Annotated in this window: 51 protein-coding genes and 1 tRNA gene (2 of these 52 only partly in view); 23 read left to right on the top strand and 29 right to left on the bottom strand. The window is 70.5% G+C overall.

The features are described from left to right. From paaC to NYP07_RS08980, 7 genes are all read right to left on the bottom strand, one after another. Positions 1–303: the 5' portion of a 1,2-phenylacetyl-CoA epoxidase subunit PaaC gene (gene paaC, locus NYP07_RS08950; protein WP_268149523.1), read on the bottom strand. Its footprint begins 462 nt before the window's first position; only the first 303 of its 765 coding nucleotides appear in the window; its start codon is at positions 301–303; its stop codon lies off the left edge, out of view. Further along, positions 303–596 (bottom strand): 1,2-phenylacetyl-CoA epoxidase subunit PaaB, encoded by a 294-nt coding sequence (gene paaB, locus NYP07_RS08955; protein WP_268149525.1) that lies wholly within the window; start codon positions 594–596, stop codon positions 303–305. The genes paaC and paaB overlap by 1 nt, the downstream gene beginning before the upstream one ends. A gap of 11 nt (positions 597–607) precedes the next feature. Further along, entirely contained in the window at positions 608–1,612 is a 1,005-nt protein-coding gene (gene paaA / locus NYP07_RS08960) for a 1,2-phenylacetyl-CoA epoxidase subunit PaaA (RefSeq protein ID WP_268149527.1), read from the bottom strand. Positions 1,613–1,624: 12 nt separating this feature from the next. Further along, complete coding sequence (gene paaK / locus NYP07_RS08965; RefSeq protein WP_268149529.1) at positions 1,625–2,923, bottom strand: phenylacetate--CoA ligase PaaK; 1,299 nt, start codon at positions 2,921–2,923, stop codon at positions 1,625–1,627. Continuing rightward, a complete protein-coding gene (gene paaI, locus NYP07_RS08970; protein WP_268149531.1) occupies positions 2,920–3,348 on the bottom strand; it encodes a hydroxyphenylacetyl-CoA thioesterase PaaI in 429 nt (142 codons plus the stop codon). The genes paaK and paaI overlap by 4 nt, the downstream gene beginning before the upstream one ends. A 2-nt stretch (positions 3,349–3,350) precedes the next feature. After that, on the bottom strand, positions 3,351–4,154 hold the full coding sequence (locus NYP07_RS08975; protein ID WP_268149533.1) for an enoyl-CoA hydratase-related protein: 804 nt from the start codon (positions 4,152–4,154) through the stop codon (positions 3,351–3,353). A gap of 89 nt (positions 4,155–4,243) precedes the next feature. Continuing rightward, the gene (locus NYP07_RS08980) at positions 4,244–5,182 is read right to left on the bottom strand and encodes a carbohydrate kinase family protein (RefSeq protein WP_268149534.1); all 939 of its coding nucleotides are present in this window, start codon (positions 5,180–5,182) and stop codon (positions 4,244–4,246) included. 127 nt (positions 5,183–5,309) lie between these two features. Between NYP07_RS08980 and moaA the strand changes: the two genes are divergently transcribed. Genes moaA through NYP07_RS08995 form a run of 3 tightly spaced genes read left to right on the top strand, consistent with a single transcriptional unit; the run spans position 5,310 to position 7,487 of the window. After that, positions 5,310–6,413 (top strand): GTP 3',8-cyclase MoaA, encoded by a 1,104-nt coding sequence (gene moaA / locus NYP07_RS08985; RefSeq protein WP_268149535.1) that lies wholly within the window; start codon positions 5,310–5,312, stop codon positions 6,411–6,413. After that, positions 6,410–6,970 carry a molybdenum cofactor guanylyltransferase MobA gene (gene mobA / locus NYP07_RS08990; RefSeq protein ID WP_268149536.1) on the top strand — a complete coding sequence of 187 codons (561 nt, stop codon included), beginning with the start codon at positions 6,410–6,412 and terminating at the stop codon, positions 6,968–6,970. Before moaA ends, mobA begins: the two co-directional genes overlap by 4 nt. After that, entirely contained in the window at positions 6,963–7,487 is a 525-nt protein-coding gene (locus tag NYP07_RS08995; RefSeq protein WP_268149537.1) for a GNAT family N-acetyltransferase, read from the top strand. The genes mobA and NYP07_RS08995 overlap by 8 nt, the downstream gene beginning before the upstream one ends. Here the strand turns inward: NYP07_RS08995 and NYP07_RS09000 are convergent. Then, positions 7,468–8,079, bottom strand: a complete 612-nt coding sequence (locus NYP07_RS09000; RefSeq protein ID WP_268149538.1) for a YceI family protein — start codon at positions 8,077–8,079, stop codon at positions 7,468–7,470. The genes NYP07_RS08995 and NYP07_RS09000 overlap by 20 nt on opposite strands. Before the next feature lie 120 nt (positions 8,080–8,199). Here NYP07_RS09000 and NYP07_RS09005 point away from each other — a divergent pair, with 120 nt between their 5' ends. The 4 genes from NYP07_RS09005 (at position 8,200) to NYP07_RS09020 (ending at position 11,290) form a co-directional block, all read left to right on the top strand. Next, positions 8,200–8,739: an Mpo1 family 2-hydroxy fatty acid dioxygenase gene (locus NYP07_RS09005; RefSeq protein ID WP_268149540.1), complete on the top strand. Its 540-nt coding sequence runs from the start codon at positions 8,200–8,202 to the stop codon at positions 8,737–8,739. 12 nt (positions 8,740–8,751) lie between these two features. Beyond that, on the top strand, positions 8,752–9,765 hold the full coding sequence (locus NYP07_RS09010) for a 2-dehydropantoate 2-reductase (RefSeq protein WP_268149542.1): 1,014 nt from the start codon (positions 8,752–8,754) through the stop codon (positions 9,763–9,765). Between the two features lie 219 nt (positions 9,766–9,984). After that, complete coding sequence (locus tag NYP07_RS09015) at positions 9,985–10,422, top strand: hypothetical protein (protein ID WP_268149544.1); 438 nt, start codon at positions 9,985–9,987, stop codon at positions 10,420–10,422. A gap of 106 nt (positions 10,423–10,528) precedes the next feature. Next, positions 10,529–11,290, top strand: coding sequence for a TerC family protein (locus NYP07_RS09020; protein ID WP_268149546.1), 762 nt, complete (start codon positions 10,529–10,531; stop codon positions 11,288–11,290). Here the strand turns inward: NYP07_RS09020 and NYP07_RS09025 are convergent. From NYP07_RS09025 to NYP07_RS09035, 3 genes are all read right to left on the bottom strand, one after another. Continuing rightward, complete coding sequence (locus NYP07_RS09025) at positions 11,287–11,976, bottom strand: DUF6445 family protein (RefSeq protein ID WP_268149548.1); 690 nt, start codon at positions 11,974–11,976, stop codon at positions 11,287–11,289. The two genes, NYP07_RS09020 and NYP07_RS09025, sit on opposite strands and share 4 nt — an antisense overlap. Positions 11,977–12,264: 288 nt before the next feature. Continuing rightward, on the bottom strand, positions 12,265–12,867 hold the full coding sequence (gene ureE / locus NYP07_RS09030) for an urease accessory protein UreE (RefSeq protein WP_268149550.1): 603 nt from the start codon (positions 12,865–12,867) through the stop codon (positions 12,265–12,267). Positions 12,868–13,017: 150 nt separating this feature from the next. Then, positions 13,018–14,592: an amidase gene (locus tag NYP07_RS09035; protein WP_268149552.1), complete on the bottom strand. Its 1,575-nt coding sequence runs from the start codon at positions 14,590–14,592 to the stop codon at positions 13,018–13,020. Between the two features lie 73 nt (positions 14,593–14,665). On the opposite strand from NYP07_RS09035, the gene NYP07_RS09040 reads away from it, so the two are divergent. From NYP07_RS09040 to NYP07_RS09050, 3 genes are read left to right on the top strand one after another with little or no spacing between them, the layout of a single operon-like run. After that, entirely contained in the window at positions 14,666–14,890 is a 225-nt protein-coding gene (locus NYP07_RS09040) for an AbrB/MazE/SpoVT family DNA-binding domain-containing protein (protein ID WP_132576143.1), read from the top strand. Next, positions 14,887–15,285, top strand: a complete 399-nt coding sequence (locus tag NYP07_RS09045) for a type II toxin-antitoxin system death-on-curing family toxin (RefSeq protein ID WP_268149556.1) — start codon at positions 14,887–14,889, stop codon at positions 15,283–15,285. The genes NYP07_RS09040 and NYP07_RS09045 overlap by 4 nt, the downstream gene beginning before the upstream one ends. Before the next feature lie 9 nt (positions 15,286–15,294). Next, complete coding sequence (locus NYP07_RS09050; RefSeq protein ID WP_268149558.1) at positions 15,295–16,104, top strand: crotonase/enoyl-CoA hydratase family protein; 810 nt, start codon at positions 15,295–15,297, stop codon at positions 16,102–16,104. A gap of 159 nt (positions 16,105–16,263) precedes the next feature. Here NYP07_RS09050 and NYP07_RS09055 read toward each other — a convergent pair whose 3' ends face one another. Continuing rightward, positions 16,264–17,523 carry a cyclic di-GMP phosphodiesterase gene (locus NYP07_RS09055; RefSeq protein ID WP_268149560.1) on the bottom strand — a complete coding sequence of 420 codons (1,260 nt, stop codon included), beginning with the start codon at positions 17,521–17,523 and terminating at the stop codon, positions 16,264–16,266. Positions 17,524–17,705: 182 nt separating this feature from the next. On the opposite strand from NYP07_RS09055, the gene NYP07_RS09060 reads away from it, so the two are divergent. Further along, positions 17,706–18,332 (top strand): LysE family translocator, encoded by a 627-nt coding sequence (locus NYP07_RS09060; RefSeq protein ID WP_268149562.1) that lies wholly within the window; start codon positions 17,706–17,708, stop codon positions 18,330–18,332. An 87-nt stretch (positions 18,333–18,419) separates the two neighbouring features. After that, the gene (locus NYP07_RS09065; protein WP_268149564.1) at positions 18,420–20,075 is read left to right on the top strand and encodes an oleate hydratase; all 1,656 of its coding nucleotides are present in this window, start codon (positions 18,420–18,422) and stop codon (positions 20,073–20,075) included. Here NYP07_RS09065 and NYP07_RS09070 read toward each other — a convergent pair. Further along, positions 20,059–20,226: a hypothetical protein gene (locus NYP07_RS09070; protein WP_268149566.1), complete on the bottom strand. Its 168-nt coding sequence runs from the start codon at positions 20,224–20,226 to the stop codon at positions 20,059–20,061. The genes NYP07_RS09065 and NYP07_RS09070 overlap by 17 nt on opposite strands. Before the next feature lie 437 nt (positions 20,227–20,663). On the opposite strand from NYP07_RS09070, the gene NYP07_RS09075 reads away from it, so the two are divergent. After that, on the top strand, positions 20,664–21,746 hold the full coding sequence (locus NYP07_RS09075) for a hypothetical protein (RefSeq protein WP_268149567.1): 1,083 nt from the start codon (positions 20,664–20,666) through the stop codon (positions 21,744–21,746). A 4-nt stretch (positions 21,747–21,750) separates the two neighbouring features. Here the strand turns inward: NYP07_RS09075 and NYP07_RS09080 are convergent, their stop codons facing one another. The 9 genes from NYP07_RS09080 to apbC all read right to left on the bottom strand — a co-directional run bounded on the left by NYP07_RS09080 (position 21,751) and on the right by apbC (position 32,588). Beyond that, a complete protein-coding gene (locus NYP07_RS09080) occupies positions 21,751–22,341 on the bottom strand; it encodes a nitroreductase family protein (protein WP_268149569.1) in 591 nt (196 codons plus the stop codon). A gap of 25 nt (positions 22,342–22,366) precedes the next feature. Then, positions 22,367–22,462: transfer RNA gene (locus NYP07_RS09085), tRNA-Sec, on the bottom strand. 4 nt (positions 22,463–22,466) lie between these two features. After that, entirely contained in the window at positions 22,467–24,332 is a 1,866-nt protein-coding gene (selB, locus tag NYP07_RS09090; RefSeq protein ID WP_268149571.1) for a selenocysteine-specific translation elongation factor, read from the bottom strand. 10 nt (positions 24,333–24,342) lie between these two features. Beyond that, positions 24,343–25,767, bottom strand: coding sequence for an L-seryl-tRNA(Sec) selenium transferase (gene selA / locus NYP07_RS09095; protein ID WP_268149573.1), 1,425 nt, complete (start codon positions 25,765–25,767; stop codon positions 24,343–24,345). Then, positions 25,767–26,762 (bottom strand): formate dehydrogenase accessory protein FdhE, encoded by a 996-nt coding sequence (fdhE, locus tag NYP07_RS09100; RefSeq protein WP_268149575.1) that lies wholly within the window; start codon positions 26,760–26,762, stop codon positions 25,767–25,769. Before fdhE ends, selA begins: the two co-directional genes overlap by 1 nt. Continuing rightward, a complete protein-coding gene (locus tag NYP07_RS09105; RefSeq protein ID WP_268149577.1) occupies positions 26,759–27,382 on the bottom strand; it encodes a formate dehydrogenase subunit gamma in 624 nt (207 codons plus the stop codon). The genes fdhE and NYP07_RS09105 overlap by 4 nt, the downstream gene beginning before the upstream one ends. Before the next feature lie 11 nt (positions 27,383–27,393). Next, positions 27,394–28,275, bottom strand: a complete 882-nt coding sequence (gene fdxH, locus NYP07_RS09110; protein WP_268149579.1) for a formate dehydrogenase subunit beta — start codon at positions 28,273–28,275, stop codon at positions 27,394–27,396. Position 28,276: 1 nt separating this feature from the next. Continuing rightward, positions 28,277–31,348, bottom strand: a complete 3,072-nt coding sequence (gene fdnG, locus NYP07_RS09115) for a formate dehydrogenase-N subunit alpha (RefSeq protein WP_268149581.1) — start codon at positions 31,346–31,348, stop codon at positions 28,277–28,279. Positions 31,349–31,493: 145 nt separating this feature from the next. After that, the gene (apbC, locus tag NYP07_RS09120) at positions 31,494–32,588 is read right to left on the bottom strand and encodes an iron-sulfur cluster carrier protein ApbC (RefSeq protein WP_268149583.1); all 1,095 of its coding nucleotides are present in this window, start codon (positions 32,586–32,588) and stop codon (positions 31,494–31,496) included. Between the two features lie 118 nt (positions 32,589–32,706). Between apbC and NYP07_RS09125 the strand changes: the two genes are divergently transcribed. Together NYP07_RS09125 and NYP07_RS09130 are read left to right on the top strand one after the other, a co-directional pair. Continuing rightward, entirely contained in the window at positions 32,707–33,612 is a 906-nt protein-coding gene (locus NYP07_RS09125; RefSeq protein WP_268149585.1) for a DUF3034 family protein, read from the top strand. Positions 33,613–33,621: 9 nt separating this feature from the next. Further along, positions 33,622–34,047 carry a group I truncated hemoglobin gene (locus tag NYP07_RS09130; RefSeq protein WP_268149587.1) on the top strand — a complete coding sequence of 142 codons (426 nt, stop codon included), beginning with the start codon at positions 33,622–33,624 and terminating at the stop codon, positions 34,045–34,047. 260 nt (positions 34,048–34,307) lie between these two features. Here NYP07_RS09130 and NYP07_RS09135 read toward each other — a convergent pair whose 3' ends face one another. After that, complete coding sequence (locus NYP07_RS09135; protein WP_268149590.1) at positions 34,308–36,230, bottom strand: bifunctional diguanylate cyclase/phosphodiesterase; 1,923 nt, start codon at positions 36,228–36,230, stop codon at positions 34,308–34,310. Between the two features lie 10 nt (positions 36,231–36,240). After that, positions 36,241–36,891: a transglutaminase-like cysteine peptidase gene (locus NYP07_RS09140; protein ID WP_268149592.1), complete on the bottom strand. Its 651-nt coding sequence runs from the start codon at positions 36,889–36,891 to the stop codon at positions 36,241–36,243. Positions 36,892–36,984: 93 nt separating this feature from the next. On the opposite strand from NYP07_RS09140, the gene NYP07_RS09145 reads away from it, so the two are divergent. The 3 genes from NYP07_RS09145 (at position 36,985) to NYP07_RS09155 (ending at position 39,812) form a co-directional block, all read left to right on the top strand. Beyond that, positions 36,985–37,881, top strand: a complete 897-nt coding sequence (locus NYP07_RS09145; RefSeq protein ID WP_268149593.1) for an HDOD domain-containing protein — start codon at positions 36,985–36,987, stop codon at positions 37,879–37,881. Further along, a complete protein-coding gene (locus tag NYP07_RS09150; RefSeq protein ID WP_268149595.1) occupies positions 37,871–38,452 on the top strand; it encodes a hypothetical protein in 582 nt (193 codons plus the stop codon). The genes NYP07_RS09145 and NYP07_RS09150 overlap by 11 nt, the downstream gene beginning before the upstream one ends. A 70-nt stretch (positions 38,453–38,522) precedes the next feature. Then, a complete protein-coding gene (locus NYP07_RS09155; protein WP_268149597.1) occupies positions 38,523–39,812 on the top strand; it encodes a S1C family serine protease in 1,290 nt (429 codons plus the stop codon). Between the two features lie 75 nt (positions 39,813–39,887). Here the strand turns inward: NYP07_RS09155 and NYP07_RS09160 are convergent, their stop codons facing one another. The 4 genes from NYP07_RS09160 to aceE form a co-directional block, all read right to left on the bottom strand. After that, positions 39,888–40,100 carry a hypothetical protein gene (locus NYP07_RS09160; RefSeq protein WP_268149599.1) on the bottom strand — a complete coding sequence of 71 codons (213 nt, stop codon included), beginning with the start codon at positions 40,098–40,100 and terminating at the stop codon, positions 39,888–39,890. A gap of 146 nt (positions 40,101–40,246) precedes the next feature. Then, the gene (lpdA, locus tag NYP07_RS09165) at positions 40,247–42,037 is read right to left on the bottom strand and encodes a dihydrolipoyl dehydrogenase (RefSeq protein ID WP_268149601.1); all 1,791 of its coding nucleotides are present in this window, start codon (positions 42,035–42,037) and stop codon (positions 40,247–40,249) included. 18 nt (positions 42,038–42,055) lie between these two features. After that, a complete protein-coding gene (aceF, locus tag NYP07_RS09170; RefSeq protein WP_268149603.1) occupies positions 42,056–43,720 on the bottom strand; it encodes a dihydrolipoyllysine-residue acetyltransferase in 1,665 nt (554 codons plus the stop codon). 124 nt (positions 43,721–43,844) lie between these two features. Beyond that, positions 43,845–46,556 (bottom strand): pyruvate dehydrogenase (acetyl-transferring), homodimeric type, encoded by a 2,712-nt coding sequence (gene aceE / locus NYP07_RS09175; protein ID WP_268149605.1) that lies wholly within the window; start codon positions 46,554–46,556, stop codon positions 43,845–43,847. A gap of 182 nt (positions 46,557–46,738) precedes the next feature. Here aceE and NYP07_RS09180 point away from each other — a divergent pair, with 182 nt between their 5' ends. The 5 genes from NYP07_RS09180 (at position 46,739) to NYP07_RS09200 (ending at position 53,473) form a co-directional block, all read left to right on the top strand. After that, entirely contained in the window at positions 46,739–49,333 is a 2,595-nt protein-coding gene (locus tag NYP07_RS09180) for a PAS domain S-box protein (RefSeq protein ID WP_268149607.1), read from the top strand. Next, on the top strand, positions 49,330–49,953 hold the full coding sequence (locus NYP07_RS09185; protein WP_268149609.1) for a response regulator transcription factor: 624 nt from the start codon (positions 49,330–49,332) through the stop codon (positions 49,951–49,953). Before NYP07_RS09180 ends, NYP07_RS09185 begins: the two co-directional genes overlap by 4 nt. 153 nt (positions 49,954–50,106) lie before the next feature. Continuing rightward, complete coding sequence (gene folD, locus NYP07_RS09190) at positions 50,107–50,967, top strand: bifunctional methylenetetrahydrofolate dehydrogenase/methenyltetrahydrofolate cyclohydrolase FolD (protein WP_268149610.1); 861 nt, start codon at positions 50,107–50,109, stop codon at positions 50,965–50,967. A gap of 2 nt (positions 50,968–50,969) precedes the next feature. After that, positions 50,970–52,958 carry a M3 family metallopeptidase gene (locus NYP07_RS09195; RefSeq protein ID WP_378989964.1) on the top strand — a complete coding sequence of 663 codons (1,989 nt, stop codon included), beginning with the start codon at positions 50,970–50,972 and terminating at the stop codon, positions 52,956–52,958. Then, positions 52,958–53,473 carry a DUF1697 domain-containing protein gene (locus NYP07_RS09200; RefSeq protein ID WP_268149612.1) on the top strand — a complete coding sequence of 172 codons (516 nt, stop codon included), beginning with the start codon at positions 52,958–52,960 and terminating at the stop codon, positions 53,471–53,473. Before NYP07_RS09195 ends, NYP07_RS09200 begins: the two co-directional genes overlap by 1 nt. On the opposite strand, the gene NYP07_RS09205 is transcribed toward NYP07_RS09200, so the two are convergent. Beyond that, on the bottom strand, positions 53,451–54,847 hold the 3' portion of the coding sequence (locus NYP07_RS09205; RefSeq protein WP_268149614.1) for a SulP family inorganic anion transporter. Its footprint extends 226 nt past the window's final position; the window shows 1,397 of its 1,623 coding nt (coding positions 227–1,623); its start codon lies beyond the right edge, outside the window; it ends in the stop codon at positions 53,451–53,453. The genes NYP07_RS09200 and NYP07_RS09205 overlap by 23 nt on opposite strands.

Below are 54,847 nucleotides of genomic sequence, written 5' to 3' on the forward strand. Positions count from 1 at the left end.
ATCGCGGCCACCGCTGCCGTCGCTGGGGCTGGCCGCGGCATTGGGCAGTTCGACCAGCACGATGTTGCGGTAGTCGCGCTCCTCGCGCAGGAAGGCGAGTTGGTCCTCGTCGCGGCCGGCGCCTTCGAGCGCGCCGGCAAGGGTCAGCAGCGCGCGGGCCTGGCCGAGCAGGTCCAGGGCCATGTTGGACAGGGCCAGGTCTTCCTCCAGCACCGGCGCATGGCCGCACCACTCGCCCAGGCGCTGGGCGTGGATGAGGCAGGTGTCCGCCAGTTGCAGGACGTAGTTGAGCTTGGCGTCCATCACATGTGGTTCAGTTGTTCCGGCAGTTCATAGAACGTCGGATGGCGGTAGATCTTGTCGTCGGCGGGCTCGAACAGGCTGCCCTTCTCGACCGGGTCGCTGGCGACGATCTGTTCGGAGCGCACGACCCAGATGCTGGTGCCTTCCTGGCGGCGCGTGTAGACGTCGCGCGCCATCTGGATGGCCATGGCCGGGTCGGCGGCGTGCAGGCTGCCGCAGTGCTTGTGGTCCAGGCCCGCCTTGCTGCGGACGAAGACTTCCCACAGCGGCCATTCGTTCTTCGTGTTGCTCATGTCGTGATCCTTCAAGCGGCTTCGGCCTTGGTGGCCTGCTTCTTCGCGTGGGCCATCGCGGCCTCGCGCACCCAGGCCCCTTCATCCCAGGCCTTGTTGCGGGCGGCCAGGCGCTCGCGGTTGCAGGGGCCCTCGCCGCCCACCACGCGCCAGAACTCGCTCCAGTCGATGGCGCCGAAGTCGTAGCTGTCGCGCTCGGCGTTCCACTTCAGGTCGGCGTCGGGCACGGTCACGCCGAGGATCTCGGCCTGCGGGATGGTCGCGTCGACGAACTTCTGGCGCAGTTGGTCGTTGGTGACGCGCTTGATGCCCCAGCGCATGCTCTGCTCGGAGTTGGGCGAGTCCTTGTCCGCCGGGCCGAACATCATCAGCGACGGCCACCACCAGCGGTTCACCGCGTCCTGCACCATGGCCTTCTGCCGGGCCGTGCCCTTCTGCATCATGACCAGGAGGCTCTCGTAGCCCTGGCGCTGGTGGAAGCTCTCCTCGCGGCAGACGCGGATCATGGCCCGCGCATAGGGCGCGTAGGAGCAGCGGCACAGCGGCACCTGGTTCATGATGGCCGCGCCGTCCACCAGCCAGCCGATGACGCCAATGTCGGCCCAGCTCAGCGTCGGGTAGTTGAAGATGGAGCTGTACTTGGCCTTGCCGGACAGCAGCGCCTCGGTCATCTCGTCGCGGCTGGTGCCCAGGGTCTCCGCGGCGGCGTAGAGGTAGAGGCCGTGGCCGCCCTCGTCCTGCACCTTGGCGAGCAGGATGGCCTTGCGCTTGAGCGTGGGAGCGCGCGTGATCCAGTTGCCCTCGGGCAGCATGCCGACGATCTCGCTGTGCGCATGCTGGCTGATCTGGCGCACCAGCGTCTTGCGGTAGTGCTCGGGCATCCAGTCCTTGGCCTCGATGAAGTCGCCGGCGGCTATGCGGGCCTCGAAGGCCTCCTCGCGGGCCAGTTCCTCGGCGCTCTTGACGACCTTGGGCTTGGCCTCGCGGGCCATCAGGTCCATGGCTTGGGTATACATCTCAAGCTCCTTTCACTTCTTGCGTTGGTCCACGACGCGGCGGGCCTTGCCGACCAGCGTGCGTTCGATGGACTCCGGCGCCTCGACGCTGATGCGCGCCGTCACGCCGATGAGGTTCTTGATGCGCTCGGACAGCCGCCGGCCGATGCCGTCGTCGCTGGCGCCCAGGGCCAGTTCGCAGCGGATGAGCAGTTCGTCCAGCAGACCGTCGCGCGTGACGACGAGCTGGTACTGCCCGCCCAGGCCCTTCTCCTGCAGCACGAGTTCCTCGACCTGGGTCGGGAACAGGTTGACGCCGCGGATGATGAGCATGTCATCGCTGCGGCCGACGATCTTGCCCATGCGGCGCATGCTGCGCGACGTGGGCGGCAGCAGGCGCGTCAGGTCGCGCGTGCGGTAGCGGATGACGGGCATCGCCTCCTTGGTCAGCGACGTGAACACCAGCTCGCCCTCGCTGCCGTCGGGCAGCACCTCGCCGGTCTCGGGGTCGATGATTTCCGGATAGAAATGGTCTTCCCAGATGACCGGGCCGTCCTTGCTCTCGATGCACTCGCTGGCCACGCCCGGCCCCATCACCTCGGACAGGCCGTAGATGTCCACCGCGTCGATGCCGGCGCCGGCCTCGATCTCGCGGCGCATCGCCTCGGTCCAGGGTTCGGCGCCGAAGATGCCGATCTTCAGCGACGACTCGCGCGCATCCAGCCCCTGGCGCGCGAACTCCTCGACGATCACCTGCATATAGCTCGGCGTGACCATGATGATGTCGGGCTTGAAGTCGTTGATCAGCTGCACCTGCTTCTCGGTCTGGCCGCCGCTCATCGGGATGACCGTGCAGCCCAGCCGCTCGGCGCCGTAGTGGGCACCCAGGCCGCCGGTGAACAGGCCATAGCCATAGGCCACATGCACGAGGTCGCCCGCACGGCCGCCGCCGGCGCGGATGGAGCGCGCGACGAGGTTGGCCCAGTTGTCGATGTCCTTCAGCGTATAGCCGACCACGGTGGGCTTGCCCGTCGTGCCGGACGAGGCGTGGATGCGAGCCATCTTCTCGCGCGGCACGGCGAACAGGCCGAAGGGGTAGTTCGCGCGCAGGTCCAGCTTGGTCGTGAACGGGAACTTGGCGAGGTCGGAAAGCTGCTTCAGGTCGGACGGGTGCACGCCCTTCTCGTCGAACCTGGCCCGGTAGTGAGGCACGTTGTCGTAGGCGTGCTGCAGGCTCCAGCGCAGGCGTTGCAGCTGCAGCGCCTGCAGTTCGTCGCGGCTGGCGGTCTCGATGGCTTCGAGGTCGCCGGGGCGGGGAGATTTGACTGTCATGCTTCGAATACCTTGCGTTCGCCGAGGCGGTAGGAGCGGCCGCGGAACATCGCGATCAGCTCGTCGTGCTGGTTCTTCACCGTGATGTCGTACAGGCCCGTGCGGCCGGCCAGCGAGGCCTCCTCGGCCGTCGCGGTCAGCACGTCGTTGAGCTTCGCCGACTTCAGGATGTCGATGCCGAAGCCCGAGGCCACGGTCAGCGCGTTGCGGCTGTTGCAGGCGAACGCGAAGGCCGAATCGGCCAGCGTCGCGATCAGGCCGCCGTGGCAGATCGCGAAGCCGTTCAGCATGTCGGCCCGCACGGTCATCGTCAGCACGGCGCGGCCCGGCGCGATCGCGGCGATCCGCAGGCCCAGCATGCGGCTGGCGGCGTCGTCCGCGAACATCACGTCGCGGACCTTGTCGGCAGTGGCTTGCGCGTCCATCTTCAACGGTCCTGGAACTCGGGCTGGCGTTTGTCCATGAAGGCGGCCACGCCCTCCTGGTAGTCGTAGGCGAAGCCGAGCTGGCTCTGCAGCGCGGCCTCGCGCTTGAGCGCGGGCTCGAACTCCAGCTTCAGCGCATCGTCCAGCGCACGGCGCGTCTCGGCCAGCGCGCGGGTGGGCATGGCGGCCAGCTTCTGGGCCAGCGCCATCGCGGTGTCCAGCAGTTCGGCATCGGGCACCACGCGCGCGATCAGGCCGATGCGCTCGGCGTCCACCGCCTTGAGCCTGTCGCCCAGCAGCGCCAGCTCCAGCGCCTTGGCACGGCCGACGAGGCGGGGCAGCAGCCAGGTGCCGCCGCAGTCCGGGACCAGACCGATCTTGGAGAAGGCCTGGATGAAGCTCGCACCCTCGCTGGCCAGCACCAGGTCGCAGCCCAGGGCCATGTTGGCGCCCGCGCCGGCCGCGACGCCGTTGACGGCCGCCACCACCGGCACCGGCATGCTGCGCAGGCGCAGCGCCAGCGGGATGTAGTAGTGGTCCAGGATCTGGCCAATGTCCTTGGGCGCCGCGCCCGGCTCGCGGCTGGGCGCCACATGCGGGTCGGCCAGGTCCTGGCCGGCGCTGAAGGCCCGGCCCGCACCGGTGATCAGCACGGCGCGCGTCGCGCCGTCGGCCGCCGCCGCCTCCAGCGCCTGGCGCAGCTGGCCCAGCATGGCCGCGGTCAGCGCATTCAGCGCCTCGGGGCGGTTCAGGCGCAGCAGGCGCACGGCGCCGTGCTGCTCGATCTGGATCAATTGCTCGGACATGGAATTCCTCTACCGACCGGTCGGTTAATCGTAAAAGCCTCCTTGACCTGGATCAAGTGGATGACGGGAAAACCCTAGCCTGGTTCGAACTAGAGCGCGACGACCTCGACGTCACCGGCCAGCGCCGCCACCTGCTTGGGCAACGGCGGCACGAAGCCCGTGGCCGTGCAGGCCGCCGCACCCGCGGCCAGCGACCAGCGCAGATGCTGTTCGACCGGCGCCGCGGCATTGCGCATCAGGCTGTCCAGCAGGCCGGCCAGCGCCGCGTCGCCCGCCCCCATGGTGTCGACCACGTCGACCCGCGGCGGCCGGGCCGAGCATTCCTCGACGCCGTGGTAGAGCGTCGCCCCGGCGTCGCCGCGCGTCAGCAGCAGCCAGGCACCGGGGTTCCAGGCCGCGATCTGGGCCAGGCCGGAGCGGTGGTCGGGCAGGCGGAACAGCCCGCGCAGGCCTTCGTCGGACACCTTGATGACGTCGGCCAGGCGGCACATCTGCTCCAGCGTGTCGTCGTAGCTGGCATCCATGGGCGCGCGGAAATTGGGGTCGTAGCTGATGAGCCGGCCCTCTGCCTTCAAGCCCTCGGCCAGCGCCCGCAGCCGCCCGGCCAGCGGCTCGCGCAGCAGGCCCAGGCTGCCGAAATGGGCCCAGCGCAGCGAGCGCGTCCAGCCCATCGGCAGGCCCTCGGGGCGGAAATGCAGGTCGGCGCTGTCCTGGCCGATGAAGAAATAGCGCGGCGGGTCCAGCTCGTGCACGATGGCCAGCAGCGGCGGGCGGGCCAGCTGCTGGATGAAGCGCATGTCGAGATTGGCCTCCTGGCTGACACGCCAGATCTCGGCACCGAAGACGTCGCGGCTGACCGCGCCGCCGAAGGCGCTCAGCTGCCCCAGCGTCGACATCGCCACCGCCACATTCCAGGGCGAGCCGCCACAGGCACTGCGCCAGCTGTCCGGCCCGGTGCGGATCAGGTCCGTCAGGGCCTCGCCGAAGGCGATGAAGTGCGGCAAGTCGGGGTGAAGGATCCGTGCCATTCGCGGCAATTCAAGCGCGCCTGGGCGGCCACTGCAAGACCCCGGGATTAGGGCCTGTTCACGCTACGGGGATCGGTGCGATCCCCGTAGCGTGAACAGGCCCTGGTACCGCTGACACAATGCCGGCATGTCCGCCCGCGTGATCCCCCTGCACGACGCCCGCCCGCTGCGCGTGGCGCCGGCGGCCGTGGCCGGCCTCCCGCTGGGCGACGCGCTGGGCCGGCCGCTGCACGACCTGCGCATCTCGGTGACGGACCGTTGCAATTTCCGCTGCGGCTACTGCATGCCCAAGCAGGTCTTCGACAAGCACCACGAATTCCTGCCCCATGCCGACCTCCTCAGCTTTGAGGAGATCACGCGGCTGGCGCATGTCTTCGTCGGCCTGGGCGTCGAGAAGCTGCGCATCACCGGCGGCGAGCCGCTGCTGCGCCGCCACCTCGAAACGCTGATCGAGATGCTCGCGCAACTGCGCACGCCCGACGGCCGCGAGCTGGACCTGACGCTGACGACCAACGGCTCGCTGCTGGCCCGCAAGGCGGGCGCGCTGAAGGCCGCCGGCCTCAGGCGCCTGACGGTCAGCCTGGACGGACTGGACGACGCCGTCTTCCAGCGCATGAACGACGTCGGCTTCCCGGTCGCCGACGTGCTGGACGGCATCCGCGCCGCGCAGGCCGCGGGCCTCGGCCCGATCAAGGTCAACATGGTCGTGCAGCGCGGCGTCAACGACGGCCAGATCCTGGCGATGGCGCGGCATTTCAGGCACAGCGGCGTCGTGCTGCGCTTCATCGAATACATGGACGTCGGCGCCACCAACGGCTGGCGCATGGACCAGGTGCTGCCCAGCGCCGAGGTGCAGCGCCGCATTGCTGCCGAATGGCCGCTGGCGCCGCTGTCGCACAGCGCACCGGGCGAGACGGCCGAGCGCTGGGCCTATGCCGACGGCGGCGGCGAGATCGGCCTCATCTCGTCGGTCACCCAGGCCTTCTGCGGCGACTGCAACCGCGCGCGCCTGTCCACCGAAGGGCGGCTCTACACCTGCCTGTTCGCGACGCGCGGCCACGACCTGCGCGCGCTGCTGCGCGGCACCGCGCCGGTCGACGACGGCCAGCTCGCGGGCGCCGTCGCCGGCGTCTGGCAGGGCCGCAGCGACCGCTACTCGCAGCTGCGCGGCCAGGGCCAGTCGACACCTAACGGCGAACGCCGCGTCGAGATGCACTACATCGGCGGATGACCCTCATCCACGCCATCGTCCTCGCCGGCGGCCGCGGCAGCCGCATGGGCGGCGTGGACAAGGGCCTGCAGCTGCTGGACGGCCGCCCGCTGGCCGCCCATGTTATCGCCGGCCTCTCCCCCCAGGTCGACCGCGTGCGGGTCAGCGCCAATCGCAACCTCGACGCCTACGCCGCCCTCGGCCCCCCGGTGCTGGCCGACCCGCCCGGCCTCGAATTCGCGGGGCCGCTGGCCGGCATGCTGGCCGGGCTCCAAGCCATCCCTGGCGATGCCTGGCTGCTGACCGCTCCCTGCGACTGCCCGCGCCTGCCGCCCGACCTCGCCGTGCGCCTGCTCGAAGCCGCCGCGCCCCACGGCATCGCCTTTGCGCAGGCGGCGCGCGAGCACCCCACGCATGCGCTGCTGCACGCCCGCCTGCGCGAACCGCTGAGGGCCCATCTGGAGGCCGGCGGTCGGGCCGTGCTGCGCTGGATGCGCAGCCAGCCGCATGGCGTTGCACACTTCGACGACGAAGCCGCCTTCGCCAACTTCAACCACCTCGCCGACCTGAATGGCTGAACCCGACGTCCAGATCCGCGCCATGCTCGAACCCGACCTGCTCGGCTACAAGGCGCTGCGCGACGCGATGCTGGCCCGCCACCCCGACGCCTTCACATCCGACGCCGAGACCGAGGGCCTGCGCGACATCGCCAGCTACCGCAGCCGGCTCACCGGCGGCGCCACCCTCTTCACCCTCGTGGCGCTGGACGACGCCCACCTCGTCGGCGCCCTCACCTGCGAGCGCGAACCGCGCCGCAAGGTGCAGCACATCGCCCACCTGATCGGCATGATGGTGGCCGACAGCCACCGCGGCCGCGGCATCGGCCGGGCCCTGCTCGTCGCCGGCATCGAGCGCCTGCAGGCCACGCCCGGCCTGGCCCAGGTCACGCTCAGCGTGACGGCCGGCAACCGCGCCGCCGTCGGCCTCTACGAGAGCCAGGGCTTCGTGCGCTACGGCTGCCTGCCCGACGCCGTACGCCTGCCCGACGGCCGGCGGCTGGACAAGGCCCTGATGTTCAGGCGCCTGGACGGCTGAGTTCGAACTGAACCACCAGCGCGTCCTGCACCGCGAGCAGGCCGCCCAGCACCGCGAAGGGCTGGATGCCGAAGTCGCTCTGCCGGATGACGACCTCGCCGCGCGCGTGCCGGCCGTCCACGTCGACGACGAACCACTGCCGGCGCGTGACGCCGTGCAGCGAGATCTCGGCCTCGACCGCGCGCCGCGGCCCCTCGCCGAACTGCTGCAGCGTGCGCACGACGACCTCGGGGTGGGCCGCCGCGTCCAGCGCCTTCAGCAGGTTGGCGCGCGTGCCGGCGCGGGCCTCGTCGTCCACGGCGCTCGCGAACGCAGGCCCGAGGCCGGCCCGCAGCGCCGGCGGGTCGATCTCCAGCGCGTCGAGCCGGAAGGCCAGCACCGGGCCGGCCGCCGGCCAGTCCACGCGCAGGCCGGCCGCGCGCAGCACATGGTTGTGGCCCAGCCGCGCCGCCGTGCCGCCGCGGAACACCAGCACCTGCAGCGCACTGCCGCCTGCCGGCTCGGCCGCCGGTCGCGGTTCAGGCAGCGGGCCGGCACAGCCGGCCAGCAGGGCCAGGGCCGTCGCCAGCAGGCCGCGTCGCCGGCGCGACATCGATGGGGTCTGTACGCTCAAACTGCACGCTCATTCGCGGGTTGGATAGGAAGTGCACCGCGCCACAGCGCCGGGCTGGTCTAGCATAGCCATCACTCTCCCCCGCACGGAGCCCCGATCATGGCCAGCCTGTTCCGCCCCGCCCTCGACCTGATGGCGCAGTACGCCGCCTATCACCGCGACCGCCGCAACATCGCGACCCATTTCGTCGGCATCCCCCTCATCGTCTTCGCCGTCAGCGTGCTGTTCGCGCGCGCCGAGTTCACGGTCGGCGACACGCCGATGAACGCGGCCATCGTCGTCTGGGCCGTCACGGCCCTCTGGTACCTCACGCGCGGCAGCCTCGCTCTCGGCGCCGCCACGGCCATCGTCAACGGCGTGCTGACCGCGCTGGCCATGATGGCCGCCCAGGGCTCGACGGCGGGCTGGCTGCTCGTCGGCGTCGGCAGCTTCGTCGTCGGCTGGGTGTTCCAGTTCGTCGGCCACTACTACGAGGGCCGCAAGCCCGCCTTCGTCGACGACCTCGTCGGCCTGCTGGTCGGCCCGATGTTCGTCGTCGGCGAGGCCATGTTCATGCTGGGCTGGGGCCGGCGCCTGCTGGAAGAAATCGAGAAGCGCGTCGGACCAACGCATCTGCGTGACCTCGCCCACCCCGTTTGACCCCCTGACACGATGACCGGCGTTCTCGTCATGGGCGCCGGCTCGGTCGGCTGCTTCATTGGCGGGCTGACCCAGTTGGCCGGCGTGCCGGTGCACTTCGTCGGCCGCCCGCGCGTGCTGGCCGCGCTGCGCAAGCACGGCCTGCGCCTGACCGACCAGGACGGCCTGGACCGCCACATCCCGCCGCTGCAGCTGCGCCTGCACGACGAGCCGCCCGCCGGCCTCAAGCCGGACCTGGCGCTGCTGTGCGTGAAGTCCGGCGCCACCGCCGAGGCCGCCACGCCCCTGGGCCTGACGCTGCCCCAGGGCACGCCCGTCGTCAGCCTGCAGAACGGCATCGGCAACACCGACCTCGCGCGCGCCACCGCGCCCCAGCTGCACTGGCATGCCGGCATGGTGGCCTTCAACATCGCCGAGCTGGCGCCCGGCCACTACCACCGCGGCAGCGGCGGCGCGCTGGCGGCCGAGGCCAGCCCCGACGACACCGCCCTCGCCGCCTGGCAGACCGCGCTGGCGCGCGTCGGCATGGCGCTGGAGCTGCATGCCAACCTCGCGCCGGTGCAGTGGGGCAAGCTGCTGCTGAACCTGAACAACCCGGTCAACGCGCTGTCGGGCCGGCCGCTGCGCGACGAGCTGATGCAGCGCGGCTACCGGCGCGTGCTGGCCGCGCTGCAGCAAGAGGCGCTGGACCTGCTGGACGCCGCCCAACGCCCGGCAGCCCGGCTCACGCCGCTGCCGCCGCGCCGGCTGCTGGCCCTGCTGCGCATGCCCAACCTCGTCTTCCGCCTGGCCGCCGCGCGCATGCTGCGCATCGACGCCAAGGCCCGCTCCAGCATGGCGGACGACCTCGCCCAGGGCCGCGCGACCGAGATCGACGCACTCTGCGGCGAAGTCGTGCGCCTGGCCGGCAGCCTGCACCGCGGTGCGCCGCTGAACGCGCGCATGCAGGATCTCGTGCAGGCCTGGCCGCAACGCCGCCGGCCCTACACGCCCGACGAGCTGCTGGAAGCGCTGGGCTTGTCCTGAAGGGCCCCCCGTCCGCCAACGTTGCAGGGGTGACGAGCCTCATCCCCTAGGTTTCTGGGCTCAGCAAGTCGCCAGCCAATCCCGTCGCGGCCGGGCCGGCTTCGGCGCCCGTTTTGCCGCGCCGGTCTCAGGCCGCTCGCGGCACGCCGGGCACGCTCCAGACACTGCGCGCAGCCGCCGGCCAGCCGCCGGCGGCACCCCACGCAAGGAGCCATCACCATGAGTCTGAAGACAAGCCTGTGCGCCGCCGTCGCGGCGCTGTCCCTGTCCTTCCCCGCGCTGGCCCAGGAGTCCAGCTACACCCAGGGTTCGGTCTGGTTCTTCTCCAGCATCCAGGTCGAGCCGGGCCAGTTCGAGAACTACATGGACTACCTGAGCACGAACTGGAAGAAGGTGCAGGAGCTGGGCAAGAAGGAGGGCGTCGTCGTCTCGTACCACGTGCTGTCGGTGAACGCGCAGCGCACCGGCGAGCCCGACCTCATCCTCGCCGTCGAGTCCAAGGACTACCGCACCAAGGCGCAGGCCGAGGCTTTCCAGAAGAAGATCGAGGCCCTGCTCGCCGCGGACGCGCGCCAGCAGACGACTGCCTCCGGCCAGCGCGGCACGATGCGCAAGCTGCTGGGCAATATGGAGCTGCAGGAGCTGCTGCTGAAGTAGCCCACCGCGCGAACCCCACGGAAAACCGAAGCGACGTTCAGCCGCAGGCTGTCCGTGGCCGAGCAGGCGCTGGCGACAATGCCCGGCTCGCCACGGACGCCCCGACATGCTCGAACTGCTCGCCAACCCGCAGACCTGGATCGCCCTCGCGACGCTGACCGCGCTGGAGCTGGTGCTGGGCATCGACAACATCATCTTCATCAGCATCCTGGTGGACAAGCTGCCCAGGGCCCGCCAGGAGCTGGCGCGGCGCGTGGGCCTGTTCGCGGCGATGTTCATGCGCATCGGCCTGCTGCTGGTGCTGGCCTGGATCGTCGGCATGGTGGAGCCGCTGTTCACGCTGCCGGTCCTCGACCAGGGCATCTCGGGCCGGGACCTCATCCTCATCAGCGGCGGCCTGTTCCTGATCTGGAAGAGCACCGGCGAGATCCACGGTTCCCTCGAAGGCGAGGACGAGGCCCACGGCGGCGGCCAGGCCCGCGCGGCCTTCGGCGCCGTCATCCTGCAGATCATGGTCATCGACCTGGTGTTCTCGCTGGACTCCATCGTCACCGCCGTCGGCATGGTGGAGGACGTGCGCGTGATGATCGGCGCCGTCATCTGCTCGGTCGCGCTGATGATGCTGTTCGCCGGCCCCATCGGCCGCTTCGTGTCCGAACACCCCACCATCAAGATGCTGGCGCTGAGCTTCCTCGTCGTCGTCGGCGTCGTGCTGGTGGCCGAGGGCTTCGGCCACCATGTGCCCAAGGGCTATATCTACTTCGCGATGGCCTTCTCTCTGGCCGTCGAGACGATGAACATCAAGATGCGCAGGAAGGCCGCGAGCAAGGTCGTGCTGCGCCAGCAGATTCCGGGTGGCGAGGACTAACGCGCCATCCAGAAGAACACCGCCGTCATGCGGCGCTCGGCCGGCGCCTCGCCGACATAGGCCGAGGCGCTGTGGATCAGGTCGGCGCGGTAGAGCAGCAGGCGGTTGAAGCGCGCATCCACCGCCACGTCAGGCACGAACAGGCCGTTGGGCACGAAGCGCGTGCCGAAGGCTTCCACCAGGTTCGCGAAGCGCGACGGCACGCAGTTACCGCCCGGCTGGCCATCCGGATGAACCACGCGGAAGAAGGACGTGCCGGCATGAGCCGGGATATCCGGCGACAGATAGAGCACCGCCGCATAGGTGCACAGCGCGCGCGAATCGGTGTGCGGCTTGACCCGGCCCTCGCCCAGGCCCACCAGCTGCACGCAGTTGTGGTTGATGCGGTCGGCGACGCCCACCTGGGGCGCATAGACCTTTCTGGTGCCGGTCTGCTTCAGCATCCAGCGCTCCAGCGGCGCCAGTTCGTCTTCCGTCAGCCCGGGCTGCAGGCGCATGCCCGGCCAGCTCTCGGCCCGATGCGGCGCACCCAGCACCCAGCCCTCGGCGGCCAGCGCGCGCTCGCGCACGGCCATCGGGTCGGGCAGGGCGTCGTCCAGCACCCAGTAGTCGCGGCCGAGTTGGGGCTCGCGGTAGACGAGGCGATTCAGCTTCGGGGCCGGCGAGGGATGGGGCGGGTTCATCATGGGCTGGGAGTCTAGTGAGCGTCCCGACCGGCAGCGAGTGTCCGGGGACGGCCTGTTTCACTGCCCCGGCGCGGGCCTGCACAAGTTCGGGCCGGTTCGGCAGCCGGTCGCCGGCTGCGCCGGTTACTAGAGGTTGAGAGTTTTTCGGCCGTGCCCGAAAGGCGCGTCAAAACGCCCCCGATCCAGGCGCAAAGCACAGCCATGGCTCGGGCTATGGCGAGCATTTGCAACGACGAGCGGGGGTGTTTTGGCGGGCAAGACGGCCATGAATGAAAGACTCTCAAGCTCTCAGTGCTTGTGCTCATGGCCGTGGCCGCAGCCAGGGCCGTGCACATGGCCTTCGTCGTGCGCCTTGACCGGGATGACCAGCGGCTTGCGCGCGGGCGCGGCATGCGCGTGGTGGTCATGGCCATGATCGTGGTGGCCGTGGCCGGCGCCTTCGCCATGGGCCCCGCCCTCGGGCTCGAAGGCCGCCTGCGCCTCGGTCACGACGAGGTGCTGGCGGCGCAGCATGTCGGCCAGCACGGCGTCGGGCTCGAACTGCAGCAGTTCGGGCTGCAGCTCCAGCGGCACCTGGCGCCTGCCGAGGTGGTAGGCGGCGCGCAGCAGGTCAAATGGATGGCCGTGCTCGGCACAGATGCGCACCTGCAGCACCGGCTGCGCCGCGGCGATGACGCGCAGCAGCGTGCCGTCCTCGGCGATCAGCACGTCGCCGCCGCGCAGCGTCGTGCCGCGCGGCAGCACGACGCCGATCTCGCGGCCGCTGGAGTCGGTGGCGGAGAAGCGGCTCTTGCTGCGCGTGTCCCAGTCGAGTTCGAGCGTGGGTGCGCGCCTGACGAGGACGGCGGCGAGGCCGGCGCCGCCGGCGATGCGTTTGGTGGCGTGGATCATGGGTTCACAGTGTGCCCGAGGCGCATTTCGCGGGCCGAGCGCCGGGCCGCTCCCAAGCCGGCCCGCCAGGGCGATGTGCTTGCCGGTCGAACCGGCAAGCATCGTCGTCCCCTCGGGGGACCGGCCAAGGCGCGCCTTGGACGAGGGGCTTCAAATTGCTGTGGGCTTGAATTGGGGTTCGCGGCGCAGCCGGGTGCGCTGCTCGTAGTCTGCGGCAAGGGCCAGCAGTGTCGCGTCGGTCCACGCGGTGCCGAAGAAACTCAGGCCCACCGGCAGCCCGCTGACCTGGCCCATGGGCACGGTCACATGCGGATAGCCGGCCACGGCGGCCGGCGTGGTCGCCGCGGGCGCGGTGTCCTGGTCGCCCTTGACGTTGTCGGTGAGCCAGGCGGGGCCGGAAGTCGGCGCGACGATGGCGTCCAGCCTGTGCCGCTTCAGCATCGCGTCGATGCCCTGGGCACGCGCGGCGCGCCGGGCCGCGGCGTGGGCCTTCAGGTATTTGGGCGCCTTGATGCCGCCCGCCTGGACGGACGCGACCGCGGCCTCGAACCATTCCTGGCCGAACAGGGCCAGGGTCTCGGGGTGGGCCCGGTTGAAGGCGACGAGGTCGGCCAGGGTCTTGAACGGGCCGGCGGGCGCGAAGTCCCGCAGATAGTCGGCCATGCCCGGTGCCATCTCGGTGACCAGCACGTCCATCTCGTCCGCGCCCATCGCGGGCAGCTGCGGCAGCGGCGCGCGCACCAGCGTCGCGCCGGCGGCCTCCAGCACCTGCAGCGCGGCGTCGAACAGCGCGACGGTGGCGCGGCCATGGCCCTCGACGAGGTTGGTGGCCACGCCCAGGCGCCGGCCCTTCAGCGCGCCGGGCGCCGGCTTCAGCAGCGCGTCACGGTCGAAGCGGCCCTGCTGCGCGCGGGTGGCGGGATCGGCTGGGTCCGCGCCGGCCAGTGCCCACAGCAGCAGCGCCGCGTCGGCCACGCTGCGGCACATCGGGCCGGCCGTGTCCTGCGAGAACGCGATGGGCACGATGCCGTGGCGCGACACCAGGCCCAGCGTCGGCTTCACGCCCACCAGGCCCTGCACCGCGGCGGGCGATGTGACGGAGCCGTCGGTCTCCGTGCCCACGCCCAGCAGCGCGAGGTTGGCGGCCAGCGCGGCGCCGGTGCCGGAGGAGGAGCCGCTGGGCGAGCGGTCCAGCGCATAGGGGTTGAGCGTCTGGCCGCCGCGCGAGCTCCAGCCGCTGACCGAGGCCTTGCCGCGGGCATTGGCCCACTCCGACAGATTGGTCTTGCCGAGGATGACGGCGCCCGCCTCGCGCAGCCGCACCACCAGCGTCGCGTCGCGCGCCACGGGCACGCCGGCCAGTGCGATGGAGCCGGCCGTGTTGGACATGCGGTCGTGCGTCGCGATGTTGTCCTTCAGCAGCACCGGCAGGCCGTGCAGCGGGCCGCGCAGCCTGCCGGCGGCGCGCTCGGCATCGCGCTCGGCGGCAAGGCCTTCAGCATCCGGGTTGAGTTCGATGACGCTGTTCAGCTTTGGCCCCGCGCGGTCGACAGCGGCGATGCGGGCGAGGTAGGCCTGCGTCAGCGCCAGCGACGTGAGCCGCTCCTCGGCCATCTCGCGGCTGGCCTCGGCAGCGCTCAGCTCGGACCAGCGGAAATCCGCGACGGCCAGTGCTGCGGAGGCCGAGAGCGCCGGCGCGGCGCTGAGGAAGTTGCGGCGTTTCATGTCGAGGGCACTCCTGGCTTGTGGTCGGCAAGGGCGGCAGCTAGTATTACAGACGTTATAACGGAATCAACCCATGAGCGCACTCAAACTGACCCAGATCGGCAACTCGGTGGGCGTCATCCTGCCCAAGGAGGTATTGGCGCGCTTGAAGGTGGAAAAGGGGGATGTGCTCTACCTCTCCGAAGCCGTCAATGGCGTGCTGCTGACGCCCTACAGCCCCGAATTCGAAGAGCAGATGGACGCGGCACGCGACATCATGAAGAAGCGCCGTGCCGTGCTGCACGAGCTGGCCAAGTGAGCGGGCCGCCGCGCCAGTGGCGCTGGCTCAATGCCGACGTGCTGCAGGCCGTGCACCTGGAGCAGCTCGCCGAACACGGCGGCGCGCCCGGTACGCGTGACGAAGGCCTGTTCGAGTCCGCCCTCGCCCGCCCGCAGAACCTGGCCTTGTACGGCGAGCCCGACGCCTTCGATCTCGCCGCCGCCTATGCCGTGGGCCTGGCCAAGAACCACCCCTTCATCGACGGCAACAAGCGCACCGCCTATGTCGCGATGGAACTCTTCCTCGTGCTGAACGGCTTCGAGCTGGCGGCCGACGATGCCAGCGCCACGCTGACCATGCTCTCCGTCGCCGCTGGCGACAGCGACGAACTCCGGCTTGCGCAATGGCTGCGCGAGCACACCGCCCCACGCTGAACCCCCACCATGCAACTCGAAACCCTGAATGTCTCCCTCCAGGACCACATCGCCACCGTGCGCCTGAACCGGCCCGACAAGGCCAACGCGATGAACGCGGCCATGTGGCAGGACATCCGCCGCGCCTTCGACTGGGTGGACGCCCAGCCCGAGGCGCGCGTGGCCGTGCTGGAGGGCGAAGGCAGGCACTTCACCGCCGGCATCGACCTCTCGATGATGATGGGCCTCGCCCCGCAGATCCAGGACCCCTGCGACGGCCGCACGCGCGAGGCGCTGCGCCGCGTCATCCTCGACATGCAGGACACGCTGACCAGCCTGGAGCGCTGCCGCAAGCCCGTGCTCGCGGCCATCCACGGCGCCTGCGTCGGCGGCGGCATCGACCTGATCTGCGCCGCCGACATGCGCTACTGCAGCGCCGACGCCTATTTCTCGATCAAGGAGATCGACATCGGCATGGTGGCCGACGTCGGCACGCTGCAGCGCCTGCCCAAGATCGTCGGCTCGCAGGGCCTGGTGCGCGAGCTGGCCTACACGGGCCGCCGCGTCGAGGCCGCCGAGGCGCGCGAGATCGGCCTCGTCAACCGCGTGTTCGACGGCCGCGAGGCGCTGCAGGCCGGCGTGCACGAAGTCGCCGCGGCCATCGCGGGCAAGTCGCCGCTGTCCATCCGCGGCACCAAGGAGATGCTGAACTACGCCCGCGACCACTCGGTGGCCGATGGCCTCAACTACATCGCGACCTGGAACGCGGCGATGCTGATGAGCGAAGACCTGACCCAGGCCATGATGGCGGGCAAGGCGACGCCGAGCTTCCGGGACTGACGCACGGCCCGGCACCCGGCTGCCCCACGACGCCGCGCCGACGGTCATCGACCTGCACAGGCCGTGGACGCTCAGCGCCAGGGTAGCGCCGGGCGCGCAGCCTGAAGCGCAAGTGATAACAAGGCGCGAAGCCGCAGACAGTGCTTCAGACGTTTCATTTCAGCGGGCCTGCTGCGCGTCGAAGTAATAGGCCTGGCGCTTGCGGGGCGAGAGGTAGTCGTACACCGGCTGGGGCAGTTGCTGGGGCTTCAGCGTGCGGGCAATGCTGACGTCGGGCTCCAGCTCCAGCTCGACCAGCACGGCGCTCTCCTTGGGCACGCTCGGGTCGTAGACCAGCACGGTGGGCTTGAGCGGCCGGCTGCTGTTGACCGAGGTGACGATGCCCATGGAGTCGTTGGACAGCACGACCAGCGTGCCGGGCGGATAGACGCCCATGCAGCGCACGAAGGTGGACAGCGCCGTGGCGTCGTAGCGCGAGCGCTGCTGCGCATACAGCACCGACAGCGCCTCGTGCGGCGTGAGCGCCTGGGCGAGGTTGTTGGGGTTGCAGAGGTTGTCGTAGGCGTTCACCAGGCCCACCATGCGCGCCAGCATCGAGATGGCCTGGCCCTGCAGGCCCTTGGGGTAGCCGCTGCCGTCCATATGCTCGTGATGCTGGGCAATGATGCTCGTCGCCTCGCCCGACAGGCCCAGCTTGCGCGCGATGTCCACGCCATAGGCGCAATGCTGCTGGAACAGGCTGCGCTCCGGCTTGCTCATCGCGTCCTGCTTGCGCACCAGCGAGTCGGGCAGCTCCAGCTTGCCGATGTCGTGGAACAGCGCGCCCACGCCCATCACGCGGATCGCCTCGGGCGGCGCCTTCAGCTCCTTGGCCAGCATCATCGCCAGCAGCGTGACGTTCAGCGCGTGGTGATAGGTCTCCTCGCTGCCGATCTTGTCCTTCATCAGGTTGATGGCGACATCCGCATCCGTGAGCATCGAGTCGGCCATGGCCTTGATCAGGGCCAGCCCCTCCTCGCGCGCCTGTTCGGGCCGCGCGAACACGTTCTGCGTCATCGCCTTGAGCGCCCGCACCGCCGACAGGAATTCGCGCTCGCAGGCCGCCGCGCGCTGCTGCTGCGCCAGCAGCCGCTCGATGCGGGCGCGCTTGGCCGCATAGGCCGCGTCGTCGCCCGGCGAGTGCGCCGGTGCCGGCGCCTCGGCCGGCAGCGCCAGCGGCTGCGCGTCGCTCTTGGCCGGCGAATAGCGGATGCGCTCCAGGCCCAGCGACTGCAGCGTCTCGATCTGCTCCAGGCTCTTGATCTTGAAGCTCGAGAACGTGAACGGATGCTGCGTCCACGGCAGATCGAGGTGCACATGCAGCCCGATCAGCAGTTGCGCGGGCGAGATAAAGGCGTCGTCGCTCATGACCATCGTCATCACCAGGGATGACGGATTCTGACCGCAGCTTCCGCTGCGCGGCCCCTCGCGGCCGAGGTCGGCGCCGCTGGCAAGTCATGGCCCATGCGCCGCGCCGCCAGCGCCACCCGCAGTGGCGCAGCATGAGCAGCGGGCGGGGCGCCAAGGCGGCCAAACGTACGGGCGGCGGCTAGCATCGCGCCATGCTCAGCCTGTCACAAGCCCTCGCCTTCCTCGCCGCCGCCCTCGTGCTGACCGCCACGCCGGGGCCGGACAACCTGATGGTGCTCGGCATGGGCATGTCGCGCGGGCGGCGCGCCGGCATGGCCTTCGGGTTGGGCTGCGCATTGGGCTGTCTCAGCCACACGCTGCTGGCCGTGGTGGGCGTGAGCGCGCTGGTGGCGGCGTCGCCGCTGGCCTTCGGCCTGCTCAAGGCCGTGGGCGGGGCCTATCTCGTGTGGATGGGCGTGCAGGCCTGGCGGCATGCGGGCCGGGCCCGGGTGGACGGGGTGGCGGGCAACGGCGCCTCGCTGCGCCAGCTGTTCGCGAAGGGGCTGGTGGCCAATGCCATCAACCCCAAGGTGGTGCTGTTCTTCCTGGCCTTCCTGCCGCAGTTCGTCATCGCCCAGCAGGGCGCGGTGCCGGTGCAGCTGGGGCTGCTGGGCCTGATCTTCACCGCGCAGGCGGCCCTGCTGTTCGGGCTGCTGGGCTGGTTCTCGGGCAGCGTGGGCGCCTGGCTGAACCGCCGGCCGGCGGTCGGTCCCTGGCTGGACCGGCTCGCCGGCACGGTCTTCGTCGGCCTGGGACTGCGCATGATCGTCACGCGCTGAGCCTTTGACGGGGATCAGGGCCGGCGCGGCCGCCGCGGCCTAGAGTGGCTGCACGACGGACTCCCCGCGGCACCGGCCGCGCTTCCCATGCTCGACCCCAAGAACGCCGACGTCTGGCTCGTCGGCGGCGGCATCGCCTCGATGGCCGCGGCCAGCTTCCTGATCCGCGACGCCGGCATGCCCGGCGCCCGCATCCACATCCTCGAAGAGCTCGGCATCGCCGGTGGCTGCCTGGACGGCGGCGCCTCGCCCACGCAGGCCGGCTACGTCACGCGCGGCGGGCGCATGCTGTGCGAGGAGGTCTACCAGTGCCTGTGGAACCTGCTGGACGGCATCCCGTCGCTGGAGAAGCCGGGGATGTCGGTGCGGCAGGAGATCGCGGCCTTCAACGAACAGGTGCGCACCGAGGCCCATGCCCGGCTGATCGGCCAGGGGCCGCGCATCCTCGACGCCCGCCACTACGGCCTGGACGGCCGCGACCGCGCCGAGCTCACGCGGCTGCTGGCCACGCCCGAAGGCCTGCTGGGCGCGCGCCGCATCGACGAACTCTTCTCGGCGCACTTCTTCCGGAGCAACTTCTGGCAGATGTGGCGCACCACCTTCGCCTTCCAGAACTGGCACAGCGCCATCGAGTTGCGGCGCTATTTCCTGCGCTTCCTGCAGGAGTTCCCGCGCATGCACACGCTGGCCGGGGTGCGCCGCACACCCTACAACCAGTACGACTCCATCGCGGTGCCGCTGCAGCGCTGGCTGCTGGCCCAGGGCGTGGACGTGCGCTTCGGCCACCGCGTGACCGACATCGATTTCGACCAGCGCGACCCCGCCCGCCGCCGCGCCACGCAGTTGCATGTGCAGACGGCCCGGGGCCGGCAGACGCTGGCGCTGGCCGCCGGCGACGCCTGCTTCGTCACGCTGGGCTCCATCACCGCCGACGCCAGCTATGGCAGCAACAGCCAGGCCCCGGCCCTGATCCGCGACCGCCGCGACGGCGCCTGGTCGCTGTGGGAGACGCTGGCCCGCAAGGCCGACGACTTCGGCCGCCCGCAGACCTTCTTCAACATGGACGACAACAAATGGGAGTCCTTCACGCTGACGATGCACGGCCGCACGCTGCTGGACCGCCTCATCGCCTTCGGCGGCAACCCGCCCGGCACCGGCGCGCTGATGACGCTGGTGGACTCCAGCTGGCTGATGTCCCTGGTCGTGCCCCACCAGCCGCATTTCCCCGCCATGCCGGCCGACACCTACACGGCCTGGGGCTATGGCCTATTCATCGACGCGCCGGGCAACCATGTGGCCAAGCCCATGGCCCAGTGCGGCGGCCACGAGATCCTGGACGAGCTGCTGCACCACCTGGGCTTGGCCGACATCCGCGACGCGGCGCTGGCCAGCACCGACGTGACGCCGGTGATGCTGCCCTATGGCTCGGCCATGTTCGCGCCGCGCAAGCCGGCCGACCGGCCCAAGGTGCTGCCGGTGGGCACGGCCAACTTCGCCTTCCTGGGCCAGCATGTGGAGCTGCCGGACGACACGGTCTACACGGTCGAATACTCGGTGCATGGCGCGATGCAAGCGGTGTACCGGCTGTTCGGCGTGGACAAGCCCATCCCGCCGATCTACCAGGGCCTGCACGACCCGCGCGTCGGGCTGGAAGCGCTGACCGCGGCCTTCGGCCTCGAAGATCAAGCAGCCGTGCGAGCGACCCGGCCGGCGCTCCGGCCGGGCATCACCTGCAGCCCCTGAGCAGCCACCACAGCGCGATCGCCCCCGCGGCCACCAGGGCCGACAGGCCGGCGCCGTCCCAGCCGTGCAGGTGCAATGCGGGCGCGCCCTGGCCGTCGTGGGCCAGGGCCGAGGCGCCGATCAGGGGCAGCAGCAAAAGCGTCTTGCGCATGATGATGAAGGCTCGGGCAATGGGGTTGATGAACGGTGACGAGCCTGCCGCCGTCGGGTAAGGCGGCTTCGGTCAGTTCCATCTCGCTTCGCCCGGTATTTTTCAGCCGGCCCGAACGGCCCATGGAGCCGGGCGAACCCGGAGTGTCAATTCCATCTCGCTTCGCCCGATATTTTTCAGGCGGCCCGCGGCCCGCCGAGAACGCCTGCCTCCACAGCACTGCACGAACCGCGCCAACCCGGCCGCGGGCGACGAGATCGGCACAGGCGAACGTTTCAAGCTCAGGCCCGGGTGTCGACCGCCTTGACAGTCCGGCGCCTTCTGCGCGCGGGTCCAGGAAAAGATCCAGCAAATCAGATACTTGGTCGACTGGACCAGATATTGCTGCAGGCAACGGGCCATTTGATCATTCGTGCGCAGTCCATCAGGAGGCCACCATGACCCGTCGTTTCCCCCGGCTTCACCTCGCCGGCCTGGGCCTGCTGCTGGCCAGCGGCGGCGCCGGTGCCGCCGTGACCTTCTCGACCTTCATCCCGTCGAGCGCCATCAACGCCGCGCTGGGCCAGAACAACACCATCGGCATCACCTATGCCGGCGACAAATTCGTCGGCAGCGTCTATGTCGGCACCAACAATCTGCAGCTCTACCAGAGCGACCTGGGCGGTGGCAGCGTGCAGAAATTCGGCGCCCCGCTGCCGACGGGCGGCGGCGAGCCCGTGCTGGCGTCGGGCCTGGGCCAGGCCGGGTTTGCCGCCGGCGCCATCTACGCCTCCGGCGCCGACAGCAGGATCTACCGCTACGCGTCCGGCGGCGGCGCCCCGGTGCTGTTCGGCAGCACGGACGACGGCTCGGCCGTGCGCCAGATCTTCTTCGACCCCGGCTCCAATTTCGGCGGCAGGATGCTCGTGACGACGACCACCGGCCACATCCTGAGCTACGACGCCGGCGGCACGCGCACGCTGATCGCCAGCGTCGGCGAAGACACCGAGGGCATGGACATCGCGTCCAGCCACTACGGCAAGTACGCCGGCCAGTTGCTGGTGGCTTCCGAAGGCTCGGGCCTGATCCGCGCGATCAAGGCCGACGGCACCGTGACGGTGCTGCAGCTGCGCGACACGAGCGGCAACGCCACCCGGATTTCGCTGGCCGAGACGGTCAGCACCGTGCCGCTGGACCTCGGCCTGTCGGGCAACCCGCTGGAGGGCTTCTACGTCGCCAACTACGCCACCGACGTGCAGAAGGCCGGCGCGGGCCAGTTCGCCGGCCTGCTGGGCGACACCATCGTGACCAGCGAGTTCGGCGCCAACTCGCCGCTGTGGGATCTGCACTACAACGGCGACCTGCTGGACACCTTCACCGTCACCCAGGTGGGCACGCTGCCCGGCCAGTCCGAGGACGGCATCTTCGTGACGGCCCAGCGCATCAAGGACGTGAACAACACCGTGCCCGAGCCGACCGCCCTGGTCGCCGCCGGGCTGCTGGCCCTGGGCTGGGCGAGCCGACGCCGGCGCGGCCGCTGAACGCTCAGCCGTGCCGGGCGCCCCCGGTCCAGGCCACCAGCACCTCGGCCGGCCCCGGCTTGCGCGCCGGCCCGGCCGGGCGGCGCGCGGGCGTGCCGAGTGCGATCCAGCCGAGCAGCGTCTCGCCGGGCTCGCAGAAGGCCGCCGCGATGGCCGGGTTGCGCACCTTGGCGCCGCTGAGCATCTTGCCGCCAAAGCCCAGCAGATGCGCCGCCGTCAGGAAGTTGCTGATGGCGCCGCCGACGGCCGCCCACTGCTCGTGGGCCGGCACCTGCGGGTGGCCGGCGTCGATGCGGGCGACGACGGCCACCGTGAGCGGCGGCCGCAGCGCGCGCTCGGCGTCCAGCGCCGCGCCCTCCTCGCCCTTGCCGGCGGCGCGGGCCGCGTCCGCGAACAGTGCGGCCATGCCCTCTTTTGCGGCGCCGCGTACCAGCTTGAACCGGTAAGGCACTAACTCGGCGTGGTCGGGCGCGCGCAGCGCGGCCTGAGTCATCAGCGCGAGCTGCTCGTCGCTCGGCCCGGGTTCGACCAGATGCCTGGGGCCGACCGAGTAGCGCCCCAGCAGGGCCTGCAATGCGATGTGTTCGGGCGTCATGCCGCGAGTGTGCAGCAGCCGTCAGTGGCGGAAAGAGGAGGGAGTCGAACCCACCCGGCGGCGCGTGGCGCCACCCACCGGGTTTGAAGCCCGGCCGACACACCGGTGTCGTTCTCTTTCCATCGTCAACTCCCTGGCTCGTCGAACAGCGCACTGTCCGCGCGCAGCCGGTGCTCGTCGCCGACGCGGCGCAGCAGCCCGATGCGGTCGAAGTATTCCATCACCTGGATGGCGCGCTTGCGGCCCAGGCCGGTCGCGTCGCGGAAGGCAGCGGCGGTGACCGATCCGTCGCCGGCCGCCAGCCGGCGGGTCGTGGCGGCCAGCGCCGTCATCGTCGCGGTGTCGAAGAACAGATCCCTCACGACCTGGTGCAGTTCGCCCTGCTGCGCCAGGCGGGCCAGCGTCGCACGCAGCAGCGGCTCGGGCTCGGCGCAGTCCCGGGCCAGGTCGCGCGCCCAGGCGCCGTCGGCGCCCGCGGCGGCCAGCAGCGGCGCGATCTTCTGCGCGATGCGCCGCTCCACGGCCGACAGCTGCACGCCGTGCTCGGGCAGATGGACGAAGGCGCCGCGCTGCGCGACGCGGCCGGCGGCACGCAGGCCGGCGAGCAGCTCCAGCCACGGCGCCTCGGCCAGGCGCGGCGCGACGAGGCGGCGCAGGCGCGCGCCGTCGGGGCCGAGCTCGTCGGGCGAGCGGGCGTGGAAATCGGCCAGCGCGGCGAGCAGCCGCTGCGTCAGCGCCTCGCTGGCCGCGTCGCCGAGGGCCCAGCCCTGCTGCGCCTCGGCCAGGCCCTCGGCGCGCGCGAAGCGGCCCAGGTCCAGGCCGAGCGCGGACAGGGCCAGCAGCCGCTCGCGGCGGCGCGCGACGGTGGGCAGCTCGCAGGCCGCCAGCTCGGCCAGGCGCTCTGGCGTGCGGCGGTAGCGGGCCGGCGCGAAGGGGTCGAGCACGACGCCGCCGGCAACGGTGCGCGTGGCGCCGGCATCGCGCAGCACCAGGCGGTCGCCGCGCCAGGCGCCGACCGCCGCGTGGCAGACCAGCTGCACGCGGGCCGAAGCGCCGGGTTCGATGGCGTCGCCCTCCAGCACGGCGATGCTGGCCATCACGCCCTGGGCGCCGAGGTGCAGATGCACCCGCGTGCCCGAGCGCAGCGGCCGCGGTTCGCCGGGCCACAGCCGCAGCCGCGCGTCGACGCGCTCGGTGGCCAGGGCCGCGGCGGGCGCCGTCAGCCACTGGCCGCGCGCGGCCTGAGCGCGCGCGAGGCCGGCCAGGGCCACGGCGCAGCGCTGGCCCGCCTGGGCGCGCTGCACCGCGCGGTTCTGCGCGTGCAGGCTGCGCACGCGGGCATGCAGCCCCTGCACGACCAGCTCGTCGCCCACGGCGATCTCGCCCGCGTGCAGCGTGCCGGTGACGACGGTGCCGACGCCGTCCAGGCTGAAGGCGCGGTCCACGGCCAGCCTGGCCGCGAGGCCGGCAGGGCTGCGCGGCGGCGTGCGGCGCGCGGCGGCGAAGAGCAGCTCGCGCAGCTCGGCGACGCCCTGCCCCGTCAGCGCCGACACGGCGAGGACGGGCGCGGCGTCCAGGCCCGTGCCGGCGAGCAGCGCGCGCAGCTCGTCGTCCAGCGCGGCGACGCGGCCCGGCTCGGCGCGGTCGACCTTGGTGACGACGGCGGCGCCGCGCGTCAGGCCCAGCAGGCTCAGCACGGCCAGATGCTCGCGGGTCTGCGGCATCACGCCGTCGTCCGCGGCCACCAGCAGCAGCGCGAAGTCGATGCCGCTGGCGCCGGCCAGCATGGTGTGGACCAGCTTTTCGTGGCCGGGCACGTCGATGAAGCCGATGCGTTCATCATGCTCGGGCACGTCGAGGTAGGCATAGCCCAGCTCGATGCTGATGCCGCGCGCCTTCTCCTCGGGCAGGCGGTCGGTGTCCACGCCGGTCAGCGCGCGGACGAGGGTCGTCTTGCCGTGGTCGATGTGGCCGGCCGTCCCCACAATCATGGCGGGCCCTTCACGCCAGCATCTCCTTCAGCAGGCCGAGCTGCGAGCTCAGCAGGGCCGGCTCTTCCAGGCAGCGCAGGTCGAGCAGCAGGCGGTCGTCGTGGATGCGGCCGATGACCGGGCGCGGCAGGCCGCGCAGCGCGGTGGCCAGGGCTTCCAGCATGCGGCCGCGGCCGTCCAGCGCGGTGACGGCCAGGCCGGCGGACGGCAGGCGCTCCACGGGCAGGGAGCCGGAGCCGATCTGGCTCTGCAGCGCGACCACCTCGACGCCGAAGCGCGGCGCCACCGCGGCGGCCAGCTCCGGCTGCAGGCGCGCGGCGAGCGCGGCGATCTGGCCCTGCGGACGCGTCAGCAGGCGCAGCGTGGGCAGGTCGCGGGCCAGGCGCTCGGGCCGCAGGTAGAGGCGCAGCGTGGCCTCCAGCGCCGCGAAGGGCAGCTTGGACAGGCGCAGCGCCCGCTTCATCGGCGACTTGCGGATGCGACCGACGGCCTCGCGGCTGCCGACGATGAGGCCGGCCTGCGGGCCGCCGAGCAGCTTGTCGCCGCTGAAGGTGACGACATCGCAGCCGGCCGCGAGCATGGCCTGCGGCAGCGGCTCGGCCGGCAGGCCGTACTTGGCCAGGTCCACCAGCGCGCCGCTGCCGAGGTCGGTCATCAGCGGCAGGCCGGCCGCGTGCGCGATGGGCGCGAGCGTGGCCTCGTCCACCGCGGCCGTGAAGCCTTGCACCGCGTAATTGCTGGCGTGGACCTTGACGATCAGCGCGGTGCGCTCTGAAACAGCCTGCTCGTAGTCGCGCGGGTGGGTGCGGTTGGTCGTGCCCACCTCCACCAGCGTGGCGCCGGCCGCGGCCATCACGTCGGGCAGGCGGAAAGCGCCGCCGATCTCGACCAGCTCGCCGCGCGACACGATGGCCTCCCGGCCGCGCGCGAGGGCCGCGATGCCCAGCAGCACGGCGGCGGCGTTGTTGTTGACGACGGTGGCCGCCTCGGCGCCGGTCAGCTCGCACAGCAGGCCCTCGATGAGGTCGTCGCGGTCGCCGCGGCCGCCGGTGTCGAGGTCGAATTCGAGGTTGTTGGGCGAGCCCAGCAGCGCCAGCACCTGCTGCAGCGCCGCGTCGGCCAGCAGCGCGCGGCCGAGGTTGGTGTGGATGACCGTGCCGCTCAGGTTGAGCACGGCGCGCATGGCCGGCGCGAGCCGCGCCTGCACACGCGCGGCCAGCGTCGGCGCCAGCGCGTCCAGTTCGATGCGGGCCAGCTGGCCGGCCACGGCGCGCAGGCGCAGGCCGTCGAGCAGCGCCCTCGCCTCGCCGGCCACCAGCGTGTGGCCGTGCTCGGCCACGAGCGGCGCGCAGTCGCGCAGCAGCTTGTCCAGCGCCGGCAGGTCTTTGGGACTCGCCTTGGAACCGTGGACCACGGATTCGTCGGGCGCGGCCATCAGTGCTCCCTTCCGGGCGGCGCTGCCTCGTCGGGTGCGCCGAACAGCAGCAGCAGGTTGAGCCCGTGGCGCTGCAGGCCGCCCTCGCTGACCAGCAGGTCCAGCGTCAGGCTGGCGAGGTCGTCGGCGACGGGCTCCAGGCCGTTGTCGCGCGCCGGGTGCATCAGCTTCAGGTAGTGGCCGCATTCGCTGCAGCACTCGGCCTGCACGGCGGCGCCCGTGGTGGTGTCGCAGTCGTCCGTGGCCACCAGGCTTTGCAGCGAAACGCCCTTGGTGCTCTGGCAGCGCGTGCACTTGATGCGGACGTAATGCCATTGCGTGGCGCACAGGCCGCAGGCCAGGTAGCGCGCGCCCTCGCCGCCCAGGCGCTCCACGGACGCGACCGGCGGCGAGCCGCAGCAGGGGCAGGCGGTGGGGTCGTCGATGCGGCCGAAGGGGGCGACCGGGCCGCCGGCATGCGCCGCGGCCGTCTGCTGCACCAGGCGCACCCAGTGCAGCTGCAGGCCGGCGGCGATCAGCGGCGCGCCGGCCAGATCCAGCCCCAGCATGACGCCGGACAGCAGGCGACCGGCCTGGGCCTCCAGCGGCTCGTCGCCGGCCTGGGCCAGCCGCAGCGCGGTGGCGCGGGCCGGGCCGTCGGCCAGGTGGCAGGCCAGGTCGGCCAGCAGGCCGCGCAGGGACGCGCGCCAGACGGCCGCGCGCGGGAAGGTTGCGGCCGGCAGCAGGGGTTCGCCGGCATCGGCCGCGGCGGCGATGTCCGCCGGCGCGGGCAGGGGCACGGCGACGCGGGCCGACAGCGCGCGATGCTGGGCCTCGGCCAGCTCGGCGACGAAGAGCAGGAAGTCGCGCATCGCATGGCCCTCGGCCAGCGCCCGCAGGCGCCGTGCGCGCTCGGCGAACAGGCCCGGTTCCGGCAGATGCAGGAAGCTCAGCTGCTCGCCGGCGCGGACGGCAATCTCTTCGGGACTGAGGATCTTCTGGCTGCCAAGGCTCATGGCTTGCCCGTCATCTCGCGGTGCCACAGCGCGTGATTCTGGCGCGCCCAGGCTTCGGACACGTCGCCGCGCGTCATCGCGCGCAGCGTGCCCTTGACCCAGATGGCCGCGTAGACGTGGACGATGACGGTCAGGATCAGCACGGTGGCTGACAGCGCATGCAGCACGACGGCGATGCGCCGCAGCAGAATGGGGAAGGCGTCGGCGAACCAGGGCTGCCAGAACATGAAGCCGGTCAGCACGAGCACGGCCACGCTCCACACCATCAGCCAGAATACCTGCTTCTGGCCCGCGTTGTAGCGGCCTGCCGGCGGCATGCGGCTCTTGTCGCCGCGCAGCATCTCGCCGCTGTGCTTGAGCCACTCGCGGTCGGCGTCGTTCATCAGGTTGTGCTGCCTCAGCTTCAGGAACATGAGGAGGAAGCAGGCCGCCATGGCCAGGCCCATGAAGGGGTGCAGGATGCGCGCCCAGACGCCGCCGCCGAACAGCGCGCTGAGGAAGTACAGGCCCGGGTGGAAGAAGGCCAGGCCCGACAGGCCCGCGCCGAGGAAGAACAGCACGATGAGCCAGTGGTTGGTGCGCTCGCCCGGGGTGTAGCGCGGCAGGTAGCGGATGCCCATGGTGAGTCTCCTCAGAGCTTCTCGGCCGGTTCGTCGTCCCGGGTCTCGATCGGGCCGACGCGGGTGTAGTGGAAGAAGCCGGCCACGGCCGCGCCGATCATGGCCGCGACGGCGAGCGGCTTGGCCGCGCCCTTCCACAGCGCGACCAGCGGGCTGATCTTCGGATCGGCCGGCAGGCCGTCGTAGAGCTCGGGCTTGTCGGCATGCTGCAGCACATAGACGACGTGGGTGCCGCCCACACCGGCCGGGTCGTAGACGCCGGCATTGGCATAGCCGCGCTCCTTCAGGTCGACGACGCGCTCGGCGCCGAAGTCCAGCATGTCCTCCTTGGTGCCGAAGCGGATCGCGCCGGTCGGGCAGGCCTTGGCGCAGGCCGGCTCCAGGCCGACGCCGACGCGGTCGGAGCACAGGCTGCACTTGTAGGCCTTGGCGTCGACCTTGCTGATGCGCGGCACGTCGAAGGGGCAGCCGGTCACGCAGTTGCCGCAGCCGATGCAGTGCTCGGAGATGAAGTCGACGATGCCGTTCGTGTACTTCACGATGGCGCCGGGCGCCGGGCAGCTCTTCAGGCAGCCCGGGTCCTCGCAGTGCATGCAGCCGTCCTTGCGGATCAGCCATTCGAGCCGGCCCTGCTCGACCTCCACCTCGGAGTAGCGCATCACCGTCCAGCTCTGCGGCGTGAGGTCGCGCGGGTTGTCGTAGCTGCCGTGGTTGTCGCCGACCTCGTCGCGCAGGTCGTTCCACTGCATGCAGGCCACCTGGCAGGCCTTGCAGCCGATGCAGGAGGACACGTCGATGAGCTTGGCGACCTCGGCGACGTGGGTGCGCGCCTGGGGCGCCGGGGTCGTCGTGGCCGAGCGCCTGGCGATGTCGAGGGATTGGAGTGAAGACATGTCAGGCCCTCTCGATATTCACCGTGAAGCTCTTGAACTCGGGCGTCTGGGTATTGGCGTCTCCCACGAAGGGCGTCAACGTGTTGACCAGATAGCCCGGCTTGGCCACGCCGACGAAGCCCCAGTGGTTGGGCAGGCCCACGGTGTGCACGCGCCGGCCGTCCACGTCCAGCGAGGCGATGCGCTTGGTCACGACGGCCACGGCCTTGATGAAGCCGCGGTTGCTCGTGACCTTGACCCAGTCGCCGTTGGCGATGCCCTTCTCCTTGGCCAGTTCCTCGCCGATCTCGACGAACTGCTGCGGCTGCAGGACGGCCGAGGTGCGCACATTCTTGGTCCAGTAGTGGAAGTGCTCGGTCAGCCGGTAGCTCGTGGCCACATAGGGGAAGTCCTTGGCCGCGCCGAAGGCCTCCTGGTCGCCCTTGAAGACGCGCGCGGCCGGGTTGGACTTGGCCCTGGCGTTGCCCGGATGCAGCGGGTTGGCGGCCAGCGGCGATTCGAAGGGCTCGTAGTGCTCGGGCAGCGGGCCGTCCACCATGCCGCTGGGCGCGAACAGCCGGGCCACGCCCTCGCCGGTCATGATGAAGGGGCGCACCGCGTCGGCATCGCCCGGGTTGGCGTCGGGACGGATGTCGGGCACGTCGGAGCCGGCCCATTTGTCGCCGGTCCAGCCGACGAGCTTGCGCCTGGCGTTCCAGGGCCTGCCGCTCGGGTCGCAGGAGGCGGTGTTGTAGAGCACGCGCCGGTTGGCCGGCCAGGCCCAGGCCCAGTTCAGCGTCTGGCCGATGCCCCAGGGGTCGGCGTTGTCGCGCCGGGCCATCTGGTTGCCGGCCTGGGTCCAGGCGCCGGCATAGATCCAGCAGCCGCTGGACGTGCTGCCGTCGTCGCGCAGCAGGCCGAAGCCGCTGAGCTGCTCGCCCGCCTTGGCCAGCAGCTTGGTCGGGTCCTTGGGGTCGGGCAGGTCGGCCAGGGCCTTGCCGTTGTACTCCTTGGCCAGCTCCTCGGCGGAAGGGCGGGTGGGCTGCAGATAGGGCCAGGTCAGGTTGACGATGGGGTCGGGGAAGGCGCCGCCCTCCTTCACATAGGCCGCCTTCATGCGCGTGAACAGCTCCGCGACGATCTCCGCGTCGCCCATGGCTTCGCCGGGGGGCTCGGCGCCCTTCCAGTGCCATTGCAGCCAGCGGCCGGAGTTGGTCAGCGAGCCGTCCTCCTCGGCGAAGCAGGTGCTGGGGAAGCGGAACACCGTGGTCTGGATCTCCTCGCTCTTCACGTCGTGGTGCTCGCCGTGGTTTTTCCAGAACTCGGCGGTCTCGGTGTTGAGCGGGTCGATGATGGCGAGGAACTTCAGCCTGGACAGGCCGGCGACGATCTTCTTCTTGTTCGGGAAGCTGCCCACCGGGTTGAAGCCCTGGCAGATGTAGCCGTTGAGCTTGCCCTGGCTCATCATCTCGAAGGTCTGCAGCACGTCGTAGGCCTTGTCCCACTTGGGCAGGTAGTGGAAGGCCCAGTCGTTCTCGGCCGTCGCGGCCTTGCCCCACCAGGCCTTTTGCTGGCTGACGAAGAACTTGGGATAGTTCTGCCAGAAGCTCGTCTGGCCGGGCCGCAGCGGCTTGGTCGCGCGGGGCTTGTAGTAGGTCTCGAGATCCTGCTCGCTGTCGCGGGCCAGGCTCATATAGCCGGTAAGCGACGTGGACAGCAGGCCCAGGTCGGTCAGGCCCTGGATGTTGCTGTGGCCGCGCAGCGCGTTCATGCCGCCGCCGGGCAGGCCGATATTGCCCAGCAGCAGCTGCACGATGGCGCCGGTGCGGATCATCTGCGAGCCGTAGCTGTGCTGCGTCCAGCCCAGCGCATACATGATGGTCATGACCCGGTCGGGCCGGGCCGTCTCCGCGATCATCTCGCAGACCTTCAGGAACTTGTCCTTGGGCGTGCCGGTGATCCTGCTGACCTGCTCGGGCGTGTAGCGCGCGTAATGCGCCTTCATCACATTGAGCACGCAGCGCGGGTGCTGCAGCGTCGGGTCGACCTTGGCGAAGCCTTTCTCGTCCAGCTCGTAGCCCCAGCTCTTCGGGTCGTAGCGGCGCTTGGCCTCGTCGTAGCCCGAGAAGATGCCGTCCTCGAACCTGTAGTCCTCGCCGACGATGAAGCTGGCGTTGGTATAGGTCTTGACGTACTCGTGCTGGATCTTGTCGTGGCTGAGCAGGTAGTTGATGACGCCGCCCAGGAAGGCGATGTCAGACCCGGCCCGGATGGGCGCGTAGTAATCGCTCATCGCGGCCGAGCGCGTGAAGCGCGGGTCCACAACGACGAGCTTGGCCTTGTTGTGCTGCTTGGCCTCGATGACCCACTTGAAGCCGCAGGGATGGGCCTCGGCGGCATTGCCGCCCATGATGAGCACGACATCGGCGTTCTTGATGTCCACCCAGTGGTTGGTCATCGCACCGCGCCCAAACGTCGGGGCCAGACTGGCCACCGTCGGGGCGTGTCAGACGCGCGCCTGGTTGTCGAAGACCAGCATCCCCATCGAGCGCATCGCCTTGTGGGTGATGTAGCCCGTTTCGTTGGAGGACGCGCTCGCGCACAGCATGCCGGTGGTCAGCCAGCGGTTCACCGTCTTGCCGTCGGCGTTCTGGGCGACGAAGTTGGCGTCGCGGTCGGCCTTCATCAGCTTGACGAGGCGGCCCAGCGCTTCGTCCCAGCCGACGCGCTTCCATTCGGTGCCGCCCGGCTCGCGGATCTCCGGGTACTTCAGCCGGTTGGGGCTGTGCACGAAGTCCAGCAGGCCCGCGCCCTTGGGGCAGAGGGTGCCGCGGTTGACCGGGTGGTCCGGGTCGCCCTCGATGTGGATGATGGACGACGTGACGTTCTTGGCCTTGTCGCCCAGGCTGTACATGATGATGCCGCAGCCCACCGAGCAGTAGGGGCAGGTGTTGCGGGTCTCGGTCGCCCGGGCGAGCTTGAAGTTGCGCGCCTCGGCCAGGGCGGCCGTCGGCGAGAACCCCAGCGCCACGAGGCTGGACGCCGCCAGCCCCGCGCCGCTCACCCGGAAGAATTGCCTCCGGTTCATGTCCATTCGGCTGTCTCCTGCGGGCAGGGCCCGCTCTTGTGCAGGAACGAATCTCGCCAGCGGCCGTCGCGGGTCGCCGCAGGGTGATTTCTTCACAAAGGAGAGCCCTTGTCCACTGAGGGCATTCCGGGGGTGCTGTCGGGCAAGGGGCTCAGGTGGACTTGGAGATCGAGATGCTCGGGAACCTGGCCGAGTAGTCCTTGCCCTGGGCCGCGATCTTGGCCGCCACGCGGCGCGCCAGCGCCTTGTAGAGGGCGGCCACGTCGCCGTCCGGCTCGGCGGCCACGGTGGGCGTGCCCGAGTCGGCCTGGGCGCGGATGCTCATCGCCAGCGGCAGCGCGGCCAGCAGCTCGGTGCCGTACTGGGCCGCCATCCTGGCGCCGCCCTCGGCGCCGAAGATGTGCTCGGCGTGGCCGCAGTTGGAGCAGACGTGCACGGCCATGTTCTCGACGATGCCGAGGATGGGCACGCCGACCTTCTCGAACATCTTCAGGCCCTTCTTCGCGTCGATCAGTGCGATGTCCTGCGGCGTGGTCACGATGACGGCGCCGGTGACGGGCACGCGCTGCGACAGCGTCAGCTGGATGTCGCCGGTGCCCGGGGGCATGTCGACGACGAGGTAGTCCAGCTCCTGCCAGCGGGTCTGGCGCAGCAGCTGCTCCAGCGCCTGCGTGGCCATCGGGCCGCGCCAGATCATGGCCTGGTCCTCGTCGACCAGGAAGCCGATGGAGTTGACCTGCAGGCCGTGGGCGATGTGCGGCTCCATGTTCTGGCCGTCCAGCGTCTCGGGCCGGCCGCTGGCGCCCAGCATCAGCGGCTGGCTGGGACCGTAGACGTCGGCATCCAGCACGCCCACGCGGGCACCCTCGGCGGCCAGGGCCAGCGCCAGGTTGGCGGCCGTCGTGCTCTTGCCGACGCCACCCTTGCCGGAGGCGACGGCGATGATGTTCTTCACGCCCGGCAGCAGCTGCACGCCGCGCTGCACCGCATGGGCGACGACCCGGGTCGAGATGCCGACGCTGACCTTGCCGACGCCGGCCACGCCCTTGGCGGCCGCCACCAGCGCCGCGCGCAGGGCCGCATGCTGGCTGGCGGCCGGGTAGCCGAGCTCGACGTCGACGACGACGTCCGCGCCCTCGACCCTGACCGACCGGATCGCCCTGGTCTCGCCCAGCGTGCGGCCGCTGCAGGGGTCGGTCACGGCTTGCAGCAGGGCTTGAAGCTGGGCTTCGGAGATCGCGGTCATGGCAGGCAGGAGTTCACGGAAAACGGGGCCAGCAGTCTAGCCCGCGGCCATTCCTGGTCCTGCCAGCAGGGCATTGCACTTAGAGTGCGGCGATCTTTTGTCGCTGCCGGAGACTGCCATGCGCCGCCCTGCCATTGCGCTCCTTGCCGGGCTCGCAGCCCTGCTGTTCGGCCCGTCGACCCAGGCGCAGTCCGGCGGCAAGCTGCTGCTGACCGGCGGCGTGTCCAGCATCGACGGCGTGGCCGGCGGCGGGCTGACGCCCTGGGCCGTGACCGGCAGCTATGCGACGACCGGCGAGATCGGCGCCACCGCCTTCGCCACCCGCGTCCGCACGGGCAGCTACGGGCTGTCGGTCTGCGGCGCCGCCCTGTCGGCCTGGGACCGCGTCGAGCTGAGCGCGGCCAGGCAGGACCTCGACACCGGCAACAGCCTGGCCCCGCTGGGCCTGGCCGGCCTGCACCTGAAGCAGCACATCTTCGGCGCCAAGGTCCGCATCGCCGGCGACGCCGTGCTGGACAGCGACACCTTGATGCCGCAGATCGCCGTCGGCCTGGAGCACAAGAAGGTCCGTGCCGGGGCGCTCGGCCCCATCCTCTTCGGCCCGCTGGGCGCCAAGGACTCGGGCACCGACGTCTACATCAGCGCGACCAAGCTCCTGCTCGCCCCCGGCCTGCTCGTGAACCTGACGCTGCGCACCACCCAGGCCAACCAGAATGGCCTGCTGGGCTTTGGCGGTGCGCAAGGCGGCAGCGCCAGGCTCGAACCCGAGCTGTCGCTGGCCAAGCTGTTGCGCCGGGACCTGGCCGTTGGCTTCGAGTTCCGCGCCAAGCCCGACAACCTGAACCGGTCGGTGCTGGGCACCGGCGCACTGAAGGAGGACGACTGGAAAGACCTCTTCGTCGCCTGGGCGCCCAGCAAGCACGTCTCGCTGACGGGCGCCTGGGTCGACCTCGGCAGGATCGCGCCGGCCGCTCAGCCCAGGCGGCAGACGGGCAGCTATCTGTCCCTGCAGTTCGCGCTCTAGGAGCCAAGCATGCGCCGCACCGCCATCGCCGGCCTGCTGCTCGCCAGCGCCACCGCCCTCGCGCAGACGCGGCCCGCAGGCGACGCCCTCTACCAGGCCTGGGGCGGCAAGGCCGGCATCCGCGCGGTGATGGCCGATTTCGTGCCGCGCCTGTACGCCGACCCGCGCACGGCGCCCTTCTTCAAGGGCGTGGACCGCGAGCAGCTGACGGCCCAGTTGACCGAGCAGCTTTGCGAGCAGGCCGGCGGCCCCTGCAGATACGGCGGCAAGCCGATGAAGCGGGCGCACGAAGACCTGGGCATCTCCCGGCGCGACTTCAACGCCCTCGTCGAGATCCTGCAGCAGGCCATGGAGGCCAAGGCCATCCCCTTCGCCGCACAGAACGGCATGCTGGCGCGGCTGGCCCCGATGCACCGCGACATCGTCAGCGACTGAACCCGCGGCAGCGCCGGCAAAGACTTCCTGCGCTCACCGCCCGGCCACAAGGCGGCCAGGACCGCAGGGCAGCCTGCCGGCCACGCAACTCATCCCTGTTCCTGCGGCCGCCGCGCGTGAGCACCGGCGGCCGAGCTATACGCTGTGGCAGGTGCAGGTGGCGATGACGCCGTAGGAGGTCGGTTGCTTTTGCACGCAGCCTTTCGGCTCTCCGCACCGAGTTGCAAAAGCCCCCGGAAAAAACAACCGGACCCGCAAACTCACCCCCGCAAACTGGAAGTCACCCACGGCCCCGTCAGCCCGTCCAGCTCGCAATCCCACAGCGCCTGCGCATCCATCGCGTCGACGACGCCCTCGCCGTAGACCTTCAGCGCCAGGCTGCGCAGCATGATGACCATGCCACGCACGAAGGCCGCACGGCCGGCCTCGCCGGCCACGCCCAGCAGCACCGAAGCGTCCAGCTTCACATAGTCCAGGCCGGCCTGGTAGAGCTTCTCGACCTGGGCCAGCCCCGCGCCGGCATGCTCCAGGCCGAGCTTGACGCCCAGCGGGCGCAGCTGGCGGCCCAGCTCCAGCAGGCGGTCGAAATGCTCGGTCGCCGCGGCCTCGGCCAGGTCCAGCAGCAGGCCGCGCGCCGCCTGCGGCGAATGGCCGAGCAGTTCGCGCAGCTGCGGCAGGAAGGCCGCGTCGGCCAGCGAGGCCGGCGCGACATTGATGCAGCGGGCCTGGCCGTCGGCCGCGATGGCCTGCAGCGCCAGGCCGACCGCGAACAAATCGACCTGCGCGGTCTGCCGCGCGCGCACCGCCAGCGGCAGCCAGGCCGCGGCCGGCAGGAAGTCGGCATCCAGGCGCAGCTGCAGCGGGCATTCCAGGTGCAGCAGCCGGCCGCCGCGGTCGCGCACCGGGAACTCGACCAGGCGGCCCTGGTGCCGCACCACGGCCTCCTGCAGCTGCGAGCGCCACAGGCCCTCGCCCTGCTCGCGGCCCACGCCGGGGTCGGCCACGATCTCGACGACGAAGCCGCCGCGCGCCTCGCTCAGGTGCTCGGCGCGGGCCAGCGCGGCATCGGCCTCGCCCAGCCAGACGCTGCTCGGGCGCTCGCGCGGCAGCTCGATGGCGCCCAGCGCGACCTGCACGCCCGGCCCGAAGGCCGGCAGGCTGGCGCGCAGCGCGTCGGCCAGCGCATGGGCGGTCTCGGCGGCCACGCCCTCGGCCGGCAGCCACAGCGCGAAGTCGCCGCCGTTGAGCCGGCCGACGCGGCAGCCGGCGACGGACTCGGGATAGGCCTGCAGCGCGGTCACGACCGTCAGCAGCACGTCGTCCGCGCCGCCGCGGCCCAGGCGGGCGTTCAGGCCGGGCAGGTCGCGCAGGCGCACGAGCACGAGGCCGGCGATGGCCGGGCCGTCGTCGCGCTGCAGGGCCGCGTCCAGCTCGGCCAGGAAGTGCTTGCGCGTGGACACGCCGGTCAGCGGGTCGTGGTGGGCCTGCTCGCGCAGCACGAGGAGCTGGCCGGCCTGGGCCTCGAAGAGGTCGCGCACGCGCTGCACCATCGCGTTCATCGCGCGGGTCAGGCGCTGCAGCTCGGGCACGCGCGGCTCGACGACCTGGCCGTAGCTGCCGGCCAGCACGCCCTCGGCCTGGGCCACGGCGGCGTCCAGCGGGCGACGGATGCGCCTCAGCCCGGCCCAGGCCGCGACGGCCGCGGCCATGCCGACGACGAGCAGCCAGGCCAGCAGCCGGCGCGTGGCCAGCCACAGCGCGTCGTGCGCGTAGCTGGAATGGCTCTTCAGCTCGACCGAGCCGATCGCGTTCCAGCCGTTGGACAGCTGGGCCACGCCGGGCGCGGCCTCGATGGGCAGCAGGTCGCGGAACCAGGCCGGCGCCTGGCCCGGCCGGGGCGGCTCGGCGCGCTCGAACAGCGTCGCGCCATCGGCGCCGCGCCAGCGCACGAACTCGTAGGCGCCGGTGTCGAACTGGGCCGACACCAGCAGCTGGATGAGCTCGGCATCGCCCTTCTGCTGCGACAGCGCCATGGCCAGCGCCTGCGCGTTGTCGGCGTTCTTCAGTTCGAGCTGGGTGCGCATCAGCTGCTGCGCCGACAGCGTGGACAGGCCGACGGCGCCCACCAGCGCCGCCAGCACCACGCCCAGCACCAGCCAGGCGATCTGCCGCATCAAGGACATGTTTTCTCCCTCATAAGAATCCCTCCGCCCTGACCTTGGCCACGAGCTCGCGCCACAACGACAACCGCGCCAGCGGGTCGCCCGCCGTCACCTGGCCCACGCCCTGCCACAGGCCCTCGGTGTTGAAGCTGAACACCGGCGTCAGGTCGGGCCGCTGCGACGCGGGCAGCACCTCGGGGCGCAGGTTGTCCAGGATCAGCGGCTCCGCGCCCGGCTGGGCATAGTAGGCCAGCACCATGTGGGCCAGCGACTGGCCGCCCAACCGCGCCCGCACATAGACCATGCGCAGCTTGGCCGTCGCCACGCCCGAGGCGGCCAGGCTGAAGTATTTGGCGATGGCGTAGTCCTCGCAGTCGCCGGCGCGCTTCTCCAGGCTCTCCAGCGGCGAGGCCCAGTAGTCGGGCACGCCCCAGACGACCGAGTCCTCCTTGAAGGCCAGCCGGCGGTTGAAGAAGTCGTTGATGTCCTTCAGGCGCTGCGATTCTTCCTGCGTGCTGTCGCGCTCGATCAGCTGCACCAGCGCCTGGGCCTGCTCGGCCAGCCTGGGGCTGCGCGCGGCGGCCACCTCCAGCACCCGCGCGGCATCGTAGGCCGCCAGCGCCGGCCAGGAGCAGGCGAGCAGCAGGGCCAGCCACCACCAGCGGCGACGGCGGGAGGCCATGGCGTGACAGGTCGGTGAAGTCGGCAAGATTGACGGCGGGCAGCGATTGATTTCACTGTACCCGGGCACGGGCTCACCTAAGATTTTCAAACCATGCAGAACCCGGCATCCCCTCACGCCAGCCCCGGCCGCACGCAGCAGATCCGCGACGACATCGACCAATCGCGCCGCCGCGGGCCGCTGCAGCACATCCAGATCCCGCCCTGCCCCGAGTTGCTGGCCCAGTTGCAGCAGGCCATGGGCGAGCCCGAACCCGACCTCAACCTGGTCGCCCGCATCGCCTCCAGCGACGTGGCCATGGCCGCCACGCTGCTGCGCATCGCCAACGGCCCGCTGTTCAAGCCCGTGGGCCCGCCCTGCACGACGGTGGGCCAGGCCATGACGCGCATCGGCCTGCGCGAGAGCGTGGCCGTGATGACCGGCTTCCTGGTGCAGCACGCCATCCCCGTCAACGCGCCCCAGCTCACGCGCTTCTGGCAGCGCAGCACCAAGCGCGCCATCGCGATGGCCACCATCGCCCGCCAGCTGCCGGGCCTGTCGCCCGACCTCGCCCACAGCTTCGGCCTGTTCCAGCACGTCGGCATGCCGGTGCTGCTGCAGAGCGTGCGCGGCTATGGCGCGACGATGGTCGAGGCCGCCGCGCGCATCGACCGCCCCTATATCGCCACCGAGAACGCCAACCACAAGACCGACCACGCCGTCGTCGGCGCGCTGGTCGTGCGCGTGTGGAACCTGCCGCCCACGCTGATGGCTGCCATCCGCCTGCACCACGACCTCAATGCGCTGGGCCATGCGGACATCGAGCCCGAGATCCACACGCTGGTCGCCGCCGGCCTGATCGCCGACCAGCTGATGCGCCGCCACGAGGGCCTGCCCGAGGACGCCGACTGGGCCGCCCACCACCCGGCCGCGATGGGCTGGCTGCAGGTCGGCTGGGACGAGCTGGCGCAGTGGGAAGAAGCCGTCGCCGCCCAGTTCGATGCCGACTGAGCGGCGCCGGCCGCGCCTGCGCGTGCTGGTGCTGGCCGGCATGGTCGTCGGCTCGCTGGCGACGCTGGGCTGGTGGATCTTCGGCCCGCCCGGCGTCTTCGTCGAATTGACGCAGCGCAGCTGGCGCATGGAGATCGAGATCGAGCGGCTGCGGCCGGAGACGGGGTCGGACTGGTGCGACGAGCTGCCCGCGGGCGCCTACGACATCAGCCGCCGCACGGTGGAGGTCGACCCGACCGGCCGGCGCGCCGGGCCCGGCGAGCACTGCCGCTACACCGTGCTGGCCTGGCGCCGCGCCTGGCTCGCGCGCAACGCTGGCGGCCCCGAAACCACGCCCGACTGGCCGCGCCCGCCGCTGCGCATCACGGCGCCCGGCGAGGCGGGCGGCGAGCGCCTGGGCAAACGCCGGGCCTTCTACGAGATCGAGCTGCGCGACCGCGCCAACCACGCATGGACCTGCAGCGTCGACCCGACGCGCTGGAAGGCGCTGCGCACCGGCATGCGCTTTCGCATCCCCGTGAACCGCTGGAGCACGGCGGATTGCGCGCGCATGTACCCGTCCGACATCTGACGGGGCCGCTACCATCGCTCGCCCTGGCCGAGGCCTGAACATGGCCCGGACCCAACATCAAGGAGGAACCATGAGCATGAACCTGCGCCCCGCACTGATGCTGGTGCTGGCCCTGTCTGCCGGCGTCGCCCTGGCGGCCGACACGCCGCCGCCGCCCGGCGTCGCGCAGAAGCAGGCCATCGGCGCCCAGGGCGCAGACCTGAAGGTCACGCTGTCCGTCGACAAGCTCAAGATCTCGATGCTGCAAGGCGACGACATGGGCGGCAACAGCTTCGGCTGGTTCTGCATCAACCGCCAGCCGCTGACGGTGAACGAGAACTACATCAAGAACTACGGCGCCTTCATGACCAGCGTCGCGACGCAGGAGCTCAAGCGCCTGGGCTACCCGCTGGCCGGCAAGGGCCAGTCCAATGCCTTCGACGTCGACGTGGCCGCCGCGCCGGACTTCCGCATCGGCGGCATCCTGACCGAGGCCAAGCATGAACTCTGCTGGCTGAACAGCAGCGCCGAGGGCTGGATCTACTACAAGATCGACTGGGCGCTGTTCTCCGAGAAGCAGCAGAAGGTCGTCTACCAGGCCACGACCGAGGGCCTGGCCGCCAGCAAGGACAAGGTGCCCGACCTGCCCAAGCGCGCGATCATCTCGTCGCTGAGCAATTTCCTGGCCGCGCCCGCCATCCTCGACGCACTGAAGGCCACGCCCGACGCGGCAGCGCCGGCCGCTCCCGCGTCCGCGGCCAGCGCTGCCGTGGCCGATGCCGCGACCGCCGCGGCGCTGACCCTCAAGGGCGTGCCCGCGGCCGGCGGCGGTGCGCTGAAGAACCAGGCTCAGCTGCGCAACGCCGTCGTCACGCTGGAGACCGCGGCCGGCTCGGGCAGCGGCTTCTTCATCGACAAGGCCGGCCATCTGCTGACCAACGCCCACGTCGTGAAGGGCTCCAAATACGCGCGCATCAAGCTGCAGAACGGCGACAAGGCCGTGGCCGAGGTCGTCAAGGTCAACGAACAGGCCGACGTGGCCCTGCTGAAGACCGCGCTGACCGACGGTGACGCCCTGGCCATCCGCGGTGGCGTGGCGCTGGACGTAGGCTCCGACGTCTACGCCATCGGCTCGCCGCTGGGCGTGCTGAACAACTCGATGACGCGCGGCGTGCTCAGCGCCGACCGCATGCTGCAGGGCCGGCGCGTGCTGCAGAGCGACGCGGCGGTGACCTTCGGCAGCAGCGGCGGCCCGCTGCTGGACGGCGACGGTCGCGTCATCGCGATCACGCAGGGCAGCGTCGAGGCCGGCAAGGGCTTCAACTTCTTCATCCCGATCGAAGAGGCGCTGAAGGCGCTGCAACTGGCCGTCACGCCCTGACGGCACGGAGCGCGACGAAACAGGCCCCGGGGGCGCGCAGCAAGCGGCTGGGCCTTGCGTTTTTCGTGCTGCCCGTCAGTGCATCAGTTGCCACACGCCAACGAGGACATTGCCCCAGACCGTGATGTTGAACCCCAGCAGCGTGAAGACGCGCAGGAAGTTCCACATCCGGCGCGCCCGCTGCAGGGCCTCGTCTGCGCCGGTGAAGACGTAGATGCCCATGTAGAGCGCCGAGGGCAGCAGCGTGGCCACCATCACCGCAGCCATGAGCCAGTAGAAGAAGGTCATGCCTGCATTGTGGCCACGGCCGGCGCCCCCGAGGCTCGGCGTTAGCCCGAAGGCCAGGCGCGCAGCGCCTGCAGCCGGGCGGCTCGGAGCAGGGCCGGGGAGGCCGCGGCGCTGGCCCATTCAGGCGACAGGCCGCCCCCGCACGTTCAGCGCGTCGCCTTGCGCGCCGGCGGCACGTCAGTGCAGGAGCCGTGCGCGACCTCGGCGGCCATGCCCAGGGATTCGCCCAACGTCGGGTGCGGGTGGATGGTCTTGCCGATGTCCACCGCGTCCGCGCCCATCTCGATGGCCAGCGCGATCTCGCCGATCATGTCGCCGGCATGGGTGCCGACGATGCCGCCGCCGATGATGCGGTGGCTTTCCTCGTCGAAGATCAGCTTGGTGAAGCCCTCGTCGCGGCCGTTGGCGATGGCGCGGCCGGAGGCCGTCCACGGGAACAGGCCCTTGGTGATCTTGACGCCCTGGGCCTTGGCCTCGTCCTCGGTCATGCCCACCCAGGCGACCTCGGGGTCGGTGTAGGCCACGCTCGGGATCACGCGGGCGTCGAACCGGCTCTTCGCCAATGCGGCGTCGCCCAGCAGCTCGCCGGCGATGACCTCGGCAGCCACATGGCCCTCGTGCACCGCCTTGTGGGCCAGCATGGGCTGGCCGACGATGTCGCCGATGGCGAAGATGTTGGCCACGTTGGTGCGCATCTGCACGTCGACCGGGATGAAGCCGCGGTCCGTCACGACGACGCCCGCGTTCTCGGCGGCGATCTTCCTGCCGTTGGGCGTGCGGCCCACGGCCTGCAACACGAGGTCGTAGCGCTGCGGCTCCTTGGGTGCGCCCTCGCCTTCGAAGCTCACCCAGATGCCGTCCGGCTTGGCCTCGGCACCCACCGTCTTCGTGTTCAACATGATGTTGTCGAAGCGGCCCTGGTTGAACTTCTGCCAGACCTTGACGAGGTCGCGGTCGGCGCCGGTCATCAGCGTGGGCAGCATCTCGACGACGTCCAGGCGGGCGCCCAGCGTCGAGTACACCGTGCCCATCTCCAGGCCGATGATGCCGCCGCCGACGATGAGCATCTTCTGCGGCTTCACACTCATCTCCAGCGCGCCGGTCGAGTCGACGATGCGCGGGTCGTTGGGCAGGAAGGGCAGGCGCACGGCCTGCGAACCGGCCGCGATGATGAGGCGCTTGAAGGCCACCGTCTGCGACTGGCCGGTCTTGGCCTGGCCGACGGCGCCCTCGGTCGCCTCGACCTTCAGGTGCTGGGCGTCCAGCAGCGCGCCGACACCGCGCAGCACGGTCACCTTGCGCATCTTGGCCATCGCGGCGAGGCCGCCGGTCAGCTTGCCGGTGACCTTGTTCTTGTGGGCGCGCAGCTTGTCGATGTCGACGGTGGGCTCGCCGAAGACGACGCCCAGGTCGGCCATATGCGAGGCCTCGTCCATGACGGCCGCGACGTGCAGCAGGGCCTTGGACGGGATGCAGCCCACGTTCAGGCAGACGCCGCCCAGCGTCGCATAGCGCTCGACGATGGCGACCTGGAGGCCGAGGTCGGCCGCGCGGAAGGCGGCCGAGTAACCGCCCGGGCCGCCGCCGAGGACGACGACGTCGAAGGCCTGGTCGGCGCTGCCCGAGTAGGTCGCGGCGACCGGTGCCGGCGCTGCGGCCACGGTTGCGGGCGCCGCAGCGGCCGGGGCCGGTGCAACGGCGGCGGACTCCAGCGTCAGCACGACCGAGCCCTTGCTGACCTTGTCGCCCAGCTTGACGCGCAGCTCCTTGACCACGCCGGCAGCCGACGACGGGATCTCCATCGAGGCCTTGTCGCTCTCGACGGTGATCAGGCTCTGCTCGACCTTGACGCTGTCGCCGGCCTTGACCAGCACCTCGATGACGCCGACTTCGTCGAAGTCGCCGATGTCGGGAACTTGAACTTCAATGATTGCCATGATGAGTTCAGCTCCCGATCACAGGGCAATGCGACGGAAGTCCGCCAGCAGCGACGCGAAATAGACGTTGAAGCGCGCGGCCGCGGCGCCGTCGATGACGCGGTGGTCCCAGCTCAGCGACAGCGGCAGCATCAGGCGCGGCTGGAAGGCCTTGCCGTCCCAGACCGGCTCCATGGCGCTCTTGCAGACGCCCATGATGGCCACTTCGGGCGCATTGATGATGGGCGTGAAGTATTTGCCGCCGATGCCGCCCAGCGACGAGATCGAGAAGCAGCCGCCGCTCATGTCGGCCGGGCCCAGCTTGCCGTCGCGGGCCTTCTTGGCCAGCTCGGACATCTCGGCGCTGATCTGGAAGATGCCCTTCTTGTCGGCGTCCTTGATGACGGGCACGACGAGGCCGTTGGGCGTGTCGGCCGCGAAGCCGATGTGGAAGTAGTTCTTCAGCACCAGCGTGTCGCCGTCGAGGCTGCTGTTGAACTCGGGGAACTTCTTCAGCGCCGCGACGGCCGCCTTGATCATGAAGGCGAGCATCGTGACCTTCACGGCGCCGGCGCCGTTTTCAGATTTCGCGGCTTTCTCGTTCTCCAAGTTCAGCTGCACGCGGAAGGCTTCGAGCTCGGTGATGTCGGCATCGTCGTGGTTGGTCACGTGCGGGATGACGACCCAGTTGCGGTGCAGGTTGGCGCCCGAGATCTTCTTGATGCGGGACAGCTCCTTGCGCTCCACGGCGCCGAACTTCTCGAAGTCCACCTTGGGCCAGGGCAGCAGGCCGGGGAAGGCGCCACCCGTGGCCGCGGCGGCAGCGGGCGCGGCGGCCTTCTGCGCAGCCGTCTGCACGGCGCCGGACATCACGGCCTTCACGAAGCCCTGAACGTCGCTCTCGACGATGCGGCCCTTGGCGCCGCTGCCCTTCACCTCGGCCAGCGGCACGCCCAGCTCGCGGGCGAGCTTGCGGATGCTGGGCGAGGCGTGGGGCAGCTGGCCCGTGGGCGACGTGGGCTGGTGGGCCGGCAGCGCGACCGCAGGCGCGGCGGCGGCAGCCTGGGCCGGTGCGGCCACCGGTGCCGCAGCAACCAGTGCCGCGGCCGCAGGCGCCGGCGCCGCGACGGCAGCGCCACCGGCCGCCTTCACGCGCGCCAGCGGCGTGCCCTTGCTGACCTTGTCGCCGATCTTGACGAGCAGTTCCTCGACGACGCCGGCCGTGGAGGACGGGATCTCCATCGAGGCCTTGTCGCTTTCGACGGTGATCAGGCTCTGCTCCAGCTTGACCGCGTCGCCCACCTTCACGAGCAGCTCGATGACGGCCACCTCGTCGAAGTCGCCGATGTCCGGCACCTCGACGGTGACCGAGCCGCCCGAAGCGGCGACCGCGACCGGTGCTGCAACCGGGGCCGGCGCAGCCGCCACGGGAGCGGGCGCGGCGGCGGGTGCCGGCGCCGCCGCGGCATCGCTCTCGACGACGACGAGCAGGCTGCCCTCGCTGACCTTGTCGCCCACGGCGACCTTGATCTCCTTGACGACGCCGGCAGACGAGGACGGGATCTCCATCGACGCCTTGTCGCTCTCCACCGTCACGAGGCTTTGCTCGACCTTGATGCGGTCGCCGACCTTGACCAGCACCTCGATGACGCCGACCTCGTCGAAATCGCCGATGTCGGGAACCTTGACTTCAACCAATGCCATAACCCTTGTCTCCATTCATTCGCAGATGTAGTGCCTTCCCAAGCAGCACCCGTGGAACTGGCTTTGCCAGGCCACCGGGTGCGCCCCCTTGAGGGGGAGGCGCGTCAGCGCCTCGGGGGTGGGCCTATGCATACAGGGGGTTGATCTTGTCGGCATCGATGCCGTACCTGGCGATCGCCTCGGCCACGCGCGCCATCGGGATCGCGCCGTCATCGGCCAGCGCCTTCAGCGCGGCGACGACGATGTAGTGGCGGTTGATCTCGAAGTGCTGGCGCAGCTTGGAGCGGAAGTCGCTGCGGCCGAAGCCGTCGGTGCCCAGCACCTTGTAGGAGCGGCCCTTGGGGATGAAGCCGCGGATCTGCTCGGCGTAGTTCTTCATGTAGTCGGTCGACGCGATGACCGGGCCGTTCGTGCGGCCGAGCTGCTGCGTGACGAAGGGCACGCAGGCCAGTTCGGTCGGGTGCAGCAGGTTCCAGCGCTCGGCGTTCTGGCCGTCGCGGGCCAGTTCGTTGAAGCTCGGGCAGCTCCACACATTGGCGCCCACGCCCCAGTCCTCCTCCAGCAGCATCTTGGCGACCTGGCTCTCGCGCAGGATGGTGCCCGAGCCCAGCAAGTTGACGCTGACGGGCTTGCCCGCGTCGGCCTCTTCCAGCAGATACATGCCCTTGAGGATCTGCTCCTCGGTGCCGGCCTTCAGGCCCGGCATCGGGTAGTTCTCGTTCAGCAGCGTGATGTAGTAGAAGACGTTTTCCTGGTCTTCCACCATGCGCTTGAGGCCGCGCTGCATGATGACCGCCACCTCGTGGGCGAAGGTCGGGTCGTAGGACACGCAGTTGGGGATGGTGCCGGCCAGGATGTGGCTGTGGCCGTCCTCGTGCTGCAGGCCTTCGCCGTTCAGCGTCGTGCGGCCCGAGGTGCCGCCCAGCAGGAAGCCGCGCGCCTGCATGTCGCCCGCCGCCCAGGCCAGGTCGCCGATGCGCTGGAAGCCGAACATCGAGTAGTAGACGTAGAACGGGATCATGATCCGGTTGCTCGTCGAATAGCTCGTGGCCGCCGCGATCCAGCTGGCCATGCCGCCGGCCTCGTTGATGCCTTCCTGCAGGATCTGGCCGGCCTTGTCCTCGCGGTAGTACATCACCTGGTCCTTGTCGACCGGGGTGTAGAGCTGGCCCTTGGGGTTGTAGATGCCGATCTGGCGGAACAGGCCTTCCATGCCGAAGGTGCGCGCCTCGTCGACCAGGATGGGCACGACGCGCGGGCCGATGTCCTTGTCGCGCAGCAGTTGCGTCAGGAAGCGCACATAGGCCTGGGTCGTCGAGATCTCGCGGCCCTCGGCCGTCGGGTCCAGCACGGCCTGGAAGGTGGCGAGCTCGGGCGTCTTGAACTGCTCGTCGGCCTTGGCGCGGCGGTGCGGCAGATAGCCGCCCAGCGCCTGGCGGCGCTCGTGCAGATAGCGCATCTCGGGCGTGTCGTCGGCCGGCTTGTAGTAGGGCAGCTTGGGCAGCTCGCTGTCGGGCACCGGGATGTTGAAGCGGTCGCGGATGTAGCGGATGTCGTCGTCGGTCAGCTTCTTGGTCTGGTGGACGGTGTTCTTGCCCTCGCCGGCCTTGCCCATGCCGTAGCCCTTGACGGTCTTGACCAGCAGCACGGTGGGCTGGCCCGTCGTGTTGTGGTGGGCCTGGTGGAAGGCGGCGTAGACCTTCTCGGGCTCGTGGCCGCCGCGGCGCAGCTCGAAGACCTCTTCGTCCGTCATGTGGGCGACGAGCTTGGCGGTCTCGGGGTATTTGCCGAAGAAGTGCTTGCGGACATAGGCGCCGTCGTTGGCCTTCATGGCCTGGTAGTCGCCGTCCAGCGTCTCCATCATCAGCTGCTTCAACTTGCCGCTCTTGTCGCGCGCCAGCAGCTCGTCCCAGCCCTTGCCCCAGATCAGCTTGATGACGTTCCAGCCGCTGCCGCGGAACTCGCCTTCCAGCTCCTGGATGATCTTGCCGTTGCCGCGCACCGGGCCGTCCAGGCGCTGCAGATTGCAGTTGACGACGAAGACCAGGTTGTCCAGGCCCTCGCGCGCGGCCAGGCCGATGGCGCCCAGGCTCTCGGGCTCGTCCATCTCGCCGTCGCCCAGGAAGACCCAGACCTTGCGGTTCTCGGTGTTGGCGATGCCGCGGGCGTGCAGATATCTCAGGAAGCGCGCCTGGTAGATCGCCATCAGCGGGCCCAGGCCCATGGAGACGGTCGGGAACTGCCAGAACTCCGGCATCAGCTTCGGGTGGGGGTAGCTGGACAGGCCCTTGCCCTGCACTTCCTGGCGGAAGTTGTCGAGCTGGGCCTCGCTCAGCCGGCCTTCGAGGAAGGCGCGGGCGTAGATGCCGGGCGCGCTGTGGCCCTGGATGTAGAGGCAGTCGCCGCCATGACCCTCGCTCTCGGCATGCCAGAAGTGGTTGAAGCCGGCACCGAACATGCTGGCCACCGACGCGAAGGAGCCGATATGCCCGCCCAGGTCGCCGCCGTCCTCCGGGTTCAGCCGGTTGGCGCGCACGACCATGGCCATCGCGTTCCAGCGCATATAGGCGCGCAGGCGCTTCTCGATCTGGATGTTGCCGGGGCAGCGGGCTTCCTGGTCGGGGGCGATGGTGTTGACATAGCCCGTCGTCGCCGAGAACGGCAGGTCGACGCTGTGCTGGCGGGCATGCCCGAGCAGTTCCTCGATCAGGAAGTGCGCACGCTCGGCACCCTCGCGGTCGATGACGGCGGACAGCGCGTCCAGCCACTCCTTGGTTTCCTGCGGATCGTTGTCGTTCGCGGCGGCGCCGAGAAACGCTTGCGGCTGGGCTGACATGGCCGGTCTCCTAATCAGTCCGCCTCTGGCGGGCGGAAGTGGCTGTTCTAACAGGGTGCAAAACGCGAGCCCAGGCCCGCGAGCGGGCGCAGTGTCTCACAAGCTTCCGCATTTCCCAAATGGTGCGAAACGATTTCTTAATGTGAAATTATCGTGTCGAGGCCGCCCCGGATAATTTGCCGATGTCCGTCGACTCCCCCATCCCCGAGATCCGCAGCCGCGGCCAGCGCATGCTGGCGCCGTTGCGCCGCCTGGTCGCCAGCTGGTGGTTCCGGCAATCGCCGTCGCGCCAGGACCGGCTGGCCACGCTGGGCCCGCTGATCTCGGTGCTGCTCTTCCTGGCCGCCATCGTTTCGGCCTTCTGGTATCTGCGCAACGAGGAGATCGAGCGCGAGACCGAGAGCGTCAAGCGCGACACCGAGATCGCCCAGCAGCAGATCCGCCTGCGCCTGATCGAGAACCAGGAGCAGCTCGTGCGCATCGCGCGCGAGGTCGTCACGCGCCAGATCGACGCCCACGAGTTCTCGGCCCAGGCCCAGGCGTTCGCGCGCGAACGCCCCGAGCTGACCCATGTGACCTGGCTGAGCGCGCGGCGCGAGCGCCGCAGCAGCGTGGGCGCGGCGGGCTTCCAGGCCGACGGGCTGATGACGGCGGACAGCGACGACCCGTCCATGCCCATGCCCAACCAGTCCAACGCGGCCGAGATCGCCTTCGAGGCCGCCAAGGAAAGGCGCCAGCCGGTCTACTCGCCGCCCTTCGCCGACGCCAACGGCACGACCGTCTTCCAGCTGCACATCCCGCTGATCGACCGCGGCGGCTTCGCCGGCGTGCTGATCGCCGAATACACCGTCGAGGCCCTGCTGCGCTACTACGTGCCCAGCGAGGTCGCCACGCGCCACAGCATCGCCGTGCTGGATGCGCGCGACCAGGTCGTCAGCAGCACCGTCACGCCGATGCCCGGCCAGGTGCTGCGCCGCGCCGCGCTGGTGCACGAAGTGCCGCTCGCGCCGGCCCTCAACGGCCTGGTGCTGCGCGGCCAGGGCTGGCGCACCTCCATCGGCCTGATCAGCAACGCGCTGTTCTGGCTGGTGCTGGCGCTGGCCGGCCTGACGGTCTGGATGCTGCTAGGCACCTGGCGCCATATGCGCCGGCGCACGCAGATCCAGAACGCGCTGACGCTGGAGACCAATTTCCGCCGCGCGATGGAGAACTCCATGCTGACCGGCATGCGCGCGATGGACATGGACACACGCATCACCTACGTGAACCCGGCCTTCTGCGCGATGACGGGCTTCTCCGAGGCCGACCTCGTCGGCCGCACGCCGCCCTACCCCTTCTGGCCGTCGGACCGGCGCGAGGAGAACGCGCGCCTGCTGCAGCAGGAGCTGCAGGGCCGCAGCCCCTCGGGCGGCGTCGAGGTCAAGATCCAGCGCCGCGACGGCAGCCAGTTCGACGCCCGCGTCTATGTGTCGCCGCTGGTCGACATCAAGGGCAAGCAGACCGGCTGGATGACCTCGATGACCAACATCACCGAGGCCAAGCGCGTGCGCGATCAGCTCTCGGCCTCGCACGAGCGCTTCACGACCGTGCTGGAAGGCCTGGACGCGGCCGTGTCCGTGCTGTCCGTGCAGCCGCCCGAGCTGCTGTTCGCCAACCGCAGCTACCGCCTCTGGTTCGGCGCCGACCCGGCCGGCCACGCGCTGCTGGCCGGCGGCCAGCTCGTCGGCACGACGAGCCGGCGCGGCCTCGGCGACACGGGCGATCATGGCGATGAGGTCGACGACTATTCCGGCCTGCCCGCCGAGGCGCTGACCGACATCGGCGCCGACCCGCGCGAGGTCTATGTCGAGTCGCTGGCCATGTGGTTCGACGTGCGCGCGCGCTATCTGCAGTGGACCGACGGGCGGCTGGCGCAGATGCTGATCGCCACCGACATCACGATGCGCCGCCACGCCGAGGCGCAGGCCGCGCTGCAGGCCGAGAAGGCCCAGGTCACGAGCCGCCTGATGACGATGGGCGAGATGGCCTCCAGCGTGGCCCACGAGCTGAACCAGCCGCTGACCGCCATCACCAACTACTGCAACGGCATGGTCAGCCGCGTGCGCAACGACTCGATCGACAGGGACGCGCTGCTCGCCGCGCTGCAGAAGACCGCCAAGCAGGCCGAGCGCGCCGGCCAGATCATCCACCGCATCCGCGCCTTCGTGAAGCGCAGCGAGCCGCAGCGCCAGCCGGCGCACGCGGCCGACATCGTCGAGGACGCGGTCGAGCTGGCCGGCATCGAGCTGCGCCGGCGCAGCGTGGCCATTCACACCTATGTGGCCCAGCGCCTGCCGCAGCTGATGGTCGACCCCATCCTCATCGAGCAGGTGCTGATGAACCTGCTGAAGAACGCCGCCGAGGCCATCGACAACGCGTCGCTGCCGACCTCGCGCCGCCACATCGAGCTGAGGGTCGTGCCCAAGCACAGCGCCGAGCTGGGCGGCCAGATCGAGTTCTCGGTGACCGACATGGGCCCGGGTTTGCCCGACGAGGTGCTGGCCCGCATGTACGAGGCTTTCTTCTCGACCAAGACCGACGGCCTGGGCATCGGATTAGGGTTATGCCGGTCCATCGTCGAGTCCCACCAGGGCCGGATAAAAGCCGAGAACCTCTACAATGGATCCCTTGTCGTCGGGTGCCGATTCGCCTTCACGATCCCGGTCACCATCACCTCAGAACAGCTGCGCCATGACGGCGCCGGCAGCGCTCAGAGAACCGAACCCACCACACCATGAGCTTGATCCCGAAGAAGGGCAACGTCTACGTTGTCGACGACGACGAAGCGGTCCGCGACTCCCTGCAGTGGCTGCTCGAAGGCAAGGATTACCGGGTCAAGTGCTTTGACTCCGCCGAATCCTTCCTGGCCCGCTACGACCCCCGCGAGGTCGCCTGCCTGATCGCCGACATCCGCATGGACGGCATGACCGGCCTGGAACTGCAGGACCGCCTCATCGAGCGCAAGAGTCCCCTGCCCGTCGTCTTCATCACCGGCCACGGCGACGTCCCCATGGCCGTGCAGACGATGAAGAAAGGCGCGATGGACTTCATCGAGAAGCCCTTCAAGGAAGAAGAGCTGCTGGCTCTCGTCGAGCGCATGCTCGACCAGGCCCGCGACGCCTTCTCCAGCCACCAGGAAGCCGCCAGCCGCGACGCCCTGCTGGCGCGGCTCACGACCCGCGAGGCCCAGGTGCTGGAACGCATCGTCGCCGGCCGCCTGAACAAGCAGATCGCCGACGACCTCGGCATCAGCATCAAGACGGTCGAGGCCCATCGCGCCAACATCATGGAGAAGCTCAACGCCAACACCGTGGCCGATCTGCTGAAGATCGCGTTGGGTGCCACGGCGAAGGCCTGATTCCGCCGACCACCGAAAGGCCGCTGAATCCTCAGCGGCTTTTTGCTTTCTGACTTTTCAAATGCAACCACAGAGGCACAGAGACACGGAGGAATTCAAAGCTCTTCTTCTCTGTGCCTCGGTGCCTCTGTGGTTGCATTTCTGGAGCCTCACATGACCGCCCAATTGATCGACGGCCTCGCCCTTGCCAAGCAACTGCGCGCCGAAGCCGCCACCCGCGCCGCCGCACTGACCGCCCAGGGCAAGCAGCCCGGCCTCGCCGTCGTGCTGGTGGGCGACAACCCGGCCAGCCAGGTCTATGTGCGCAACAAGGTCAAGGCCTGCGAGGAAGCCGGCATCCGCTCGGTGCTGGAAAAGTACGAGGCGTCCATGACCGAGGCCGAGCTGCTGGCCCGCGTCGAGGCGCTGAACAACGACCCGACCATCCACGGCATCCTCGTCCAGCTGCCCCTGCCCAAGCACATCGACGACCACAAGGTCATCGAGTCCATCTCGCCGGCCAAGGACGTCGACGGCTTCCACGTCGCCAGCGCCGGCGCGCTGATGGTCGGCGAGCCGGGCTTCAAGGCCTGCACGCCCTACGGCTGCATGAAGATGCTGGAGAGCATCGGCATGAAGGACTTGCGCGGCAAGCATGCCGTCGTCATCGGCCGCAGCAACATCGTCGGCAAGCCCATGGCGATGATGCTGCTGGCCGCCAACGCGACCGTCACCGTCTGCCACAGCGGCACGGCCGACCTCGGCGCGATGACCCGCCAGGCCGACGTCATCGTCGCCGCGGTGGGCAAGCGCAATGTGCTGACGGCCGACATGGTCAAGCCCGGCGCCGTTGTCATCGACGTCGGCATGAACCGCAACGACGAGGGCAAGCTCTGCGGCGACGTGGACTTCGACGGCGTGAAGCAGGTGGCCGGCTGGATCACCCCCGTGCCGGGTGGGGTCGGGCCAATGACCATCGCCATGCTCCTGGTCAACACGCTTGAATCTGCCGAACGAGCCGCAAGCTCCGCCTGACCATGACCAACCCCCTTCTCTCCACCGCCGCCCTGCCCGACTTCGCGGCCATCCGGCCCGAGCATGTGCAGCCCGCCATCACCGAGCTGCTGGCCGCGGCCCAGGCGGCCTTGGACGAGGCCGTCAAGCCCGAGACGCCGGCCGACTACGACGTGCTCTCGCGCATCCTCGACACCGCGACCGAGCGCATGGGTGCGGCCTGGGGCGCCGTGGGCCATCTGAACGCGGTGGCCGACACGCCGGCGCTGCGCGAGGCCTACAACGCGATGCTGCCGGCCGTCACCGAGTTCAGCACGGCCATGGGCGCCAACGAGGCGCTGTTCGCGAAGTACAAGGCCGTGATGGCCGCGCAGGGCGGCACGCTGAGCGCGCCGCGCCGGCAGCTGCTGAAGCACGCCATCCGCGACTTCGTGCTGTCCGGCGCCGAGCTGCAGGGCGCGGCCCGCGAGCGCTATGCCGCCATCCAGGAGCGCAGCGCCGAGCTGCAGCAGCAGTTCAGCGAGCATGTGCTGGACGCGACCGACGGCTGGAGCCATGTGGCATCGGCCGAAGAACTGGCCGGCGTGCCGCAGGACGTGCTCGACGCGACCCGGCTCGACGACGGCGGCCACAAGCTGACGCTGCATTTCCCGGTCTACCTGCCCGTCATCCAGTACGCCGAGAACCGCGCGCTGCGCGAGAGGCTCTACCGTGCCTACGTGACCCGCGCCAGCGAACAGGGCAAGCCCGAATGGGACAACAGCGCCGCGATGCGCGAGATCGTCGCGCTGCGCCAGGAAGAGGCGCGGCTGCTGGGCTACGCCAGCTTTGCCGAGGTGTCGCTGGCGCCCAAGATGGCCAGCACGCCCGCCGAGGTGGCGGGCTTCCTGCGCGACCTCGCCAGCCGCGCCCGCCCCTTCGCCGAGAAGGACCTGGCCGAGCTGCGCGAGTTCGCGAAGGGCGAGCCGCTGGAGGCCTGGGACATCCCCTTCTGGAGCGAGAAGCTCAAGGAAGCGCGCTACGCCTTCAGCGACCAGACCGTGAAGCAGTTCTTCACGGCGCCCAAGGTCGTGGCCGGCCTGTTCGCCATCATCGAGCGCCTGTTCGACGTGACGATCGCCGAGGCCCGGGCCTCCGTCTGGCACGAGACCGTCAAGTTCTACGAGCTGCGCCGCCAGGGCCGGGCGATCGCCAGCTTCTACCTCGACCTCTACGCCCGCCCGGGCAAGCGCCCCGGCGCCTGGATGGACGACGTGCGCAGCCGCTGGCTCAAGCCCTCCGGTGAGCAGCAGTTGCCCGTGGCCCAGCTGGTGTGCAACTTCGCGTCGCCCGTCGGGGAGAAGCCCGCGCTGCTGACCCACGACGACGTCATCACCCTCTTCCACGAGTTCGGCCATGGCCTGCACCACATGCTGACGCAGGTGAACGACCTCGGCGTGTCGGGCATCTCCGGCGTGGAATGGGACGCCGTCGAGCTGCCCAGCCAGTTCATGGAGAACTTCTGCTGGGAGTGGGACGTGCTGGGCCAGCTCAGCGGCCACGTCGACAGCGGCGAGCCGCTGCCGCGCGAGCTCTTCGACAAGATGACCGCGGCCAAGAACTTCCAGAGCGGGCTGATGACGCTGCGCCAGATCGAGTTCGCGCTGTTCGACATGCGCCTGCATGGCGAGCCGGGCGCCGAGGCCGACGTGCAGAAGCTGCTGGACGAGGTCCGCGCCGAAGTCGCCGTGCTGATCCCGCCGGCCTTCAACCGCTTCCAGCACAGCTTCTCGCACATCTTCGCGGGCGGCTATGCGGCCGGCTACTACAGCTACAAATGGGCCGAGCTGCTCAGCGCCGACGCCTGGAGCGCCTTCGAGGAGGAAGGCGTGTTCAACGCTGCCACCGGCCGGCGCTTCCTGCACGAGGTGCTGGAGCAGGGCGGCGCGCGCGACGCCATCGACAGCTTCAAGGCCTTCCGCGGCCGCGAGCCGCGCATCGACGCGCTGCTGCGTCACCAGGGCATGAGCTGATGCGCCATGTGGCGCTGTGGCGCGGCATCAATGTCGGCAAGGCCAAGCGCCTCGCGATGGCCGACCTCAAGGCCCTGCTGGCCGAGCTCGGCGCCACCAACGTCGCGACGTTGCTGAACAGCGGCAACGCCGTCTTCGACACGAAGAAGAAGCTCACGGCCGACAGGATCCGCGCGGCCGTGCTGGACAAGCTCGGCGTCGACGCCGCCGTCATCCTGAAGACGGCCGACGAATGGGCCGCCATCGCGGCCGAACAGCCCATTGCCGAGGCCGACGACCCGAGCCGCCTGCTCGTCACCATCACGGCCGATGCCGCCACGCTGCAGGCCGCGGCCGGCATCGCCACGCAGGGCGACGAGCGCTTCGTCGTCACCGCGCACGCGGCCTATCTGTGGTGCGCCCACGGCATCCTGGAAAGCAAGGCCGGCGCCGCGCTGCTGAAGAAGCTCGGCGAGGCCGGCACGACGCGCAACTGGGCGACGGTCGAGAAGCTCAACGCGCTGGCCCGGGGCTGAGCGCCGCCGCGGCGTCTGCCACGCTCCAGAACTGCCTCTCCTCGCGGCCCAGCCCGTTGGGCGCGCTCGCATGCAGCAGGGCCCGCACCGGCTCCTTCACGCGCGCCAGCAGCAGGCGCTGCTGGCGGGCCGCGAGGCGCTGGTCCAGCTCCATCAGGCATTCCAGCGCGGTGCTGTCGAGGTCGCCGCTCTCCTCCAGGCTCAGCACCAGCGTGGCCGCGCCGTTCGCGGCCAGCCGGGCCGCGGCCTCGGCCATCACGCGCTCGGCGCTGGCGAAGAACAGCGGCTCCTGCGGGCGCAGGATCAGCGCGCCGGGCACCGGCAGCGCGTCGGGGTGCTCGGGCCGGTTGACGAAGTTGCGCGTGCCCGGCATCGCGCCGAGCTCATGCAGCACCGGCTGGCTGAAGCGGCGCAGCGCCTCGACGATGGACAGCGCGACCGAGGCCAGCATGCCGTGCAGCAGGCCTAGCGCCAGCACGGCGACGACGGCGCCGGCGATCAGCAGGCGGTCGCGGCCCAGATGCCAGGTCGCGATCAGGGGCCGCGGCGACAGCGCATGCCACAGCGCCGCGATGACGGCCACGGCCAGCACCGGCCGCGGCAGCCACTGCAGCGCGGGCAGCGCGACGGCGATGGCCAGCCCCAGCACGGCGCAGGCGATGAAGCCCGCGCGGCGGCTCTGCGCGCCGGCGCCGTGGTTGGCCGCGCTGGCCGAGAAGCCCGCGCCCACCGGCATGCCCTGCAGCAGGCCGGCCGCGAGGTTGGCCGCGCCCAGGGCCATCAGCTCGCGGTTGGCGTCCGGCGTGTCGCCGCGCAGCAGGCCCAGCGAGCGGATGCTGCCCCAGGACTCGGCGAACAGCAGCACGACGAGACCGACGGCCAGTTCGGCCACGCGCAGCCAGGCGTCGCGGCCCAGGTCGGGCAGATGCAGCGCGAAGGCCGGCGGGGCCACCGTGCCGACGACCTCGACGCCCTGGCCCTGCAGGCCCAGCCAACGCGTCGCCGCGATGGCGGCCACCAGCGCGATCAGCGAAGCCGGCCAGGTCGGCCAGCGCCGCAGCAGCGCGATCAGCGCGCCGGCCGCCAGCGCGACGAGCAGGCTGGGCAGATGCCAGTCGGCCGCATGGGCCAGCACCCAGACGAGCAGATGGGGCGCGTCCAGGCCCGGCGGCGGGCGCAGGCGGAACACGTCGGGCAGCTGCTTGATGACGATGGTGATGGCCAGCGCGAACGCGAAGCCGCGCAGCACGGGCCGCGACACGAAGGCCGACAGCTGGCCCTGGCGCGCCGCGGCCAGCGCCAGCAGCACGGTGCCCGCCGCCAGCGTCAGCGCCAGCAGCGCCTCCGCGTGCGCGATGCCGGCCAGGCCCGCGG

The organism is Pelomonas aquatica (genome assembly GCF_026712205.1).
GTDB classification, from domain to species: Bacteria; Pseudomonadota; Gammaproteobacteria; order Burkholderiales; family Burkholderiaceae_C; genus Pelomonas; species Pelomonas aquatica.

Excerpts from the sequence above, each read along its gene's own strand:
- apbC (WP_268149583.1), bottom strand. The coding sequence starts at position 32,588 with ATGACCGCGATCTCCGAAGCCCAGCTTCAAGCCCTGCTGCAAGCCGTG.
- selA (WP_268149573.1), bottom strand. The coding sequence starts at position 25,767 with ATGGCCGCGCCCGACGAATCCGTGGTCCACGGTTCCAAGGCGAGTCCC.
- NYP07_RS09125 (WP_268149585.1), top strand. The coding sequence starts at position 32,707 with ATGCGCCGCCCTGCCATTGCGCTCCTTGCCGGGCTCGCAGCCCTGCTG.
- paaK (WP_268149529.1), bottom strand. The coding sequence starts at position 2,923 with ATGACAGTCAAATCTCCCCGCCCCGGCGACCTCGAAGCCATCGAGACC.
- NYP07_RS09000 (WP_268149538.1), bottom strand. The coding sequence starts at position 8,079 with ATGTCGCGCCGGCGACGCGGCCTGCTGGCGACGGCCCTGGCCCTGCTG.
- NYP07_RS09020 (WP_268149546.1), top strand. The coding sequence starts at position 10,529 with ATGCTCGAACTGCTCGCCAACCCGCAGACCTGGATCGCCCTCGCGACG.
- NYP07_RS09155 (WP_268149597.1), top strand. The coding sequence starts at position 38,523 with ATGAGCATGAACCTGCGCCCCGCACTGATGCTGGTGCTGGCCCTGTCT.
- NYP07_RS09080 (WP_268149569.1), bottom strand. The coding sequence starts at position 22,341 with ATGACGCCCGAACACATCGCATTGCAGGCCCTGCTGGGGCGCTACTCG.
- selB (WP_268149571.1), bottom strand. The coding sequence starts at position 24,332 with ATGATTGTGGGGACGGCCGGCCACATCGACCACGGCAAGACGACCCTC.
- aceF (WP_268149603.1), bottom strand. The coding sequence starts at position 43,720 with ATGGCATTGGTTGAAGTCAAGGTTCCCGACATCGGCGATTTCGACGAG.
- NYP07_RS09185 (WP_268149609.1), top strand. The coding sequence starts at position 49,330 with ATGAGCTTGATCCCGAAGAAGGGCAACGTCTACGTTGTCGACGACGAC.
- NYP07_RS09075 (WP_268149567.1), top strand. The coding sequence starts at position 20,664 with ATGACCCGTCGTTTCCCCCGGCTTCACCTCGCCGGCCTGGGCCTGCTG.
- fdxH (WP_268149579.1), bottom strand. The coding sequence starts at position 28,275 with ATGTCTTCACTCCAATCCCTCGACATCGCCAGGCGCTCGGCCACGACG.
- NYP07_RS08995 (WP_268149537.1), top strand. The coding sequence starts at position 6,963 with ATGGCTGAACCCGACGTCCAGATCCGCGCCATGCTCGAACCCGACCTG.
- NYP07_RS09130 (WP_268149587.1), top strand. The coding sequence starts at position 33,622 with ATGCGCCGCACCGCCATCGCCGGCCTGCTGCTCGCCAGCGCCACCGCC.
- moaA (WP_268149535.1), top strand. The coding sequence starts at position 5,310 with ATGTCCGCCCGCGTGATCCCCCTGCACGACGCCCGCCCGCTGCGCGTG.
- NYP07_RS09180 (WP_268149607.1), top strand. The coding sequence starts at position 46,739 with ATGTCCGTCGACTCCCCCATCCCCGAGATCCGCAGCCGCGGCCAGCGC.
- NYP07_RS09105 (WP_268149577.1), bottom strand. The coding sequence starts at position 27,382 with ATGGGCATCCGCTACCTGCCGCGCTACACCCCGGGCGAGCGCACCAAC.
- NYP07_RS09015 (WP_268149544.1), top strand. The coding sequence starts at position 9,985 with ATGAGTCTGAAGACAAGCCTGTGCGCCGCCGTCGCGGCGCTGTCCCTG.
- NYP07_RS09010 (WP_268149542.1), top strand. The coding sequence starts at position 8,752 with ATGACCGGCGTTCTCGTCATGGGCGCCGGCTCGGTCGGCTGCTTCATT.
- folD (WP_268149610.1), top strand. The coding sequence starts at position 50,107 with ATGACCGCCCAATTGATCGACGGCCTCGCCCTTGCCAAGCAACTGCGC.
- NYP07_RS09040 (WP_132576143.1), top strand. The coding sequence starts at position 14,666 with ATGAGCGCACTCAAACTGACCCAGATCGGCAACTCGGTGGGCGTCATC.
- ureE (WP_268149550.1), bottom strand. The coding sequence starts at position 12,867 with ATGATCCACGCCACCAAACGCATCGCCGGCGGCGCCGGCCTCGCCGCC.
- lpdA (WP_268149601.1), bottom strand. The coding sequence starts at position 42,037 with ATGGCAATCATTGAAGTTCAAGTTCCCGACATCGGCGACTTCGACGAA.
- NYP07_RS09195 (WP_378989964.1), top strand. The coding sequence starts at position 50,970 with ATGACCAACCCCCTTCTCTCCACCGCCGCCCTGCCCGACTTCGCGGCC.
- mobA (WP_268149536.1), top strand. The coding sequence starts at position 6,410 with ATGACCCTCATCCACGCCATCGTCCTCGCCGGCGGCCGCGGCAGCCGC.
- fdhE (WP_268149575.1), bottom strand. The coding sequence starts at position 26,762 with ATGAGCCTTGGCAGCCAGAAGATCCTCAGTCCCGAAGAGATTGCCGTC.
- NYP07_RS08980 (WP_268149534.1), bottom strand. The coding sequence starts at position 5,182 with ATGGCACGGATCCTTCACCCCGACTTGCCGCACTTCATCGCCTTCGGC.
- NYP07_RS09135 (WP_268149590.1), bottom strand. The coding sequence starts at position 36,230 with ATGTCCTTGATGCGGCAGATCGCCTGGCTGGTGCTGGGCGTGGTGCTG.
- NYP07_RS09065 (WP_268149564.1), top strand. The coding sequence starts at position 18,420 with ATGCTCGACCCCAAGAACGCCGACGTCTGGCTCGTCGGCGGCGGCATC.
- paaB (WP_268149525.1), bottom strand. The coding sequence starts at position 596 with ATGAGCAACACGAAGAACGAATGGCCGCTGTGGGAAGTCTTCGTCCGC.
- NYP07_RS09035 (WP_268149552.1), bottom strand. The coding sequence starts at position 14,592 with ATGAAACGCCGCAACTTCCTCAGCGCCGCGCCGGCGCTCTCGGCCTCC.
- paaA (WP_268149527.1), bottom strand. The coding sequence starts at position 1,612 with ATGTATACCCAAGCCATGGACCTGATGGCCCGCGAGGCCAAGCCCAAG.
- NYP07_RS09070 (WP_268149566.1), bottom strand. The coding sequence starts at position 20,226 with ATGCGCAAGACGCTTTTGCTGCTGCCCCTGATCGGCGCCTCGGCCCTG.
- NYP07_RS08975 (WP_268149533.1), bottom strand. The coding sequence starts at position 4,154 with ATGTCCGAGCAATTGATCCAGATCGAGCAGCACGGCGCCGTGCGCCTG.
- NYP07_RS09160 (WP_268149599.1), bottom strand. The coding sequence starts at position 40,100 with ATGACCTTCTTCTACTGGCTCATGGCTGCGGTGATGGTGGCCACGCTG.
- NYP07_RS09025 (WP_268149548.1), bottom strand. The coding sequence starts at position 11,976 with ATGATGAACCCGCCCCATCCCTCGCCGGCCCCGAAGCTGAATCGCCTC.
- NYP07_RS09005 (WP_268149540.1), top strand. The coding sequence starts at position 8,200 with ATGGCCAGCCTGTTCCGCCCCGCCCTCGACCTGATGGCGCAGTACGCC.
- aceE (WP_268149605.1), bottom strand. The coding sequence starts at position 46,556 with ATGTCAGCCCAGCCGCAAGCGTTTCTCGGCGCCGCCGCGAACGACAAC.
- paaI (WP_268149531.1), bottom strand. The coding sequence starts at position 3,348 with ATGGACGCGCAAGCCACTGCCGACAAGGTCCGCGACGTGATGTTCGCG.
- NYP07_RS09150 (WP_268149595.1), top strand. The coding sequence starts at position 37,871 with ATGCCGACTGAGCGGCGCCGGCCGCGCCTGCGCGTGCTGGTGCTGGCC.
- NYP07_RS09055 (WP_268149560.1), bottom strand. The coding sequence starts at position 17,523 with ATGACGATGGTCATGAGCGACGACGCCTTTATCTCGCCCGCGCAACTG.
- NYP07_RS09060 (WP_268149562.1), top strand. The coding sequence starts at position 17,706 with ATGCTCAGCCTGTCACAAGCCCTCGCCTTCCTCGCCGCCGCCCTCGTG.
- NYP07_RS09145 (WP_268149593.1), top strand. The coding sequence starts at position 36,985 with ATGCAGAACCCGGCATCCCCTCACGCCAGCCCCGGCCGCACGCAGCAG.
- NYP07_RS09200 (WP_268149612.1), top strand. The coding sequence starts at position 52,958 with ATGCGCCATGTGGCGCTGTGGCGCGGCATCAATGTCGGCAAGGCCAAG.
- NYP07_RS09140 (WP_268149592.1), bottom strand. The coding sequence starts at position 36,891 with ATGGCCTCCCGCCGTCGCCGCTGGTGGTGGCTGGCCCTGCTGCTCGCC.
- NYP07_RS09050 (WP_268149558.1), top strand. The coding sequence starts at position 15,295 with ATGCAACTCGAAACCCTGAATGTCTCCCTCCAGGACCACATCGCCACC.